Annotated in this window: 37 protein-coding genes and 2 pseudogenes (2 of these 39 running past the window's edge); 12 read left to right on the top strand and 27 right to left on the bottom strand. The window is 69.7% G+C overall.

Annotation, left to right across the window (positions count from 1 at the left end):
- From ACFOYX_RS08125 to ACFOYX_RS08065, 13 genes are all read right to left on the bottom strand, one after another.
- A protein-coding gene (locus ACFOYX_RS08125) for a family 78 glycoside hydrolase catalytic domain (RefSeq protein ID WP_322440208.1) crosses the window boundary here: on the bottom strand, positions 1–3,075 show its 5' portion. It extends 900 nt beyond the left edge of the window; only the first 3,075 of its 3,975 coding nucleotides appear in the window; the start codon lies at positions 3,073–3,075; its stop codon lies off the left edge, out of view.
- Between the two features lie 224 nt (positions 3,076–3,299).
- Entirely contained in the window at positions 3,300–3,515 is a 216-nt protein-coding gene (locus tag ACFOYX_RS08120) for a LuxR C-terminal-related transcriptional regulator (protein WP_322475038.1), read from the bottom strand.
- Between the two features lie 18 nt (positions 3,516–3,533).
- The gene (locus ACFOYX_RS08115; protein ID WP_322440210.1) at positions 3,534–4,988 is read right to left on the bottom strand and encodes an L-fucose/L-arabinose isomerase family protein; all 1,455 of its coding nucleotides are present in this window, start codon (positions 4,986–4,988) and stop codon (positions 3,534–3,536) included.
- Between the two features lie 18 nt (positions 4,989–5,006).
- A complete protein-coding gene (locus tag ACFOYX_RS08110) occupies positions 5,007–9,638 on the bottom strand; it encodes a family 78 glycoside hydrolase catalytic domain (RefSeq protein ID WP_322440211.1) in 4,632 nt (1,543 codons plus the stop codon).
- 25 nt (positions 9,639–9,663) lie between these two features.
- The gene (locus tag ACFOYX_RS08105) at positions 9,664–11,715 is read right to left on the bottom strand and encodes a bifunctional aldolase/short-chain dehydrogenase (RefSeq protein WP_322440212.1); all 2,052 of its coding nucleotides are present in this window, start codon (positions 11,713–11,715) and stop codon (positions 9,664–9,666) included.
- 63 nt (positions 11,716–11,778) lie between these two features.
- A complete protein-coding gene (gene rhaI / locus ACFOYX_RS08100) occupies positions 11,779–12,945 on the bottom strand; it encodes an L-rhamnose isomerase (RefSeq protein WP_322440213.1) in 1,167 nt (388 codons plus the stop codon).
- An 86-nt stretch (positions 12,946–13,031) separates the two neighbouring features.
- Positions 13,032–15,176, bottom strand: coding sequence for a family 43 glycosylhydrolase (locus ACFOYX_RS08095; protein ID WP_322440214.1), 2,145 nt, complete (start codon positions 15,174–15,176; stop codon positions 13,032–13,034).
- 111 nt (positions 15,177–15,287) lie between these two features.
- Positions 15,288–17,417, bottom strand: a complete 2,130-nt coding sequence (locus tag ACFOYX_RS08090; protein WP_322440215.1) for a family 43 glycosylhydrolase — start codon at positions 17,415–17,417, stop codon at positions 15,288–15,290.
- A gap of 50 nt (positions 17,418–17,467) precedes the next feature.
- Positions 17,468–18,700 carry a glycoside hydrolase family 99-like domain-containing protein gene (locus tag ACFOYX_RS08085; protein ID WP_322440216.1) on the bottom strand — a complete coding sequence of 411 codons (1,233 nt, stop codon included), beginning with the start codon at positions 18,698–18,700 and terminating at the stop codon, positions 17,468–17,470.
- A gap of 174 nt (positions 18,701–18,874) precedes the next feature.
- Positions 18,875–19,864, bottom strand: a complete 990-nt coding sequence (locus ACFOYX_RS08080; protein WP_322440217.1) for a substrate-binding domain-containing protein — start codon at positions 19,862–19,864, stop codon at positions 18,875–18,877.
- 114 nt (positions 19,865–19,978) lie between these two features.
- Complete coding sequence (locus tag ACFOYX_RS08075; RefSeq protein WP_322440218.1) at positions 19,979–21,064, bottom strand: ABC transporter permease; 1,086 nt, start codon at positions 21,062–21,064, stop codon at positions 19,979–19,981.
- Positions 21,054–22,055, bottom strand: coding sequence for an ABC transporter permease (locus ACFOYX_RS08070; protein WP_322440219.1), 1,002 nt, complete (start codon positions 22,053–22,055; stop codon positions 21,054–21,056). The genes ACFOYX_RS08075 and ACFOYX_RS08070 overlap by 11 nt, the downstream gene beginning before the upstream one ends.
- Positions 22,052–23,590 (bottom strand): sugar ABC transporter ATP-binding protein, encoded by a 1,539-nt coding sequence (locus tag ACFOYX_RS08065; protein ID WP_322440220.1) that lies wholly within the window; start codon positions 23,588–23,590, stop codon positions 22,052–22,054. Before ACFOYX_RS08065 ends, ACFOYX_RS08070 begins: the two co-directional genes overlap by 4 nt.
- A gap of 212 nt (positions 23,591–23,802) precedes the next feature.
- On the opposite strand from ACFOYX_RS08065, the gene ACFOYX_RS08060 reads away from it, so the two are divergent.
- The 5 genes from ACFOYX_RS08060 to ACFOYX_RS08040 all read left to right on the top strand — a co-directional run bounded on the left by ACFOYX_RS08060 (position 23,803) and on the right by ACFOYX_RS08040 (position 37,009).
- The gene (locus ACFOYX_RS08060; protein ID WP_236647935.1) at positions 23,803–24,885 is read left to right on the top strand and encodes a LacI family DNA-binding transcriptional regulator; all 1,083 of its coding nucleotides are present in this window, start codon (positions 23,803–23,805) and stop codon (positions 24,883–24,885) included.
- Positions 24,886–25,090: 205 nt separating this feature from the next.
- Positions 25,091–28,780, top strand: a complete 3,690-nt coding sequence (locus ACFOYX_RS08055) for an alpha-glucuronidase family glycosyl hydrolase (RefSeq protein WP_322440221.1) — start codon at positions 25,091–25,093, stop codon at positions 28,778–28,780.
- Positions 28,781–28,880: 100 nt separating this feature from the next.
- Positions 28,881–32,447, top strand: coding sequence for an alpha-glucuronidase family glycosyl hydrolase (locus tag ACFOYX_RS08050; protein ID WP_322440222.1), 3,567 nt, complete (start codon positions 28,881–28,883; stop codon positions 32,445–32,447).
- A gap of 246 nt (positions 32,448–32,693) precedes the next feature.
- The gene (locus ACFOYX_RS08045) at positions 32,694–36,188 is read left to right on the top strand and encodes a glycosylhydrolase-like jelly roll fold domain-containing protein (RefSeq protein ID WP_322440223.1); all 3,495 of its coding nucleotides are present in this window, start codon (positions 32,694–32,696) and stop codon (positions 36,186–36,188) included.
- Positions 36,189–36,619: 431 nt separating this feature from the next.
- Positions 36,620–37,009: an MmcQ/YjbR family DNA-binding protein gene (locus ACFOYX_RS08040; RefSeq protein WP_322440224.1), complete on the top strand. Its 390-nt coding sequence runs from the start codon at positions 36,620–36,622 to the stop codon at positions 37,007–37,009.
- A 78-nt stretch (positions 37,010–37,087) separates the two neighbouring features.
- Here ACFOYX_RS08040 and ACFOYX_RS08035 read toward each other — a convergent pair whose 3' ends face one another.
- On the bottom strand, positions 37,088–38,455 hold the full coding sequence (locus ACFOYX_RS08035) for a pyridoxal-dependent decarboxylase (RefSeq protein ID WP_322440225.1): 1,368 nt from the start codon (positions 38,453–38,455) through the stop codon (positions 37,088–37,090).
- A 551-nt stretch (positions 38,456–39,006) separates the two neighbouring features.
- Here ACFOYX_RS08035 and ACFOYX_RS08030 point away from each other — a divergent pair.
- Positions 39,007–40,539, top strand: a complete 1,533-nt coding sequence (locus ACFOYX_RS08030) for a zinc ribbon domain-containing protein (protein ID WP_322440226.1) — start codon at positions 39,007–39,009, stop codon at positions 40,537–40,539.
- Between the two features lie 109 nt (positions 40,540–40,648).
- Here ACFOYX_RS08030 and ACFOYX_RS08025 read toward each other — a convergent pair.
- Together ACFOYX_RS08025 and ACFOYX_RS08020 are read right to left on the bottom strand one after the other, a co-directional pair.
- Positions 40,649–41,209, bottom strand: a pseudogene (locus ACFOYX_RS08025) (class I SAM-dependent methyltransferase); the annotation flags it as partial.
- Between the two features lie 30 nt (positions 41,210–41,239).
- The gene (locus ACFOYX_RS08020) at positions 41,240–42,130 is read right to left on the bottom strand and encodes an IS3 family transposase (protein ID WP_322440227.1); all 891 of its coding nucleotides are present in this window, start codon (positions 42,128–42,130) and stop codon (positions 41,240–41,242) included.
- A 268-nt stretch (positions 42,131–42,398) separates the two neighbouring features.
- Here ACFOYX_RS08020 and ACFOYX_RS08015 point away from each other — a divergent pair, with 268 nt between their 5' ends.
- On the top strand, positions 42,399–43,487 hold the full coding sequence (locus ACFOYX_RS08015; RefSeq protein WP_322440228.1) for an IS110 family transposase: 1,089 nt from the start codon (positions 42,399–42,401) through the stop codon (positions 43,485–43,487).
- On the opposite strand, the gene ACFOYX_RS08010 is transcribed toward ACFOYX_RS08015, so the two are convergent.
- On the bottom strand, positions 43,441–43,752 hold the full coding sequence (locus ACFOYX_RS08010; protein ID WP_322440229.1) for a transposase: 312 nt from the start codon (positions 43,750–43,752) through the stop codon (positions 43,441–43,443). The two genes, ACFOYX_RS08015 and ACFOYX_RS08010, sit on opposite strands and share 47 nt — an antisense overlap.
- A gap of 545 nt (positions 43,753–44,297) precedes the next feature.
- On the opposite strand from ACFOYX_RS08010, the gene ACFOYX_RS08005 reads away from it, so the two are divergent.
- From ACFOYX_RS08005 to ACFOYX_RS07995, 3 genes are read left to right on the top strand one after another with little or no spacing between them, the layout of a single operon-like run.
- The gene (locus ACFOYX_RS08005; protein ID WP_322440230.1) at positions 44,298–45,239 is read left to right on the top strand and encodes an ABC transporter ATP-binding protein; all 942 of its coding nucleotides are present in this window, start codon (positions 44,298–44,300) and stop codon (positions 45,237–45,239) included.
- On the top strand, positions 45,236–46,594 hold the full coding sequence (locus ACFOYX_RS08000; RefSeq protein ID WP_322440231.1) for an ABC transporter permease: 1,359 nt from the start codon (positions 45,236–45,238) through the stop codon (positions 46,592–46,594). Before ACFOYX_RS08005 ends, ACFOYX_RS08000 begins: the two co-directional genes overlap by 4 nt.
- Before the next feature lie 4 nt (positions 46,595–46,598).
- A complete protein-coding gene (locus ACFOYX_RS07995; protein ID WP_322440232.1) occupies positions 46,599–49,355 on the top strand; it encodes an alkaline phosphatase family protein in 2,757 nt (918 codons plus the stop codon).
- 189 nt (positions 49,356–49,544) lie between these two features.
- Here ACFOYX_RS07995 and ACFOYX_RS07990 read toward each other — a convergent pair whose 3' ends face one another.
- A complete protein-coding gene (locus ACFOYX_RS07990) occupies positions 49,545–50,243 on the bottom strand; it encodes a TetR/AcrR family transcriptional regulator C-terminal domain-containing protein (protein ID WP_322440233.1) in 699 nt (232 codons plus the stop codon).
- Between the two features lie 202 nt (positions 50,244–50,445).
- Between ACFOYX_RS07990 and ACFOYX_RS07985 the strand changes: the two genes are divergently transcribed.
- Entirely contained in the window at positions 50,446–51,084 is a 639-nt protein-coding gene (locus ACFOYX_RS07985) for a DUF2306 domain-containing protein (RefSeq protein WP_322440282.1), read from the top strand.
- Positions 51,085–51,304: 220 nt separating this feature from the next.
- Here ACFOYX_RS07985 and ACFOYX_RS07980 read toward each other — a convergent pair whose 3' ends face one another.
- From ACFOYX_RS07980 to ACFOYX_RS07960, 5 genes are all read right to left on the bottom strand, one after another.
- Positions 51,305–51,874, bottom strand: coding sequence for a hypothetical protein (locus ACFOYX_RS07980; protein ID WP_322440234.1), 570 nt, complete (start codon positions 51,872–51,874; stop codon positions 51,305–51,307).
- A gap of 33 nt (positions 51,875–51,907) precedes the next feature.
- Entirely contained in the window at positions 51,908–52,219 is a 312-nt protein-coding gene (locus tag ACFOYX_RS07975; RefSeq protein ID WP_322440235.1) for a hypothetical protein, read from the bottom strand.
- Positions 52,220–52,428: 209 nt separating this feature from the next.
- Positions 52,429–52,764: a phospholipase D-like domain-containing protein gene (locus ACFOYX_RS07970; RefSeq protein WP_322440236.1), complete on the bottom strand. Its 336-nt coding sequence runs from the start codon at positions 52,762–52,764 to the stop codon at positions 52,429–52,431.
- On the bottom strand, positions 52,761–53,588 hold the full coding sequence (locus ACFOYX_RS07965; RefSeq protein WP_322440237.1) for a phospholipase D-like domain-containing protein: 828 nt from the start codon (positions 53,586–53,588) through the stop codon (positions 52,761–52,763). The genes ACFOYX_RS07970 and ACFOYX_RS07965 overlap by 4 nt, the downstream gene beginning before the upstream one ends.
- A 352-nt stretch (positions 53,589–53,940) precedes the next feature.
- Positions 53,941–54,192 carry a hypothetical protein gene (locus ACFOYX_RS07960; RefSeq protein WP_322440238.1) on the bottom strand — a complete coding sequence of 84 codons (252 nt, stop codon included), beginning with the start codon at positions 54,190–54,192 and terminating at the stop codon, positions 53,941–53,943.
- Between the two features lie 99 nt (positions 54,193–54,291).
- Between ACFOYX_RS07960 and ACFOYX_RS07955 the strand changes: the two are divergent.
- Positions 54,292–55,131 (top strand): annotated as a pseudogene (locus ACFOYX_RS07955) (ABC transporter ATP-binding protein); the annotation flags it as partial.
- A gap of 277 nt (positions 55,132–55,408) precedes the next feature.
- Here ACFOYX_RS07955 and ACFOYX_RS07950 read toward each other — a convergent pair.
- The 4 genes from ACFOYX_RS07950 to ACFOYX_RS07935 all read right to left on the bottom strand — a co-directional run.
- Positions 55,409–55,681 carry a hypothetical protein gene (locus ACFOYX_RS07950; RefSeq protein WP_109802244.1) on the bottom strand — a complete coding sequence of 91 codons (273 nt, stop codon included), beginning with the start codon at positions 55,679–55,681 and terminating at the stop codon, positions 55,409–55,411.
- Positions 55,682–56,305: 624 nt separating this feature from the next.
- Positions 56,306–56,677 (bottom strand): hypothetical protein, encoded by a 372-nt coding sequence (locus ACFOYX_RS07945; protein WP_322440239.1) that lies wholly within the window; start codon positions 56,675–56,677, stop codon positions 56,306–56,308.
- Positions 56,678–57,039: 362 nt separating this feature from the next.
- Entirely contained in the window at positions 57,040–57,363 is a 324-nt protein-coding gene (locus tag ACFOYX_RS07940; protein ID WP_322440240.1) for an STAS domain-containing protein, read from the bottom strand.
- Between the two features lie 6 nt (positions 57,364–57,369).
- Positions 57,370–57,671 carry the 3' portion of an ATP-binding protein gene (locus tag ACFOYX_RS07935; protein ID WP_322440241.1) on the bottom strand. The gene runs 145 nt beyond the window's last position, so only the last 302 of its 447 coding nucleotides appear in the window; its start codon lies off the right edge, out of view; it ends in the stop codon at positions 57,370–57,372.

Raw genomic sequence — 57,671 nt, 5'->3', positions numbered from 1 at the left:
GTTGACGGGCACCTCGACGTCGAGGTGCAGGGTCTTCCCGTCGCGGCGCCACTCGCTGACGATCCGGCCGTACGGCGAGCGCTGCTCGGCTCGTACGTGGGACATGTCGCCGGTGACCTCCGGCTGCACGAGGAAGGTCTGGTAGCCGGGTGTCGTGGAGCGGATGCCGCCGAGGTACCGGTAGTACCAGCCGTCGATGGCGCCGAGCATGAAGTGGTTCTGCGAGGCGCCCGCCGTCGGTCCGTCCCACAGTTCGGTGAGCGTGGTCGCGCCGTGCAGCACCTGGTAGGCGTAGCTCGGGCTGCTCGGGTTGTTGGCCAGCGCTTCGACCAAGTCGGCGTGACCGCCGTCGGCGAGCACGTCCAGCAGGGCGGGCAGGCCGATCTCGCCCGTGGACAGGTGGTTGCCTCGCGCCTTGACGTCGTCGACGACGTGCTGGAGGACGGCCGCCCGGGCGTCGGCGGGAACCATGCCGGCCCACAGCGGCAGCGCGTTGCTGGCCTGGCTACCAGACGCGTAGCTGTTCGTATCGGCATGGAAGTACTTGGCGTTAAACGCGCTGCGGATCTGTTCGGCCCGCTCGGCGTACGCGGCCTTGCCCGCCGTGTCCCCGACCGCCTCGGCGATCTGTGTCATGGCGGTGGCGAACCGGTAGTACGCGGTCGTCGCGGTGACGGCCAGCGGCGTGCTCGTGTCGAAGGCCACCCAGTCGCCGAGCCCGTAGGAGAGGATGTGCCCGTCTGCTTTGCTGGCGAGGTAGTCCATGTAGCTTTTCATCGCTGGGTAGTGCTCGCGCAGCACCCGCGCGTCGCCGTACGAGCGGTACATCTGCCACGGCACCAGGATGAGGGCGCCACCCCAGTTCGGGTCGTCGCGGAAACCGCCGGAGAAGACGGTGTATTCCGGCGCGATGTCCGGCACCATGCCGTTGCCGAGTTGAGCGTCCTCGACGTCCCGGACGATCTTGTTGTAGTAGGCGCCGAGGTCGAAGTTGGCGGTGAGGGCGTCGCCGACGAGGTGCGCCTCCTCCAGCCAGCCGAGCTTCTCCCGGTGCGGGCAGTCGGTGAGGACGGAGAACATGTTGCCGTCGATGGCCCTGTTCACGATGTCGTGGATCCGGTTGACCATCGGGTCGGAGGTCTCGAGGCTGCCGGTGCGCTCGTTGTCGGCCCGCAGCACGATTCCCTGGACGTCCGCGAGGGCCGGCGGGGTGTCGGTGCCGGAGATCTCGACGTAGCGGAAGCCGTAGTACATGAAGCGGGGGTGCCAGGTGACGGCGGCGTCCGTGGCGGGCGTGACGTCAAAATTCACCGGGGAGCCGACCTGGCCCTGGTCGACCCGGCCGTTGGCCAGCGACTCCGCGGGACGCAGCCGCACCTTCGAGCCGGCGGCGCCGCGCACCGTGACCTGCGGCCAACCGGCGATGTTGCGGCCTAGGTCGTAGAGCCAGGTACCCCCGGCGACCTCGGTGCGGGAAACGGCGTTCAGGGTCGTTTGGGCACGGATCGGCGGTGCCGCGCGGGCGGTGAGGCGGCTGCCCGCCGTGGGCGCGGTGGTCTCCTGCGCCGGCACCCAGCCGCTTCGATCGCCGTCCGGGCGGTCCCAACCGGCGATCTCGCGCCGGGCGTCGTAGTCCTCTCCGCCATACCAGCTGGAGAAGGTGGTCGGGCCGTCAGCGGTCACCCACGAGTCATCGGAGGCGACCACGGCGTTGGTGCCGTCGGCGTACGTGATCTCCAGTTGGGCGATGAGCTTCGGCGCGCCCATCGAGCAGGAGAACTTCTGGTACCGGCCCGGCGTCGATGGCACGTTGTAGATGCCGTTGCCCAGCTCGAAGCCGAGGGCGTTCGCGCCTTGGCGGAGTTGGCTGGTCACGTCGTGGGTCGCGTACTCGACGCGCGTGCGGTAGTCGGTGTTGGCCGGCTCCAGCACGGCATCGCCGACCTTGGCGCCGTTGAGGCGCGCCTCGTAGACGCCGAGTCCGGTGGCGTAGAGCCGAGCCCGCGCAATCGGCTTGTCCACGGTGAAGGTCTTCGCGAACAGCGGCATGGCATTGGGTTTGGCCGGCGGCTTCGGTGCGACCTGACCGGTCACCGTGGCCACGACGCTGCCCGTGGTCTCGCCCGCGGCCCGCACCTGCACCGTGTAGTTCTGAGGGAAGTTCGGCGTGGAGCCGTCCGCCGTGAGGGTGTCCGTGCGCGGGTACAGCATCAGTTTGTCGACGTCGGTGTCGCGGCCGAGGTCGAGCTCGAGCCAGATCGAGCCGTCCAGGTCCTGGTACTGCCGCTCGTAGCTGGTGTAGCCCATCGGCGGGCCGTCGCTGGTCAGCCGGCCGTCGTGGATGGCCTGCAGGGTCCAGCTGCCGGGGATCTCGAAGGACTCGGAGGCCTTCGCGAGGGCGTCGCGGGAGAGCAGCTGACCCGCGCCGTACACCTCCATCTCGGCAAGTTGGAGCCGCGAGACGGGGTACGGCCAGCCTTCCTTGATCGGCTTACCGAGCCGGGTGACGTCCAGTCGCACGTAACGCCCATGCCGGGCGGGGAAAGTGACGGTAACCGGGTTCGTGTGCGCGAGCCACGCCGGGTTGGCGATCCAGCGGGCCGACCAGTCGATCGGCTTGAGCAGCCCGGTCTCCCAGGAGCCGATGCCGCTCCAGGGCGACGGACGGTCGTCGGCGTCCCAGGCGCGCACGGCCCAGTAGACCCGCTGGCGGGAGTGCAGTGGCTTGCCCTCGTAGCGGACGCCGACGGATTGGTTGGAGTCGACTTTTCCGCTGTCCCACATGTCACCGTCGCCGACGGCGAGCCGCTGCGGGCTGGATGCCACGAGCGTCTGGTAGGCGGTCTGGACGGCGTTGCGCCGCGTGGCTGCCAGCTGCCAGCTCAGCGAGGGTGTCGCGTCGTCGATGCCGACCGGGTCGGCGAGTGAATCCACGGTGAGCGCGCCGACCGAGAGGACCGACGCGGTGGCGGCGGGAGCCGCCGCGACGGGTGGCGCCCATGTCACCGCGGCGGCGACGACGCCGGCGGTGAATACCGCCACGGGGATGCGGATCCGGCCCCATGCAAGCGTCATGCCCGCGGTTCCTCTCACTCGACCCTCGTATTAGAACGTTTCAAAGTGACAACGGTCACTTCTTAACCGACCGGAAACACGTAGCACAACCCCCTGTCCAGATCCGGCCACCGCAGGGGCCGGTACGGGGACGTCAAGACGCCAGCCTGAACTCGGCGACCGGACGGCAGCCGGACCGGCTCGGCGCCGCCCGGTGGCCACAGATCCGCCACCGGGCGGTCAGATCAGATCAGATGGCGGCGGGCGGCCCAGACCACCGCCTCGATCGGCGTGGTCACGCCTAGTCGGTCGCAGATCGTCCGAGTACGCCGGCGCACCGTCCGCTCCGACATCTCGAGGCGCCGGGCCACGGCGTCCAGCGACAGTCCTCGCGCGAGCAGCGCGAGGAGTGCCACATCGTCCTCGGACAGAACAGGACGTGGCACGCCTGGGGCGTCCACGTGCCAGCCTCCCTCCGGTTAGACCCGCAGCTCACGGAACTCGACGTCGAGCAGCTCCGCGACCGCCCTCAGCTCGGCCACCTGGTGCCCGGTCCCGAGCGCCCAGTGATGTCCCACACCGCTCGCGCTCCACGCGTCGGTCCACTCGCCCGGGTCACAGCCGAAGTCGACGCGCGAAGTGGTGTTCCCGATCTGGAGCCGCGGCCCGGCGACAACTGCGCCCTCGGACGCCAGGAACGCGTACCGCCCGTCGCGGGTCTGCCCGACGCCGAAGGCCGTCACCGGGCCGTGCTTGACGTCGAACTCGACCGAGACGCCCCAGCCCCGCTTGCCGTGGTACACGCCGAGCCCGCGCAGCAGCGGCTTGCCGTCGCTGATCGCGAGATGCGCCGGGCCGTCGTGGCCCATCTCCACCACGTTGTCGAAGAAATTCAGCGCCTGCAGCTCGGTGAACGACCCGCCGGCGCCGAGCCGGTCCATGATGAGCATCGCCAGCGACGTGCGCAGCTCGTACTCGCCGGCCGCCGGGATGCCGCGCGCGGTGAGCAGGGAGGCCCCGAGGATCATGCCGGCGCCGAGCCGCTCGTGCTGCTCGCCCTCGAGGCCGCGGTGGTAGTAGGCGAGGCTGTCCAGCTCGAAGTCCTCGACCAGCCGGTCGAGCCCGACCGACACGCGCGCGGCCCACTGGAAGTCCTCGTCTACGACGGAGTCGGTGACTTCGAAGATCTCCCGCGCCTGCTCCATCTTGGCCCGGACCTGCTCCTCGGTTGCGGTGTTGACGCGTATGCGCAGGTCGTCGAACTCCACCACCTCCATGTGCCCGCCGAAGTTGGCCGGCACCATGGTGAGATCGGTGGAGACGTCCAGCATGCCGGGGTATAGATGCCCCATCAGGCCGTGTCTGCCACGGCGCAGGGCAGCCCGTACGCCGGCCGCCTTCACCCAGCGCGCGATCCGCGCCCAGGCCCGCTCGTCTTCGAGGTAACCCGAGACGGATCGGAACGGTATGCCGCAGCGGGTGAACGTGTTGGCCATTTCCGGCAATGGGCAGGCGCCGCAGTAGGCAAGCCACTGCCCGGTGTCGAAGCTCGCGTGGTCCATCGCCTCGGTCGGCTGCAGGTTGATCAGCAGCACCGGCGCGTCGCTGCGCTGGGCGATCGGCAGGAGCATCGTCGCGGTCATGTAGGTGGTGAGGAAGCCGACGATGATGTCGCACCCGGCGACCCGCAGCTTCTCCGCCGCTGCCGCGCCCTCCTGCGCATCGGAGATGAAGCCGACGTCGACGACGTCCGCACCGAGGGCATGCATCTTCTCGCTCACCCGGGCGGCCGACCGCTGCAGTTGCGGCAGCAGGTCGGGAAACTGTGGCCAGTACGCCCCGAGCCCGCCCGCTACGAGCCCGACCTTGACCCGGCGGTGCGGGAGACGGGCCAGCGTGGGGCTGGCGGCGACCGGCTCAGTGGTGGTGGTCATGTCCGTGGTCCTTTCGGGTCAGGAGGTCGGGGTTGCCGCGTCCAGGGGGCGAGCCGCACCGACTTCCAGCTCGGCGAGCTGGAAGCGGAACACGTTCAGCCGCTCTTCGAAGTCGGTAGGTCTGCCGAGGCGGGTGACCAGCACGCGAACGTAGCGGGCCGGAACGCCGCCAAGGTCCACGAGGACCGGGTGCCGGCCGGGGTTTCCCTGCCCGGTCACGGTCGCGGCGTCGGTCCAGGTCGCGTTGTCGGTCGAGACCTGAACCGTGAAGACCTCGGGGAAGCAGACGCCGTCGACCGGCAGGTCGCCGTCGGACGGCGTCTGCGTTCGCGGCCAGAGCGCCAGCGTCCCCGCGGTCAGGGTCCGCCCGAGATCCACGCTCACCCATTCCGAGGCGTCCCGGCTGGATCGCGGCGGGTCACTGGTGTAGCCGCGGGCGCCGTCGGCGCTACGTCTGCCGCCGTCCGTGAGCAGCCGGGTGCCCCAGTCGGCGGCCTCCAGGCTCACCCGCGCGGTCGCCGGACTGTTCAGCGCCAGGTCGCCGACCGGGACCCCGATCGAGCGGCTCGACGCGTCGATCCCGTACGACAACCGCAGATCCACCTGCGGGCTCCGCTGGCCCGCCGCCTGATCCCGGGAGACGTCGATGGTGACGGTGGTCGTGGTACCCGGCTGCAGCGTCTCGGGCGGCACCTCGGCGGCCCGCCACCCGTCGGGAACGGTCAGCGCCGCGCCCACGCGCAGCGGAACCTCGCCGAGGTTGCGCAGCACCGCCCGGACCCGGCCGTCGGCCGCGTCACCGAACACGCCGGCCGCCCGCAGATCTTCGACGCGGACCGGGGGCGTCAGCTTCACCGCGGACGGGGCGGCCACCACGAAGTCGGCGTCCTTCAGGGCGACCGGGGTGGTCGCGACGACCTCGGCCGGTTGAGATGTGTCCGCATCCGCGGGGCTTTGCACCTCGAACGTGGTCGTGGCCTGCTCCCCCGGGTCGAGCTGTCCGGGCGCCGCGTCGCGGCGGACGGTCCGCGCCGTCCAGCCCTCCGGCACGGTGAGGGCGGCCTCGCCCAGACGCACCGGTTCGCTCCCGTCGTTGTGGACCACGACGCGGACGATGACCGCAGCGCCGGCCACCGCGCCGGACCCGTCCACGGTCGTCGTGGCGCGTACGGCGGTGAGCAGCCCAAGGGCCTCGTCGACGGATCGGCGTGCCGCCCGCAGATGATCGTCCGGACGGACCTGGTCCGCGAGCAGGCGGTCGATGCGGCGCTGGCTGTCGCGCAGGGCCGCCAGCGCGTCCGCGGTGCCGCGCAGCAGCGCCTCCAGCGGCTCCCGAGTCCGCGCCGCATCGTCGCCCGCCACGGCCGCGATCTCGTCCCGCGCGGTCGCCACCGCGCCACGGAAGGCATCGGTGCCGAAGCGGTACGAGCCCGAGCCGACCTCGAAGGTGGCCCGGCCGCCGGCGACCGACACCAGGCGCACCCCGGGTGACTCCGCCGCGATCCGGCTGCCTTCCGTCACCGCCCAGGCCGAAGCGGCCGGAACCGAGACGCGCGCCGTCACGCCGACCGGCACGCGCACGTCCAGCGTGAACCGGTCGCCGTCGCGTCGCCACGACGATCCGACTTCCCCGTACGGCGTGCCGACCTTGGCCGCGGCCGAACGCAGATCGCCGACGGGGTGCGGTGCGACGTCTACGGTGCGGTAGCCCGGCGACGTCGGGCGCAGGCCCGCCAGTTGCTCGTAGAACCACTGATCGATGGTGCCGAGGAACGCGTGGTCGCGGGACCGCGCGTCGAGGTTCCACGACTCCCACATGGTCGTGGCGCCGTGGTCGAACCAGTAGCCCCAGCTCGGATACGTCCTCTGGCTGGCGACCCGGAACGCGACGTCGCCGGAACCCTGGTCGGTCAGGACCGGCAGGAGATAACGGGTCCCGATGCTGCCGGTGTTGAGGTGGTTGTCCCGCGCCTCGGTGACGTCCTGCACCAGGTTCGCGGTGACCTCGCCCCGATCCTGGTCGGGTACCAGACCGAAGGCCAGCGGCAGGATCTGGGAGGTCTGCCGGAACCCGGCGTCCCGCTCGGTGCGGAAGACCTTCCGCTCGCCGTCGTAGAACGTGCGCTGGAACGCGGCCTTCACCTCGCCGGCCAGCCGGGCGTACCGGTCGCGGTCGGCGGCCGCGCCGAGCAGGGCGGCGCTGTCCCGCATGACTTCGAGGTCCCGGAACAGGTACGCGGTCGCGGTCAGCCGGGCGCCCTCCGGCGGGGTCAGGTAGCCGGGCGAGACCCAGTCCCCGAGCACACTGTCGGCGATGAGGCCCGGACTTTCGGCCAGCTTGCGCTCCACGTACGCCCGCATCGAGGCGTACTGGCGGGCGAGGATCCGCGCGTCGCCGGACCGCTGATACACGTACCAGGGCACCAGCACTCCCGCGCTGCCCCACTCGATCGCGTCGATGCCCGCGCCCCACCCGTCGTCGGGCGCGATGGCCGGGATCCGCCCATCGGGCGTCTGGCTCTCGGAAAGATCGGTGACCCACTTCGACACGAGCGGCACCGAGTCCAGGTTGATGAGCGTGTCCTCCGACCACAGGTGGAAGTCCGCCCAGCCGTTCTTCTCGAACATCGGCGAGTCGCTCGGATACCCGTACAGGTTGTTGAGCGTGGTCCGGACCATCGCGTCGTGTATCCGGTTGAACAGCTCGTTCGAGCTGGTGAACTCGCTGCTGCGGGCGAGGTCCGAGTGCACGTACACGGCGGTGAGCGTGCCGGTCTGCGGCGCCCGCGGCAGCCCCCGGGCCTCCACGTACCGGAAGCTCTTGTAGCTGAACCTGGGTTCCCAGCTCTCCGCTGCACCGCCGCGCAACAGGTAGCGGTCGACCTGGATGTCGCCGGTGATGTGCTGCTGCTCGTTGGCCACCGTGCCATCGGCGCGCAGCTGCTCGCCGTACCGCAGCTCGACCTGCTGGCCCGGCTCGCCCTCGACGCTGAGCCGGGCCCAACCCGCGACGACCTCCCCGAAGTCGAAGACGTACGCGCCGGACGGCAGTCGGCTGATCTTCACCGGGGCGACCGAGCCGGCGCGGCGGATCGGCTGCAGCGGCTCGGCGCGCACCTCGCCGGCCAGCGCAGGCACGGTGGTGACCGGTCGCCATGCGGCGTCGTCGAAGCCGGGGGCGTCCCATCCCGCCTGCTCGCGGCGGGCGTCGTACACCTCGCCGAGATGCAGGCTGTCCGCCAGGGTCGGGCTGTCCACCCAGCGCCAGGTGCCGTCGCTGACGACGGTGTCGCTCGTGCCGTCAGGATGGTCGATCACGAGCTTGAGCCGCAGGGCCGGCTCGGCACGCCAGGGCGCGGTGTGGAAGTTCCACACCGTTGGCGTGGTCATCGAGTACCAGCCACGCCCGAGCGTCACGCCGAGGACGTTCTCTCCGCTGCGGAGCGCGCCGGTGACGTCCTTCGTCACGTAGTAGACGCGTTTGTCATACCGCGAGAACACCGGCGACAGCACCTCGTCGCCGATCCGTTCCCCGTTGATCCGCAGCTCCGAGATGCCCAGACCGCTGTAGTACACCCGCGCCCGGCTCACCGGCTTGTCCAACTGGAGCGCCTTGCGCAACTGCGGTGCGGCGGTGCTGACCGCCGGGATGGCGACCGGTCCCCACGGTCCCGCGCCCTGCGCCGCCACGACCTGCGCCCGCGCCCAGCCACTGTCGTCGAACCCCGGCTCGGTCCAGCCGTCCGGCGCGGACTGCGCACTCCGCCAGTTGGTGTTCGTCCGGATCGCCACGGTGGCGCCGCTCGAGAGGACGACGCGCAGGCTGCCGAGGAAACCTGCGGGTCCGGTGGACACGCCCGGGTCCGGGTCGTTCGTGACCTCGACCGCGACGACGTTCGCGCCCGGGCGCAGCACATCGGTCAGGTCGAAGCGCTGCACCTGCTGCCAGTCGTCACCGCGTCCGACCTCGCGTCCGTTGACGAAGAGCCGGAAGTGGTTGTCCGCGGTCGCGATGAAGGTGGCCTGCCGGATCGTGGCATCCGCGGCCAGCGGCACGCTGCGCCGCAGGTAGCGGGTGCCGGAGGGCGCGCCGGTGGGCAGATCGGCCGGCCCGTGCCAAATCCAGCCGGCGCTACCCCAGTCCACCGCGCCGTCGCGGGCTCCGGCGCCGATCCACGACCCGCCCCAGTCGGCAGGGTCGAGCAGGCCGGTCTCGAACCAGGTCGACCTGCTCCACCCGGAGACGACGCCGTCGCGGCCCCAGGCCCGGACCCGCCAGTGGTAGCGGGTGGCGGACCGCAACCGCGGGCCGGCCCAGTCGACGAACTGATCGGCGCTTTCCCGGCGACCGCTGTCCCAGATCAGGTCACCGTCGAGCAGGTCGTCGGCGCTCGCCGCCACCTGCACCTGTGCCGCCGTCTGCGTCTCGCCGCGCTCGGTCGCGGCCAGCGTCCAGGCCAGCCGCGGCGCCGGGTTGTCCACCCCGAGGGGTGCGGCGAGGTGGTCCGTGGTGGCGGCGACCGCGACGAGCGACGGCGGTCCGTCCTCCGGGCTCGCGGCGGCGGGCGGGGCCGCGGCCGGAAGGAGCCCCGCGACCAGCCCGGTCACCAGGACCAGGCGAAGCGGGCTGCGTAACCGGGACAGTGCCACGGGAGCTCCTTTCTCCAACAAGCGATCAGCGGAGGAACGCCGCCGCCACGCCAGCGTCGACGGGGATGTGCAGGCCGGTGGTCAGGGACAGGTCGCCGCCGGTCAGCGCGAACACCGCCGCCGCCACGTGCTCCGGCAGCACCTCCCGCTTGAGCAACGTCCGGCCGGCGTAGTACTCGCCGAGCTTCTCCTCGGGCACCCCGTAGACCGCGGCTCGCTGGGCGCCCCAGCCGCCGGCGAAGATCCCCGAACCGCGCACCACGCCGTCCGGGTTGACGCCGTTGACCCGGATGCGGTGTGCGCCCAGCTCGGCCGCGAGCAGCCGCACCTGGTGCGCCTGGTCGGCCTTTGCCGCGCCGTACGCGACGTTGTTGGGGCCGGCGAAGACGGCGTTCTTGCTGGCGATGTAGACGATGTCGCCGCCCATCCCCTGATCGATCATGACCTTCGCGGCGGCCTTGGCGACCAGGAACGAACCGCGGGCCATGACCCGGTGCTGCAGGTCCCAATCGGCCTCGTCGGTCTCCAACAGCGGTTTGGAGATCGACAGGCCGGCGTTGTTCACGACCAGGTCGACCCCGCCGAACGCCAGCGCGGCGGCCTCGAACGCCACGTCGATCTGGTCGGCGTCGGCGACGTCCATGCGCACCGACACGGCGACGTCCGCGCCCATGCCGTCCCGGATCTCGGCGACGACCGCCGACGCGGCATCCTCGTTCAGGTCGGCGACCACCACGCAGGCGCCCTCCGCGGCCAGTCGCGTCGCGATCGCCTTGCCGATGCCCGAGCCTGCCCCGGTTACCAGCGCGACGCGCGTCGCCAGTGGCTTCGGCGCAGGCAACCGGCGGAGCTTGGCCTCCTCCAACTCCCAGTACTCGATCCGGAACTTCTCCGACTCCGGAATCGGGGCATACGTGGAGATCGCCTCGGCGCCGCGCATCACGTTGATCGCGTTGAGGTAGAACTCGCCGGCGACCCGCGCCGTCTGCTTGTCCTTGCCGAAGGAGAACATGCCGACGCCGGGCACCAGGACGATGGCCGGGTCGGCGCCGCGCATCGGCGGGGACTCCACGGTCGCGTGCCGCGAGTAGTACGCCTGGTACTCCACCCGGTAGCCGGTGTGCAGCTCACGAAGGCGCGCGATCACGTCCTCCAGCGGCGCGGTCGCCGGCAGGTCGACCACGAGCGGGCGCACCTTGGTCCGCAGGAAGTGATCCGGGCAGGAGGTGCCGAGCGCGACCAGCGCCGGATGCTTTTCCCGGGCCAGGAAATCGAGCACCGGGTCGGCGTCGGTGAAGTGCCCCACCTGGGCCGCGTCGGTCGAGGCGAGCCCCCGGATGACCGGGGCGAGCGCGGCCGCGCGGGCCCGCCGCTGGGCCTCGGGCAACGGCCCGTACCCCTCCAGCAGCGCGCCGAACGGCTCGGCCGCTCCCCGGGCGTCGATGAACGCCTGCGCGCTCCGGATGATCTCCAGCGACCTGGCCTCGCACTCCGGCGAGGTGTCGCCCCACGCGGTGATGCCGTGCCCGCCCAGAATCACACCGATCGCCTGCGGGTTCTCCGCCTTGATCTTCGCGATGTCGAGCCCTAGTTGGAACCCGGGGCGGCGCCACGGCACCCAGACCACGCGGTCGCCGAAGCACTCCTTGGTGAGCGCCTCACCCTCGGCGGCGCTGGCGAACGCGATGCCCGCGTCGGGGTGCAGGTGGTCGACGTGGGCGGCTTCGACCAGGCCGTGCATGGCGGTGTCGATCGACGGGGCCGCACCACCCTTTCCGTGCAGGCAGTAGTCGAAGGCAGACACCATCTCGTCCTCGCGGTCGACGCCGGGGTAGACGTCGACGAGCGCGCGCAGGCGATCCAGCCGCAGGACGGCCAGACCCGCCTCGGTGAGCGTGCCGAGGTCACCGCCGGACCCCTTCACCCACATCAGCTCGGCGTTCTCCCGGGTGACCGGGTCGGTCGCGGTCGCCTTGCAGGAGGCGTTGCCGCCGGCGTAGTTCGTGTTCCGCGGATCGGCGCCGAGACGGTGCGCGCGATCGAGCAGAGCGGCGACGGTCGGGTGGGTCGTACTCATTGTGGCCCTTCTCCGGTCTTCTCTTACGACGGCTGCTGGTGGTGGTAGACGTCGGAACGACTGTCAGGCGCCCCAGCCGGCCTGTGCGCCGCCCTGCCGCTCAGCGACGAGCCGCTCGTGGTGGCCCGACCGTCGGTAGGCGGCGATCGGGTCGGGGTCGATGCCCATCTCCTCGCGCAGTTCGGCGAGGATCGGCCGGACGTCGGTGTTGAACGCGTCCATGAGCGCGGCGTTGGCGCCGAGCACGTCCCCGCTGTCCTGGGCGGCCCGCAGCGCGTCGGAGTCGACCAGCAGCGCCTTGGCCGTGGCCTCCTGGACGTTGAGCACCGACCGGATCATCGCCGGGATCTTCGGCTCGATGTTGTGGCACTGGTCGAGCATGAACGCCACGTCCGCGGCGGGGTCCAGGGCGCCGCCCTGGACGATCTCGTGCATGATCCGGAACAGCTGGAACGGGTCGGCGGCGCCGACCATGAGGTCGTCGTCGGCGTAGAAGCGGCTGTTGAAGTGGAAACCGCCGAGCCGACCGGCGCGCAGCATCAGCGCCACGATGAATTCGATGTTGGTGCCCGGCGCGTGGTGGCCGGTGTCGACGAGCACCTGGGCCCGGTCCCCGAGCTGCAGGCAGTGGGCGTACGACGTTCCCCAGTCGGGAACGTCCATCGTGTAAAACGACGGCTCGAAGAGCTTGTACTCCAGCAGCATTCGCATCGCCCCGGGCATCGCGGCGTAGGTCGCCTCGAGCGCTTCAGCCAGACGGTCCTGGCGGGCCCGGATGCTGTCCTGCCCGGGGTAGTTGGTGCCGTCGGCGAACCACAGGCTGAGGATCGTCGAGCCGGTGGTAGCGCCGATCTCCACGCACTCCAACAGATGGTCCAGCGCCTTGCGGCGGACGATCGGGTCAGGGTTGCAGACGCTGCCGAGTCGGTAGTCGTCCTCCTGGAAGACGTTCGGGTTGATCGCGCCGATCCGGATCCCCGCATCGCCGGCGTGTTTGGTCAGCTCGGCGTAGTCGTCGACGCGGTCCCACGGGATATGCAGGGCGATGCTGGGTGCCACCCCGGTGAAGCGGTGCACGGTCGCGGCGTCGTCGACCTTCTCGTACGCGTTGCGCGGCACCCCTTCCTGGGCGAAGACCTTGAAGCGGGTACCGGAGTTGCCGTACGCCCACGACGGTGTCTCGATCCGCTGCGCCCTCAGGGCGGCCTTTACCGTTGCTGTGTCAGTCATCAGTCGTGCTCCTGATCCATCACTCTCGTCGTGGGCTCTCTCGTCGCGATCCGTGTGTCAGTCAGTCATTGCCGTCTCCCGCCCGATCACGGGGCGGCCTCGACCGTCGTGTCGATGCGCAGGTCGCGGCCGGTCTCCTCGCGCCAAGTGGTGCCACCGTCATTGCTGTAGAGGCCCCCACCGCCCGTGGGGTAGGGGTCGGCGTCGTTGTAGGCCATGCCGTAGCAACCGCGGCTGGCGGCCGAACGGACGACGAGCGCGAACCGGTCCCCCGCCGCCACGTCGAGGCCGACCTCGACGGCGACCCTGGACGGTGACCAGCTCACCGCGGCCGCTGGCACCTCCCGCCGTACGAGCGGCTCGCCCGGCCGTCCGTCGGCGCCGAGCCGGGAGACCTCGAGCACCAACGGCCCGTCGGGATGGCCGGCCTGGAACGTCGTGTAGGAGACGCGCTGTAGCCGTCCAGCCCGTTCCGCGGTGAAGGTCTGTGCCCGCTGGACCCGTCCGGCCACGTCGCAGAATGCCCGGAAGCCGAGGTCACCGGTCGTCACGTCGGTGCCGGCGGGCAGCGCCGGGCCGGCGGTGTCGCGTAGCCCGGCGAGCGGCAGGTTATAGCTGCGGCCGCAGGTGATCGGTTCGATCGACCCGTCGGCCCGGAAGCGCAGCGGCTCCCAGTGGTGCCGGGCCAACGCCTCGTTCGGGGCGCCGTTGTTCCACAGATCGCTCTGGTACAGGTACACGTTGCCCTGTCGGGCGGGCAGCGCGGCGACGTCGGCGGGCTGTCCACCGCACGAGTCGTTGCTGATCTTGATGCCGAGAGGTGGCACGGATGGCCGGTCCCAGGCCGCGAGGTCGCCGGCGAAGTCGTCGGCGAGCAGCACTGTGCCGTCCGGCGCCGTGACCTTGACGTCGTCGAAGCGGGCGCTCTCGTGATCCGAGCCCCCGCTCTCGCGGAAGCCGACCCGTCCCGAGTGGTATGTGCCGTCGGTTGTCTCGTCGATCAGCACCCCGTCGACCCAGGTGCGGATCGTGTTGCCGGTCACCTGGGTACGGACGGCATACGATCGCCCGCCCTCGATCGCCATCGGGGTCTTGACCGTCACCGCGCTCGCGATGCCGCCGCCCCGCCAGACGATCTTGGTGAGGTTGCCACCCGTGGCTCCCGCGTGCGGGTAGTTGCCGAGCAGCCAGGAGTAGCCGTTGCCGGGATCAGACGCCCGGAAGACCCAGCCGGCTTGGGCGTACGAGTGGCCGCCCTGCGAGGCGGTCTGCAGCGGCGTCGTGGTGAACGACAGGTCGTAGTCGGTCCATTGCGCACCCGCCCTGGACAGCCCGATGCCGCCGCCGTCGACCAGCAGGGCGCCACCGGCGAGCTTCCAGCTGTCCTGAGCGGGCGCACCGCTCCACGGGCCGAGCGGCGTCGGCGCGGTGAAGTAGGACGTGCCGGTGGTGCAGTAGCCGCAGTTCGGGTCAGACAGGGTGAGGTAATAGCGCCCGTCGCGCTCGAACATCGACGGCGCCTCGACCCGGGTCAAACCCAACCGGGTATATTCGCCCGTGCCCGTGCGGTAGGTCGCATCGAGCTTCTCGACCACGATGTCGCCGCCCCGGCGCCAGTCCGTGAAAACGAGGTAGGCGGTCCCGTCGCCGTCGACGAAGAGATCATGGTCGCCGTTGTTCAAGCCCGGCGGGACGCCGTCGGTCACGGCGAGGCGCGGGAACGGCTGCTCGACGAACGGGCCGGTCGGTTGATCACTGGTGAAGACGTGGTATCCCACGCCGACGTCGTAGGAGTTGATCCAGAGGACGTACTTCCCGCTCGCCGTGTTGAAGGCGACGTGCGGGCGGTAGCAGCCGTAGGTGTTGCCGTTGCAGCGCTGTTGCCACTGCGTGGTCGAGGCGTCGAAGAGGAGGCCCTCGTCGCGCCAGTGCACCAGATCGGTGGAGCTGTAGGAGGCGAAGCCGCAGAACGGCGCCCCGGGGCGCTGCCACTCGTAGCCGCATCCGTAGCGCGTGCCGTAGAGGTAGTAGCGGTTGCCGAAGCGGCGGATCTCGCCGTCGTGCGCGTCGACCGCGTCCCCGTTCGGGGCGAACCGGATCGTCGACCCGGCCGCGTCCCCGTTCACCACGGTCGTCACCGGCTGCGGCGACTCGGCCGCAGCGGGTGGGGTGGCGACCACGATCGACAGGGCGGCCGCCGCGCTCAGGAGAAGGAGGCGGTGCCGCTTCACGGTCGCCTCGCACAAACCACGCGAATGTCCTGGGTCATCCCACCGTTCCTTCCATCAGGTGGTTGCCTGCTTCGAGCGTTCGAGAGGCGCTGACGCGCCCGTACAGGGGGCTCATGCCGCGGCCGCCGGCACGGTGGCGGTGGCGGATCCAGGGCGCACCGAGGTCTCGAGCTTGAGATCCCGACCCTGTTCGACCCGCCACGACGTGCCGCCGTCGGTACTGACCAGCGCGGCTCCGCCGGTGTACGGGTCGTCGGGCGCGTAGGCCATGCCGTAGCAACCCTTCGTGAGCGTCGGGGCGCTGACGACCACGGCATACGACGTGCCGGCCGTCACCGCGATGTCGGGCGCGACGGCCACCTCTGTGGGAGCCCAGCTCAGGTCGTCGACCTGGCGGGTACCGGTCCAGAGCACCTCACCGGGGGTGCCGTCCGGACGCAGCGTCGTGATCGCCACCGTCAGCGGCCCGTTCGGATGGTTGTCCTGGAAGGAGGTGTAGGCGACGCGGCTGAGCACACCCGAGCGACCGGCGATGAAGGTCTGCGCCCGCCGGAGCGCGCCCTTGGTGTCGCAGAAGGCGCGGAAGCCGGCTGAACCCGTGCTCTGGTCCAGGTCGGCCGGGGCGCGGTCACTGCCCTGCTTGAGCCCCGCGAGCGTCAGGTCGTAGGTCGCGCCGCAGGTCAGGGGCTCGATCGAGCCGTCCGCCCGGAATCGCAGCGGCTCCCAGTAGTGCGTGGCGAGCGCCTCGTTCTGATCACCGTTGTTCCAGCGGTCCGACTGGAAGAGGTACGTGCGACCGCCTGGCGCGGGAAGGACAGCGACATCGGCCGGCTGTCCACCGCAGGAGTCCTCGCTGATCGGGAAGCCACGCTTGCGCGGCTCCAACCCGATCCACTGCGCGGTGTCGCCGGAGAAGCCCTCCTGGAACAGGAGGCTGCCGTCGGGAGCGGCAACGCTGACGTTGTCGAACAGGCCGCTCTCGCCGGTCGTCTCGCGCAGCCCGATCCGGCCCGTGGCGTAGGTGGAGTCGGTGGTCGTGTCCACGAGGACTCCGTTCACCCAGGTGCGGAAGGTCGAGCCGAGCACCTCGGTGCGGACCTGGTAGCGCTGGCCGCCGACGATCGAGAACGGCAGCTTGAGCACGGTTACCTTGGCCGGCTGTCCGTTGACGTAGACGACCTTGGTGAGATTGCCGCCGGTCGCTCCCGGGTGCGGGTAGTTGCCGATCAGCCAGGCATAGCCGTTGCGGGTGTCCTGGGCGCGGAAGAACCATCCGGCCTGGGCGTACGCTCCGCCGCCGCCGGTCTGCAGCGGAGTGACGGACAGATCGAGGGTGTAGTCCGTCCAGTCGAGGCCGGGCTTGCTGACCGCGCCGAGATTGGCCAGCTTCAGCTGCCCGTCGATGATCGGCGCATCACCGCGCATCGCCCCGGTCCAGGGCCCGAGCGGCGAGGGGGCGGTGAGGTACGAAGCGCCGGTGCCGGAGCAGTACGCGCAGTTCGGATCGGAGAGCGTCACGTAGTAGGTCTCGCCGCGCCGGAACAGTGACGGCGCCTCGGTGTTGCGGACCTCGAGCCTCGTGTACGCGCCGGTCCCTGTCGTGTAGGTCTCGTCCAGCCGCTCGACGGCGATGTCATAGCCGTTGCCGGTGAGCGTGTACGCCAGGTAGGCCGACCCGTCGTCGTCGACGAACAAGTCCATGTCGCCGCCGCCGTCGAGCGCCAGCTTCGGCAGGTCCGGCTGTTCCAGGAAGGGCCCTGTCGGAGAGTCGCTGGTCAGCACGTGGAAGTGCACCGGCACCTCGTAGGTGTTGACCCACAGGACGTACTTTCGGCTGGCGGCGTTGTATGCGATGTGCGGGCGATAGCACGACAGCGTCGCGCTGTTGCACCGCGACTGCCATGCGGCAGTGGTGGCGTCGAAGAGCGGGCCTTCGTCGGTCCAGCGGGCGAGGTCCGACGAGGAGTAGACCCGGTAGCCGCACCACGGCGTGGCAGGGCGCTCGAGCCGCACGTAGCCGCAGCCGTAGGTGGTGCCGTAAAGGTAGTACCGGTCCCCGAACCGCTGGATCTCCCCGTCGTGCGCGTCGATTGCGTTCCCGTCCACGTCGAAGCGGATCGTCCCGCCATGCGTGTCGCCGTTGACCACCGTCGTGCTCATCGAGGGAGCGGCACCCGTGCCGGGCGACGCGGCAGCCGGGATCGCGACCGCGGCCAGCGGCAGCCCGAGCGCGGCTGCCACGACCAGGATCCTCGTACGGACGAGAACACGAACCAATGCGCCGCCGGCGCTCATCGTGCTCTCGCCGAGACCGTGCGAAGAGCGTCGAGGTAGGCCATGCCGTGCTCGACGTCGGGCTCGAGGTAGCTGCCCTCCGTCCACTCGTTCCAGGCGTTGATCGCGACAATCTTCAGCTCGTGCTCCGGCTTGGACACGAATTCGCGCGCCGCCTGCAACGCCTGCCGAAATTCACCGGGGGTGTTCTTGGTGAAGACCGGTGTGAAGGGGTAGCCGATGTGCTCGTAGACGTCGGACTGGGCGGTCCGGGGGCTCGGATCCCAGCCCATGCTCACCACCGGGAAGTACGGCGCCTCGAAGTCGCCGTCGAACCGCTTCCAACTGCGCGCGGCGGACTCCCGGACCGTGTCGTACGGCGTGGCGATCTGGGTGAGCAGGTCGTACTCGTGGTGGATCCAGGTGTAATGGGTGGCGCTGTCGAAGCCCAACTCCGCCACCATCGCGTTGATGTCGGGCATCCACTGGTTGACGACGACGTTCAGGTGCAGCTCACCGACGCCGGCGCGAGCCGCTCGCGCCCGCAGGTCATCGAGCGCTGCGCGGGTCGCGGGGCGGCCGCCGAGCCCGGTCTGCAGGGTCCCGATGTCGTAGATCGAGAAGTAGGCCTTACCGCCGACGCGCCAGTAGCGCGGGTGGTGCATGTAGTTGGCGATGACGTGATCCGTGGCGCGCTCGAACCCCGCGCGATCGGTGGCCCCGTGCATGAGGGTGTCGTAGAGGGTGCGACGCTTGGCCGGGTAGAGGTCCCACCAGTCGTGGTTGGCCCACATGAGCGCGAATTTCAGCTCGTCCGCGTTGTCGGCCTTGAGGAAGCCACGGTCCAGGGCGCCGTTGAGGAAGGGGCCGTCGTACCAGTACCAGTCGAAGATGAAGGCGTTGAGGCCGTGGCTGGAAGCGGCGGCGATGCGCCGAGCCATCTGCTCGGGGTCGCTTTCGTCGGTGTAGCCCCACAGCGGCCGCTTCGGCTGCTCATGGCCGGCGAAGCGCGGGCGGGCCGACTTAAGCACCTCCCACTCGCTCCACCCCGGCCCGAACCACTGCTCGTTACGGGGATCGGCGTGCCACTGGGGGAAGTAGTAGGCCACGAACTCGACGCCGGGCTCCTGGGCCTGTGGGGTGGTGGTCTGCGCGGCGGCCGGTCTGCCGACCACGCCGTCGATGGCGAGGGCGCCAGCGCTCGCACCGGCCAGACGGAGGAAGTTCTTGCGGGAGATGGGCGTGCTCACGGGATACCTACCTCGGGGGGATGGGGGGAGGGAGGGGCTACCCGGCGACCGGGGGGCGCGTCAGCGGCGCCACGGGGTCAGGGGCATGGAGCAGCAGGCAGAAATGGCATGTGGGTTCTCTGGGCGCCGTGCGGGGCGGGTGTGGTTCCCGCCCCGCACGGCGCTGGGGCTGGCTCAGCCCGCGAACTGCGCGACGTTGTCCTTGGTCACGAGCGTGACCTTCTGGAACACCTCGCGGTTGGTCTCGTCGTCGTAGGTCAGCTTTCCGCCGTTGACAGCCTGCGCCGCGAGTTCCACGGTCTTGGCGCCCATGCCCGCCGGGTCCTGAGCGATGGTGGCCGACAGCCCGCCCTTGCCGATCGCGGTGACCGCCTCGGGATCGGCGTTGAAGCCAACGGTCACGATGCCCTTGACCGGATCCTTGCCGGCGTCCTTGATCGCGTTGGCGGCCGCGACGCCCATCGGGTCGTTGCAGGCGAAGACGCCGACGACGTCGGGGTCCTTGGCAAGGGCGTCCTTCATGATCTTGTACGCCTCTTCGGCCTTGGAGTTGCCGGAGAGTTCGGTGACAACCTGGAAGCCCTTGTCCTTGATCTGCTGGTCGAACGCCTGGTTACGCCGGGCCGCGTACACGGCCGAGGGCTCGCAGGTGATCGATACGACCTTCTTGCTCTTGGCGCCGTTGGCCGCGACCTGCTGAACCATGTAGTCCGCGGCCTGCTTACCGCCGTCCGCGTTGTCGGAGATCACGATGGCGTCGTACGGGGTCCCGCCCCCGCCGATGTCGTCGATGATGACCGGAATCTTCTTCTGCTTGGCCTTGGCGACGATCGGGCCGAGCGCGTCGGGCTTGAACGGGCTGATGATGAGGACGTCGACGCCCTGGTCGAGCAGCGCCTGGGCGCCGGTCACCATCTCGTTCTCGTCGCTCTTCTCGTCGTGGAGCTTGAACTTCCAGCCCTTTGCCTCGACGGCTTCGCGAGTGCCCTTCTCCATCTTCTGGAAGAACTCGTACTGCATGTCGTAGACGGAGAAGCCGACGGTGACATCGCCGCTGGCTTTGCCGGAGGGTTTGCCGCCCTCGGCGGTCGTTGAGTCCGAACACGCGCTCAGCCCAAGGGCGAGCACCCCGGCGAGGGCCAGAGTGGAGACGGTGGTGCGCACGGTTCCTCCTTTGAAGGTTCCCGCTTGCGTCCCCGCAGCGGGCGGTGCAAGCTGAGACGTTTCAACTGCTGGTAGCGCGTTCTCTTCTGATGTGGACAGGGACGGGAGACGTGGTCAGGGAGCCGGTGCCTCCCGGCGCCGGCGGGGCAGCATTCGGGCGAACGATCCGGCCGCGGCGAACCGCGTCCTGAGCCCGTCGATGGCGAGTGCGGTGATGAGCACGCAGCCGAGCACGACCCGCTGATAGGAGGCGTCGACACCGCGACTGACCAGCAGATCGTTGAGGACGCCGACCAGCAGCACCGCGGAAAACGTGCCGATCAGTGTGCCCTTGCCGCCCTTGAGGCTGGTGCCGCCGAGGACGACCGCCGCGATGACGCGTAGCTCGAACCCGTCCTGCGCGGAGCCGTCGGCGGTCCATACCCGACTGATGTAGGTCAGTGCTGCGATGCCGACACTGACTCCGATGACGACGAAGATGAGCATGCGGATGCGATGCACGGAGATGCCGCAGAACCGTGCGGCCTCCGGCGAGGAGCCGAACGCTACGATCCGGCGCCCGGTGGCGGTGCGACGCAACAGCACCCAGACCGCGCCGTAGCAGGCCAACATGATGAGAAACGGCAACGGGATACCGGCGATGTTGAGCCCGCCGATCTTCACGAAGGGCGACCCGATCTCGCTGTAGGGCAACGTCTTGGGACCGTCCTGGGTGAGGACGTACGCGACGCCGCGGAAGACGAAGAGCATGCCGAGTGTGGCAACGAACGGTGGCACCCGCATGGCCGTCACCAGCGCGCCGTTCACCGCTCCACAGACCATCCCGGTGAGCACCGCGACCAGGGCGGCGAGCCCGGTGCCGCCAGCCGCGTAGCCCATCAGGGTCGTCACCGAGACGAGCGCAAGCTGACCACCGACCGACAGGTCGAAGGTGCCGTTCATCACCGCGAGCGTCATCGCCGCGGCGACGATCCCCAGGTAGGCGCTTTCACGCAGCACCGATTGGAGGTTGGCGACGGTCAGGAAGTCCGACGACAGCAGCGGCGAGGCGGCCAGCAGAACGACGAGGACCGCGGTGATCCCCCAGGTCTCCCAGAGCGTGCCGATGCTGTGCTGCCGGGCCCAGCGGCGCTGGGTCTCGGTGGTCGGGGCGGGGGCCTGGGCGCCGGGAGCCGGCGGCAGGGCGGTGTCAGACGTCATCGAGGGCCTCCGCGGGGGCGTTGCGGCGCAGGGCCTGGATCGTCAGGGCGACGACGAGCAGCAGGCCGATGCTGATGCGCTGGTAGGCGGGTGGGGTGTTGAGCAGGTTGAGACCGTTGCGAATCGTCTCGATGAGCACCGCCCCGAGCAGCGTGCCGACGACCGACGCGCGTCCGCCGAGCAGGCTGGTGCCGCCGATCACCACGATCGTGATCGCGTCGAGTTCGAATCCGAGGCCGAGCTGCCCCGAACCCTTCTGCAACTGGCTCGAGATGAGCAGGCCCCAGATGCCCCCGGCGACGCCGACGATCACGTAGACGGTGGTCCGTACCCGGTCGACGGGCAGGCCGGACATGCGCGCGGCCTCCCGGTTCGAGCCGATCGCGCACACCCACCGTCCGAAGCGGGTGCGGTTGACCACCCACCATGCGGCGAGCGCCGTCACCGCGGTGAGTACCACCGGCATCGGTACGCCGAAGACACGTCCGGCGGCGAGGAACTTCAGGGTGGACGAGCTGACGATGGCGTCCCGGCCGCCGGTGTAGGCGAGGGAGACACCACGGACGATGACCAGCGTCGCCAGGGTCGCGATGAACGGGGTCACGCCGAGCTTCGTCACGACGAGGCCGTTGAGCAGTCCCACCGCCGCGCCGACGAGCAGGCCGACCACCATGGCCAGGCCCGCGGGGTGACCGCCCACGATCCAGGTGCACGTGACCGCGCCGGTCAGCGACACCGTCGAGCCGACGGACAGGTCGAACTCTCCCATCGCGATGCACAGCGTCATCGCCAACCCGGGAATCGCAACGATCCCGGCGGCGACCACCACGTTGGTGAGGTTGTCGACGCTGAGGAACCGGTCAGTCGCCACGGTGAGGACGACAGCGATGAGCACGAGCGGCACCGCCAGCGGTGCATTCTCGATCGCCCGGCTGAGGCGGGCCCGCGGGTCGGCCGCGCGGACGGCCCGCTCGGGGGCGGCGGTGGTCATGCGGCCACTCCGATCCGGCGACCCGTGGTCGCGCAGGCGACGACATTTTCCTCGGTGCGGTCCTGGCCCTCGAGCACCCCCACGACGCGTCCTCTGGAGAGCACCACGACACGGTCGCTCGTACCGAGCAGCTCCGGCAGGTCGCTGCTGACCATGATGACCGCCGCTCCCGCGGCGGTGAGCTCGTTGATGAGCGCGTGGATCTCGGCCTTGGCGCCGATGTCCACGCCGCGGGTGGGCTCGTTGAGGACGAGGACCCGCCCGCCCGGCGCGAGCGCCCGGGCCAGCAGCACCTTTTGCTGGTTGCCACCGGAGAGCTCGCTGATGAGCTGCTCGGGCCCGGTCGCGCGCACCCGCAGCCGGCTGCCGTACTCGGTGTAGGTGCGCTCCTCCGCCCGTCTGGAGAGTAGGCGGGCAAACCCGTGGCGGAGCCGGTCCAGCACCGTCACCGTGAGGTTCTGGCGCACCGACAGGTCGGGCAGGATGCCTGCATGCTTGCGGTCCTCATGGAGGAAGCCGACACCCGCCGCCAGCGCATCCGCCGGGGTCGACGGAGCGAAGCGCTGACCGTCGAGTTCCATGTGCCCCGCGCGGAGCGGCAGCGCGCCGAAGACCGCCTGCGTGAGCTCGGCCTGACCGGCACCCGCCACGCCCCCGATGCCGACGACCTCCCCCGCCCGTACGTCGAGGCTGACATTGCGCAGGTGCCGGCCGGCGCTCACGCTGTCGAGGCGCAGGACGACCCTTCCCTCCGCCACCGCCTCACGGTGGAAGACCGAATCGATGTCCCGCCCGACCATGAGTCGGACCAGCTTGTCCTCGTCGGTGGCCGCGATGTCGAGGGTGCGGACGAAGCGCCCGTCGCGAAGGATCGTCGCTCGGTCGGCAACGGCGAACACCTCCTCCAGCCGGTGGCTCACGTAGACCACCGAGCGGCCCTCGTCGCGGAGACGGCGGACCACATCGAGCAGCCGCTCGACTTCCTCCTTGGACAGTGCTGCGGTCGGCTCGTCCATGACGATGACCTGACCGTCGGCGCCGAGTGCCTTGGCGATTTCGACGAGCTGCTGCTCGGAGACGCTGAGATCGGCGACCCGGGCATCGGGGTCGATGTTGACCCCGAGGATGCCGAACAGTTCCCGGCAGCCGGCACGCATCTGGCCGTACCGGATCCCGCGGGACCAGCGGGAGTGCGGCTCGCGTCCCGCGTACACGTTCTCCGCGACCGTGAGATCGGGGAAGAGGGTGAACTCCTGGTAGATCACGGCGATGCCGTGGGCGTGCGCATCACTGGGCCGTCGCGGCGCGTACACCTCGCCGCGTAGCCGGACGGTGCCGGCGCTGGGTGTGTAGACCCCGCCGAGGACCTTCAACAGGGTCGACTTGCCGGCGCCGTTCTCCCCGACCAGGGCATGCACTTCGCCGGCGCGGATGTCGAGGTCGACTCCGTCGAGCGCGCGCACCCCCGGAAACTCGACGGTGAGGCCGGAGACCTCCAGCACGGGAGCCTGGGCGGTGTCCACTGAAGGGCTCATTCGGCGGGCTCCAACCAACGATGTGGGGTGGTGGTGAATCGTTTCAACGACCGCTACGCTGTGAAGCTAGAGCCGACCTCCGGCACGTGTCAAGAGTCACAACGTCATCGCTCTGACATCGACTCGAAACGGGGGCGTCACTTGATCAGCACATTTGAATCAACGCCAAGGGTCGGCCCGGCAACGGCAGGCGCTGACGAGACGAGGACGACGTGAACCGACCGCCAGTGAGCATCCGTGACGTCGCGAGCATGGCCGGCGTCTCCGTCGGCACGGTCTCCAACGTCCTCAACCGTCCCGACATCGTCGCCGACGTCACCCGCCGGCGGGTGCTCGACGCGATCCGCGATCTCGGTTTCGTCCGCAACGAGTCCGCCCGACACCTGCGCGCCGGTCACAGCCGCACGATAGGGCTTGTCGTCCTCGACGTCGCCAACCCGTTCTTCACCGACGTCGCACGCGGTGTGGAAGACAGCGCCAACGATGCGGGTCTCGCGGTCATCCTCTGCAACAGCGACGACGACCCCGCCAAGGAGTCCCGCTACCTGGACCTGCTCGAAGAGCAGCGGGTGCAGGGAATCCTGATCACCCCCGTGACCACGACCACTCACCGGTTGGAGCATCTACGCGAGCGCGGCACTCCCATCGTGCTGCTCGACCGCCGGGCGACCGACGACACGCAATGCTCCGTCGCCGTCAACGACGTCCTCGGCGGCGAACTCGCGGTGAGACACCTGCTCGCGCAGGGGCACAAGCACCTCGCGTTCGTCGGCGGACCCTTCACGATCCGCCAGGTGCAGGAGCGGCAACAGGGCGCCCTCCAGGCGATGCGGGCCGCCGGCCGGGACCCGGGCGAGCTGCACATCGTCGAAACCAGCGCCCTCAACGTCGCCGCCGGCCGGGACGCCGCCGCCCGCCTCGCCGGGGCGATGCCCAGACCGACCGCGGTGTTCTGCGCCAACGACCTGCTCGCTCTCGGCGTACTTCAGGAGATGACCCGCCGCGGCGTGCGGATTCCGCACGACGTGGCGATCGTCGGCTACGACGACATCGACTTCGCCGCCGCCGCCGCAGTGCCACTCACCTCGGTTCGCCAGCCCCGGCATCTGCTCGGACGGACCGCCGCGGAGCTGCTCATCGAGGAGGCGACCGAGGACAGCAGCCACCAGCACCGGCAGGTTGTCTTCGATCCGGAGCTGGTCGTACGGGATTCGAGCGACCGGACGATCGGCCGGCGGCCGCGGCACCGCCGGCCCAGCCCGGAGGGCGCGGCCGCCACTCCGCACCCCGCCTGACGGCCAAGAGTGCGGTGGCACCGGCCACGTGCGTTATCCGACCGCCCGCGCCACGGCGTATCGACGACGACTGAAACAAGTTTCAGCTACGAAACACGTTGACCCTCTGCCACGCGTCTGGTGTGGTCTGAACATCGCAAACGGTTTCAGACTGCTTGCAGTAGCTCTTCCTCTCCCCTGCCAGCACCTGCTGAAGGAGGGCCGCATGCCGGGCATATCGCGTCGGGCGCTGTTGAAGGCCGGCGGCGGAGGCGTCCTCAGCGCCTACCTGTTGGCCGCGGAGGCGCAGACGAGACCCGCCTACGCCAGCCCCGTCGAGGATCAGTTGCCACTCGAGGACGGCTATCGGTTATGGCTGCGGTATCAGCCCGTCGCTCATCGTGAACGCCGACTCGAGTACGAGCGGGCGTTCACTCAGATCGTCCGCCAGGGCGAAACACCGGTGCTGCGGGCTGCGGAATCGGAGCTGGTTCGCGGCCTGGCGGGGCTGCTGGCCCGGAGCGTCCCGGCAACATCCGCACCAACCCGGCCGGGGGCCGTCGTGCTGGGTACGCCGGAGAGCTCGCCAATGATCCGGTCCGCGATACCCGCCGATGAGCTGGCCGAGCTGGGCCCTGAGGGATATGTGCTGCGGCGGATCGGCCTGGGCGGCGAGGATGTCACCGTCGTGGCCAGCGCCGGCGAGCGTGGCGTTCTGTACGGAGCCTTCCATCTCTTGCGGCTGCTCCAGACCGAGCAGCCGATCGGCCGGCTGGACGTGCGGGATCGGCCGGCGAGCCCGCTACGCCTGATCAACCACTGGGACAACCTGAACCGGTCGGTGGAGCGCGGGTACGCCGGCCGCTCGATCTTCAACTGGGACGGGCTCCCGACGCTGGATCCGCGCTACACCGACTACGCGCGAGCGCTCGCCTCGGTCGGGATCAACGGCACGGTCGTCAACAACGTCAACGCGGACGCGCGGTTCCTGGCCTCGAACCGCCTTCCGGGCCTGGCAGCCCTGGCCGGGCTGCTCCGCGAGTGGGGCATCACCTTCTACCTCTCCGCCAACTACGCGAGCCCCATCATCTTCACGGCGGACGACGCTGACCCGATCAGGACCGCCGACCCCGCTGACGCCCGCGTCCAGGCATGGTGGCGGGCCAAGGTGGCCGAGATCTACGACGCGATACCCGACTTCGGCGGGTTCCTGGTCAAGGCCAACTCCGAAGGTCAGCCCGGCCCGCTGGACTACGGACGCACCCACGCCGAAGGCGCCAACATGCTCGCCGGCCTCGTTGCGCCACACCGCGGCATCATCATCTGGCGGTCGTTCGTCCACGAGGGGTTCGGCGACTGGGCCGAGTACCAGCACCGGGTCTTCGCACCGCTGGACGGCGACTTCGCCGACAACGTCGCGGTCCAGACCAAGAACGGGCCGATCGACTTCCAGGTCCGAGAACCGGTGAATCCGCTGTTCGGTGCGCTACCGGAGACGAACCAGATGATCGAGCTGCAGATCACCCAGGAGTACACGGGCCACGCCACTCATCTGTGTTACCTGGTTCCGCAGTGGAAGGAGGTCCTCGACTTCGACACCCGCATGCAGGGGCCCGGCAGCACCGTGGCCCGGATCGTCGACGGCAGCGCGTACGGCCAGACGAACGTCGGCTTCGCCGGGGTGGTGAACTTCGGTGACGACCGGGACTGGACCGGCTATCAACTGGGGGCCGCCAATACCCACGGCTACGCCCGACTCGCCTGGAACCCGCGGCTCGACGCGAAGGAGATCGCGCGGGAGTGGGTGCGGATGACCTTCGGGACGTACCCGCCCCTGGTCGCGGCTCTCACCGACATGCTGCTCGGGTCATGGCGCACGTACGAGGAATACACGTCGCCGCTCGGCATCGGCTATCTCACCTACCCGCTCGGCGCGCACTTCGATCCGGACCCCCGGTCGACGCTCAACCTGTCCCACTACACCGACGCGACCGGCACCGGCTTCGACCGGACGACGGCGACCGGCACCGGGTACACCGCCCTCTACCACAAACACTGGGCCGACACCTACGAGTCGCTGGCCTCGGTCCCGGACGAACTCCTGCTCTTCATGCACAGGGTTCCGTACACGCACAAGCTGCAGTCCGGCAGGACGGTGATTCAGCACATCTACGACAGCCACTTCGATGGTCTCCGTCGAGCCCTCAAGCAGCGGGATACCTGGCTGCGGATCGCCCCCTACGTCGACCCGCAGCGACACGCCGACGTACGGAAGACGTTCGACGACCAGATGGCACATGCGAGGCTGTGGCGCGACACCGTCGTGTCGTTCTTCTTCAGCTACAGCAGGATCCTCGACGAGCGCCGCGGCTGGCTGCAGGCGGATCTCAGCGGAGCGTCGGCCGTGCTCTTCGGCGGGTGGCCCAACCGGTTGCCCGTCGAGATCGGCAACGCGACCGGCCAACACCTCACCGTCCGCTCAACCGTGGTGGTTCCAGGCGACGACTGGAAAGCGTCGCCCGGCGAGCGGGTCGTCCCGTCCACCGACTTCGCGACGCTGAAGCCGCCGGTGCAGCCGCCCCTCACCCCGGACCTCCTCACCCTGGACCTCGCCGTCGAGCCCACCGCACTGGAAACGCTCGGCAACACGGGCAAGCTCTTCGTGGTGACTCCGGCGGCCAGGCGATGCCTGCTTGCGCTCGACGCCGGCTCGTCCAGCAGCCCGCTTGTCCGCGACTACCAGCGGCTGACGCCGGCAACCGCGTGGGATCCGAAGCGTGGGTTTGGCTGGGTCGGGGGCGCTCCCCAGGATCGTGACCGGGGAGGAGCGTGGGACGCGCTGCGGCGCGACTTCTGCGGCGACTACCCGGCCCGTACGCTCAGGATCGCGATCCCGGCCGGGCGGCACGACGTCGCAGTCCTCGTCGGGGACGGCGGGCCCGACTCCTACCCGACCTTTATCGCTGCCGACGGACAGCGGGTGGCCGAGAGCCCGCAACTCCCCGGCGGGTCGTTCGCCTGGGTCCGGTTCCCGCTGGACGGCGGCGCGAGCGGTCGCACTGTCGACCTGACGTTCGACAGCGTTCCCGACCAGTTCTGGCATCTGTGTGCGCTCGTCATCGTCGATCCCGCCTCGGTCCTGCCCCCGGCCGTGCTGACCGACGTCGAGGCCGAACTGGCCTGGCTGGGTGGCCGGCCGGCAGAGGTCGCCGTGTCGGTGGCCAACACCGGCAACGAGCCCGTTCCGGTCACGATCGAGATCGACGTGCCGGGTGGTTGGGCGACCGAACCGCTGTCCTGTGTGCTGCCCGCCGGCAGGGAGGAGACCGTGCGGGTCAAGGTCACGCCGCCACTGGTCCCCACGATCGCGACCATACGCGTCCGGGTGACCTCCGAGGCAGAGGTAGGAGACGGCGAGCGGTCCCTGTCCGTGGTCGCGGTGCCACCCGGCGACGCGGTGCCCCTCGCGCTGGACGCCGGCAGTTCGGCGAGCCCCGTACTGGCCACGTACCAGCGCCTGGCACCCGACGACGCCTGGGACCCGGCCCGCGGATACGGCTGGGTCGGCCGGACGCCTGACTTCCGCGACCGCAATCTCCTCGACGATCTCCGGCGCGACCTCACGCTCGGACGGGACGCACCGTACGTGCTACGGGTCGCGGTGCCGCCCGGCGTACACCAGGTGCACGTGCTGACAGGCGATGCCTTCGCGCCTTCGGGAACGACGACGATCCGCGAGAACTCCCAGGATCTCGGCTCCTCCGGCGCGGAGATCATCCCGCAGGGGCAGTTCCGCTGGTTCACGTTCCGGCTGGACGGCGGCGCGGACGGCCGGACCGCCGACCTGGAACTAATCGGCTCCCAGCGGGACGGCTACTGGCGGCTGGTGGCGCTCGTCCTGCAGCGGGCCGAGTGATGAGGGCGACCGGTCGCCGGCTCAACGCCTGCCCATCGCATCCAGCCGCGTCAGAGCGCGCGACGACGGCCTTGAGGAAGGACCTAGACGAGGAGAGGCGATGTCGGGACTGACCAGGCGACAGCTGTTGACGGCAGGCGCCGGAGCCGTGGCCGGCGCGTGGCTGCTGCCCTCGCAGGCGCTGGCGGCGCAAGCCCAGCCGGCGAAACTGCCCCAGCTCGATCCGGCCGAGGACGGGTACGAGCTTTGGTTGCGGTATCGGCCGGTGGGAAACCCGGGCCGACGTACGGAATACACCCTGGCGTTCACGCACGTCGTACGGCAGGGCAAGTCGCCGGTGCTGCAATCCGCGGCGGCGGAGCTGACGCGGGGCCTCAGCGGACTGCTGGACCGCGACATCCCGACCGCGGACCAGCCGTCCGAGCGGGGTGCCGTGGTGCTGGGCACCCCGAGCAGCTCCGCCCTGGTGCGCGATCTGCTGCCCGCCGGGGAGCTTGACGAGTTCGGTCCGGAGGGCTTCGTGCTGCGTCGGGTCCGCGGCGGCGGCAAGGACATCGTGGTGGTGGCGAGCACGGGAGACCGCGGCGTGCTCTACGGCGCATTCCACCTTCTGCGGCTGCTGCAGACCGAGCAGCCGGTCGAGCGGCTGGACGTCCGGGACCGGCCGACGAACCCGCTGCGGGTGCTCAACCACTGGGACAACATCAACGACACCGTCGAGCGCGGGTATTCCGGCGGATCGATCTTCCAGTGGTCCGTGCCCGGCCTGTCACCGCTGGTCGGCGACTATGCGCGGTATCTGGCGTCGCTGGGAATCAACCGGACGGTGGTCAACAACGTCAACGCGAACCCGCAGTTCCTGACGGCGAAAATGCTGGACGAGGTGGCCGCAGTGGCCGACGCAATGCGGCCGTGGGGCGTGACCCTGATGCTCTCGGCCAACTTCGCCAGCCCGATCGTCCTCGACCGGCTGCCGACCGCCGACCCGCTCGAGCCCCGCGTCAAGGCCTGGTGGCGCGACAAGGCCGCGGAGGTGTACGGGAAGATTCCGGACTTCGGCGGGTTCCTCGTGAAGGCCAACTCCGAGGGGCAGCCGGGTCCGACCGAGTACGGCCGCACGCACGCGGACGGCGCCAACGTGATAGCCGAAGCCGTCGCACCGCACGGCGGCTTGGTCATCTGGCGGGCGTTCGTGTACGACCTGAGCGACGGGGACGTCTCCACCGACGCCTACCGCACCTTCCTTCCCCTGGACGGCCGCTTCGCAGACAACGCCGTGGTGCAGGCGAAGTACGGCCCGGTCGACTTCCACGTCCGCGAGCCCGTGCACCCGCTCTTCGGGGCCATGCCCCGCACCAACATGACCCTTGAGCTGCAGGTCACCCAGGAGCACACCGGCCACGCCACCCACCTGTGCTACCTCGTGCCGTGGTGGAAGAGCGTCCTGGCCTTCGACACGTACGCCAAGGGAGCCGGGACGACGGTGGCGCGCGTCGTAGGCGGGTCGGCCTTCGGGTCGGTCCACGGCGGGCTGGCCGGCGTCTCCAACTTCGGCGACGACCGGAACTGGACGGGCCACCACCTCGCGGGCGCAAACGCGTACGGCTATGGGCGCCTCGCCTGGGATCCCAGCCTCTCCGCGGAACAGATCACCGACGAGTGGATCCGGATGACGTTCGGCTCGCACCCGCAGTTGGTCAAGCCGCTGACCGCGATGCTGCTCGGGTCGTGGGCGACGTTCGAGGACTACACGTCGCCGCTGGGCGTCGGGAACCTGGTCGCCGGCAACGGCGACCACTACAACCCCGACCCGGCGAGCGCGCAGATCGCCGACGGTACTTCTGTGGGGTTTGACCGGACGGTCGCGACCGGCACCGGGTTCACCGGCCTCTACCGCGAGCCGTGGAACCAGATCTACGAGTCCCTCGAGTCCGTGCCCGACGAGTTGCTGCTGTTCATGCACCGCGTGCCGTACGCCCACCGGCTGCACTCGGGCAAGACCGTGGCCCAACACATCTACGACACCCACTTCGAGGGGCTCGCGGCAGCCGCTGGCGAACACCGCACGTGGGACGGCGTCGAACCATGGGTGGGCAGCCGGCGGCACGCGGAGGTGGCGGAGCGTTTCGTTGCGCAGATCGCCCATGCCACGCTGTGGCGGGACACCATCGTCGCCTACTTCTTCCGGCTGAGCCGGTTGCTCGACGAACGCCGTTCGTGGGTGCAGGTCAAGCTCGCCGATCCGGGCGCGGAGCTGGTTCTGGGCGGGTGGCCGAACCGCCTTCCGGTGGAGATCGGCAATGCCTCGCCGGGTCCGCTCGAGGTCACGGCGCGGGTGAACACCCCCGCCGGCTGGACAGCCCAAGCGGCGACCAGGGCGATCGAGTCCCGGCAGTTCGAGGTGGTCGACCTGCCGGTGATCCCACCCATGGTCGGGGCGATCGTCTCCGTCAGCGCCGACGTGCAGGCGGGTGGTCTGCCCGTCCTCGGAGGTACTAACACGTCCCTGGTCGTGGCGCCGGTCGGCCGGAGGTGCGTACGCGCCCTCGACGCCGGCTCCAAGTCCAGCCCACTGCTGCCCGGCTACGCCGGGTTGAGCCCGGAGACCGCCTGGGACGCGCAGCGCGGCTTCGGCTGGGTGGGCACCCCACCTCAGCAGCGCGACCGCGGATCGGCCCTCGACGCGTTGCGGCGCGACTTCTGCGCCGACGTCCCCACCCGCACCCTGCGCATCGCCGTCCCGCCGGGCTCGTATCCGACGTACCTGCTCGTCGGCGATGTCGTCCGCTCACAGCCGACCATCGTCAGCGTCAACGGGGTTGAGCTGGCCCGCAGCCGGGTGCTCGCGGGCAACGAGTTCGATTGGTTGACCTTCACACTCGACGGCGGGCCGTCCGGCAAGACGGTGGACCTCCGCCTGTCGGGCATCCCCGGCGAGTACTGGCACCTGAACGCGCTCGCCATGGTGGATCCGGATTCGGTCCTGCCCCCGGTCGTGGTGGCGGGTGCCTCCGCGCACGACGTGCTCACGCTGCCCGCGGAGCCGGCCACGGTGGTGTTCACCTTGCAGAACATCACCGACGCCGACTCGGTCGTCCGGCCGGCGGTGAGCGCCAGCCAGGGCTATCGGGTGACGGTGCAGTCCGAGCAGGCGACCGTGCCCGCCGGCGGTTCGCTCGAGGTCCCGGTGACGGTCGTGCGGGATCGCGGCGCGCCGGACGGCACGCTGACCTTCGAGGTGGGCGGCGAGTCCCTGACGGTGGCCCTGCTGGCGACCGACAACTGGGTGCGGGTCGCCACGATGTCCGCGTCGAGCACGCACGCGAGTTCCTCGCCGTCGCTGGCGAACAACGGGAACACCGACTCCGAGCAGTGGCTCAACGGTGCGGGCGGCTGGAACGACGGCACGGCCGGCGAGTTCCCCGATTCGCTCACCGCCACCTGGGAGCGTCCGGTGCGGCTCGGGCGGGTAAAGGTCTTCACGCTGGACAGCCGGCAGTACCCGGCGGCCAGCTGGGGCCTGCGTGACTACGAGGTTCAGCTGCAGGTCGATGGGGTCTGGCAGACGGCGGCGGAGGTGCGGGGCAACACGGCGGGCGTCGTCGAGTCGACGTTCTCGGGCAACGACGGCGAGCGCAGTGCGAATCATCGTTCACGACACCAATGACCACGGGTACAGCAGGATCATGGAGTTCGAAGCGTACGAGTGAGTGCGGCGATCGGCGCGTGGATCCCACGTGGCAGAGCACGAAGGATGTGACTCTTGACCCGCACTGAAGCTCGGACCTACTTTCACGAGGCAACCACTGTTGAAACGATTCAGCTCGCAGCGCGAAGTGGTAGCCCTTTGCGCAATTCGCCACCGTGCGTTCGATTACCGTCGCGCGCAACTCGATCATGAGGAGGGGTCGGCGTGGCCGGTCCACACAACAGTAAGCATTTCGCTCATCGAGGCAGGCATCTGTCGAAAGTGGTGGGCGTCCTCACGGCGCTGCTCATCGTGGCCGCGTCCCCCCTGCAGGCACTCGCCCGCAGCGACCAGCCGGCGCAAGTGGGGACGCGGCAAGCGGAAACCGAAGCGGGAGCCGCACTGTCGGCGGCCCGCTTCGAGAATCCAGCGGGCGACAGCAAGCCCACGATGCTCTGGTTCTGGAACGGGACCATCACCGAGGACCTCGTCGACCGTCAACTGGCCGACATGCGCAGCGAAGGCATCAGCGAGGTCGTGATCTTCCCCGACGCGACCTCGTCCCTGAACCCCGCCTTCTTCACCGAGGGCTGGTTCGCGATGGTCGGGCACGCCCTGCGCGAGGCGCAGCGGACGGGCATGAAGGTGTGGCTGTACAACGACCGCAGCTTCCCGAGCGGCCGCGCCGCTGGCTATGTGGTGAACGGCGGCACGATCGGCGACCGCGTCTACGAACCGCATCCCGAGCTGCGCGCGCAGAGCATCGCCCGGAGCGAGCTCGAGGCTTCAGGACCGATATCGTTCGACGTCCGCGGGCGGTTTCCCGGGCTGATCCCCGCCGCGCTCAGCGTGTCCGACGGCCGCCTGAAGGTGGACGGGGGCTACGTCACGCTACTGGGCCGCGGCAGCGACTGGACCGACTACACGTTCTCCTTCGACGCGCAGCCACTCCAGACGGCATCGCTTGGTGGCCACAGCTATGCGCAGGCCGGCTGGGTCTACCGCGCCCAGGACACCGCGAACGGCTACATGTACCTGCTCGGCAACTATCCCCACGCGGGGGCCGCGGGCGGAAACCTGACGAAGATCATCTACAAGAATGGCGCGTACGTCTCAACCCGGGTGATGCGGCTGCCGTTCAACGTGGTGAGCGGCCGTTCGTACCACGTCGAGACGCGCGTCGAGGGCGACCACGTCGTCACCTCGATCGACGGCACGGTCGTCGACGAGACCACCGACGCAACCTACGCGCACGGCACGATCGGCTTCCGGGAAGCGACCACCCAGCACGAGTCGGCCACCTTCGACAACCTGCGCGTGACCGCACCGGACGGCACGACCCTGCACTCGCAGACCTTCGACTCGGAGTCGGCGTTGAGCGACTTCGCCACTCCCGCGCCGGCCGACAACGTCGTCGCCGTGGCTGCGCTGCCGGTGCGCGACGGCAAGCCGGACCTCGCCGGACTCGTCGACCTCACCGACCGCTTCCGCGCAGGGACGCCGTGGAGCGTCCCGGAGGGCGACTATCAAGTCGAGTACTACCTCCACCACGCCCGCACAGACTTCGGCGGGGACGGGTACCTGAACCTGTTCGACGAGGAGGCGATCAGGCGCTACATCCAGGTGGTCCACGACGAGTACTACCGGCGCTTCGCCTGGGCGTTCGACGCGGGTGTGGTCCGCGGGCTCTGGGACGACGAGCCGCGGATCGCCACCGGGTACGGCGCGGAGCCCCCGTGGTCCGACCTGGTCGGGCGCAACCTCGCCCACGCCGGTGCGACGCCGGCTCAGGCGCTGGCCGCCACCTTCGGCGACTACGGCCCTGGCGGCAGCCGCCTGCGGGGCGTGCTCTCGAACGCCGCCAGTGACGCGCTCGCGCAGGCGTACTACAAGCAGCAGGGCGACTGGGCTCGCGCGCACGGCACGCAGATCATCTCCAACCCCCTGTCCGACGATCGCCCACCAGCCTGGATGCTCCGCGAGACGGGCGACATCCACAAGGACAACCAGTGGATCCAGGTGCCCGGCGGCGATGCCATCAGCGGGAGGGTGGCGCCAGGGCTGCGCAACCTGGTCCCGCGCTACATCACCAGCGACGGGCATCAACAGGGCGCAAGCCGGATCCTGCACGAGAACCTCGGCGCCTACGGCTGGGGCGTCACCCCGCAGCTGGCGCGCTACGTCAACGGCGCGATGGGCGTGCGGGGCGTCAACCTGACGGTGCTGCACGCGTACTGGTTTAACCCGGACAGCGTGCGCTATCCCCCGCCGCTTCAGCCCACGAACCCGTGGTGGAACTCCATGGACGGCGTCGTCGACTGGACTGGCCGGGTGATGGAGCTGACGCGGGGGCAGGCGAACGCGCCCACCGCCCTGCTGCATCCCCAGACCGCGGCACAGGCCTGGCAGCGAACCGAGACGGGCGACGCGCTCGACGACGAGTTCCGCACCGTCACGTACGCGATGGAGGACGCGCAGGTCGACTTCGACATCCTCGACGAGGCCTACCTCAACGGGGACCCCGCGATGAAACGCCAGGCAGTTGTCAGCGACCGTGCGCTGACGGTGGGCCAGCAGTCCTATCGGGTCGTGGTGGTGCCGCCGGCGCCAACGATGAGCGTGAAGGCCGTCGCCCGCCTCGACGAGCTCGCCCGTGCCGGAGGCACGGTCATCGCCTACGGGGAACTCCCTGTTCATGAGGCCGACGGCCAGGACGAGGCCCTGCGGACGGCGCTCATCCGCCTGTTCGGCACCGACCCCGCCCGCCCGCAGCCGACCGACCATCGGGTCGGGTCCGGCCACGCGGAGTTCGTCTCCACCACGACGGACCTCCGGCGGGCGCTCGACGGGGCCCGCGCACCCGCCGCGCAGCTCCAGCCCGCCAGCCCCGACATCCGCGTACTGCGGGTGAAGCACGGACCGGACCAGGTGTTCATCCTCATGAACGAGGGCACCAAGCCGGTGGACACCACCGCCGCCTTCCCGATCATGGGTACGCCGGAGATCTGGGATCCCGACGACGGCTCCCACCGCGTCGCGACCCGGTTCGACGCGACACCCGGCAGCCAGGCCACCTCCGTGCCGCTGCACCTCGAGCCGACGAAGGCCCTGGCCGTGGTGTTCCGGGGCCAGCCGCCGGCGCCACATCTGGTGCAGTCCCCGTTCGAAGCCAGCTCAGTCAGCAGGACTGATCGGGACACGCTCCAGGCCACCGTCATCGCCGACCAGCCAGGCGACTTCACGCTGGTAGGCGCCGAGGGCCCGCGGAGGTACACGGGCAGCCTGCACGTCGAGGGATCCTTTGCGCCGATCGCACTCGACGGTCCCTGGCGCTTCCGCTTCGACCAGCCCGATGCGCAATGGACCGAGCGGCCCCTGGGGTCGTGGACGCAAGTCGACCGCTCCTACTCTGGGGACGCAACGTACGAGAAGAACTTCAGTCTCTCGGCACAGGATCTGGCATCGGGGCGGCGTCTGATCCTCGACCTCGGGAGCGTCCGGGACGTCGCCCACGTCGCCGTGAACGGTACGCAGGCCGGCCGCCTGATGTGGGAGCCCTACCGGCTCGACGTCACCGACCTCCTGCACGTGGGGGAGAACTGGATCGACGTCACGGTGACCAACACGCCGGCCAACGCCCACGGCGCGGGACAGCAGTCGGGACTCCTCGGACCGGTCGTGCTGCGCCCTCAGCAGGAGACGACCGTCCAGCTCAATTGATGACCGATGCTCGTCGTGATGCCGGCGCTGCCGCACGGTACACCGTGACAGCAGCGCCGGCATCGTCCCGCTCGGATGACCCCGAAGCCTCACCAGATGATCTCGGGGACCACCGCACTGACGACGAGTCTGTGATCACAGGCAGGAACAAACTTGCGGCCGGACACCCCGCAGAAGGTCGCAACGGCGATCAGCGACGACCAGATGACCAGCGTGCCGCCTCCGGTCCCCTATGCGCCGTTTTGCGCGATGGCGGCAATGCCCGACCCATCCGCCTTTGGATCACCGCGTACGCCCGAACTCCATGGCCAGCGACAGGTAGCTCTGTCGGTGCCGGCCGGTCGTCTCGCTGTCGAGTCCTGTGCGCCGGCGGCGCGGCGTCGGCGGTTAGGCTGTACGGATGCAGGGGGCGGTGTCCTGGAGCGACCTCGATGGCTGACGCCGACGATGTCCGTCAGCTGGCGGTGGCGCTGCCTCACGTGGTCGAGATCGACAGTGACGGCTTCGACTTCCGAGTCGCCGACAAAGGGTTTGTCTGGTCCTACCCGGAGCGCAGAGCTGGTACGTCGCGCCTCATCCGGACCGATATCGCAGTTCTATACGTCGGCGACGAAGCGGAGAAGCAGGCGTTACTCCTCGGCGAGCCCGAGGTTTTCTTCACCACGCCCGCGTATGACGGGTTGCCCCTGGTCATGCTGCGGTTGACGCAGGTGAGCGTCGACCGTCTACGGGAGCTCATCACCGATGCGTGGCGCATGCGGGCCCCGGACTCGCTCGTCGGTGACCTCGATTTGGCCCCATACGTCGCCGGTGGGCCCTAAACGTCGGCACAGCTCGCTCCGAAGGCCCCCTCGCCGGCCTGGTATCCACCGGAATCGGTGCTGGTTAGAGCGTCGACGTTAGGCGGCGAGGCGGGTGATCGCGGCGACCGACCGGTCCACGTCCGCCACCGTCGTGGTGGCGTTCGACACCGAGAGCCGCATCAGTCGCCGCCCCCGCCACGTCGTACCGCCAGCCCAGCAGGTGCCGTCCGCCTGCACCGCCGCCACCACTTGGTCGGTGCGCGCGTCGTCGCCGAAGCCCACCAGCACCTGGTTGAGGACTACCTCATTCGCCACCTCGAACCCGGCCGCGGTCAGGCCCTCGGCGAACCGGCGGGCCAGCGCGCAGCAGCGATCGACCAGCGCCGCGACCCCGTCGCGGCCCAGCTCCCGCAGCCCGGCCCAAACGGCGAACCCCCGCGCCCGGCGCGAGGACTCGGCGGTGAGGTCCGCTCCCACCGGCGCGCCGCCGGAACCGACCAGGTACGCCGCGGCGTAAGACATTGTCGCCGCATGCACATCGGGCCGGCGGCAGAACGCGAATGCCGAGTCGTACGGAAGGTTCAGCCATTTGTGGCCGTCACAGGCCCAGGAGTCCGCCAGTTCCAGCCCGTCCACCAGATGCCGCGTGGCGGGGCTCGCCGCGGCCCACAGTCCGAATGCTCCGTCCACATGCACCCACCCACCGTGCTGGTGGACCAGCTCGCACGCTTCCCGCAGCTCGTCGCAGGCGCCGGTATTCACGTTGCCGGCCTGGAGACACACGATGGTAGGCGCCGGGGAGCCAGCTTGCAGCACAGCCCGCAGCGCTCCGAGGTCGATGGCACCGTTCGGCCCGGTGGGCACCGGCTCCACCACGTCCAACCCGAGGCCCAGCAGACGCAGCGACCGGTCGATGGTGCCGTGCCGCTCGTCCCCGGTGATCACGCGGATTGGCGGCGCCCCGGGCAGCCCGCGCCGTTCTACGTCCCAACCCGCGTCGGCCAGCACCTGGTGCCGGGCGGCGGCGAGCCCGGCGGTGTTCGCCGCCTGGGCGCCAGTGACGAAACCCACCGACGCCGACGCAGGGATCCCCAGCAGCTCCTTCAGCCAGCTGCCGGCAGCAGCCTCGGCGGCGATGGCAGCCGGCGACGTGACGGCGTTGAACGCAAGCTGGTCCCAACCGGCAGCGAGCATGTCGGCCGCGGTTGCCGCCGGCAGCCCGCCGCCAACCACGAACCCGAAGTACCGCGGACCGGCGCTGGCGACCAGGCCGGGCTCGGCCGCGGCGAGCAGGTCAGCCAACACCTGCTCAGGCGGGCAGGGGGCGGGGGGCAACGGGCCCGAGAACGCGTCGGTCAACACAGCCTGGTCGATCGGCACGCCGACCGGCCGGTCCGGCAACGACCGCCGGTATTCCGCCGCGTGGTCAGCGGCCAGACGAAACAGGCGTGTCAGTTCCTCCACCGACGCACCCTATCCCCCGGACCCGATGCCGGCCGGATTTGCGGGATCCGGTCCCGTATGGTGGAGCGTCGACTGTTGGTAGCTGCGGGTAGGGGCGTGGGGTAGTGGCTGGTGCGTGGTTGACGTCGACCGCGACGTGCACCGCGTACCGGGCGTTGTGCGGTGGTAAGCCCGACGCACCCGGAGTTCAGAGGCCTGTGGCTGGGCGGGTGTTCGCCGACCGGGTGGGGTGGCTGGCGGACCTGGTTCGGGGCATGGCCGACGGGGTGATCGTTGCGCACTGGTCGGATGCCGATCTTGCGGTGTTTGGTGGTGGCGTCGGGGCTGATGGGAGGCGTCTGCCGAGCAGTGGGTGGATGGCTTTGCGCCGGCTCGGTTGGGGTGCGGTGGCGCCGGCGGGTGTGGTGGTGTCAGACCGGGTTCGTCGGATCGCGGAGGAGGAAGCCGCCCGCGCTTTGCGTCTGGGATGCCACCGTCGTGCGGTCGTTGCCGCGCTGCTCGCGACGTGGCCGGCCGATCCGTTCGCCCGGACCGGTGAGGAATGGTCGGCGTTGCGTGCGCAGTTACCCGAGGGCACCGACAACGCGACGATCCGCAACCGCACCCGGCAGATCGCCGGATACATGGACATGCATGGTCACCTGCCGGCGGACCTGTGTGAGTTGGAGGGTCCGCCGGTCGTGGCGCGGCAGGTGAGCCTGGCTGCGGCCGATCGGCAACAGGTCGTCGTCGACCGGGTTGACGACCGCGTGGTGCGGGTGTGGTCGCAGCTTCCGGTATGCGCGGCGCCGGCCTCCTACCGCGACTGGGTGTGGCATGCCGTCGACGTGGTGCTGCCGGCACCCGTGCCCGCCGGGGTGAAGGTGTGCACGCCGACGCTGCGGCCCCGCGATGGCAAGGTGCGGGTCGACCTGCCCTGGCAGACCCCGCACACCCCGCCGCCGGTGGACGGGCACACGCGGGCGCTCGGTGTCGACTGGGGGGTGAACACCCTGCTGACCGCGACCGTGGCCGACCTCGACCAAGCTGGCTCGGTCCTGGTCGAGGGGCGCCCGTTGCGGTTCGACGCGACGGGTGTGTCGGCGAAGCTGGTGCGGCTACGCCGCCACCGCGAACACCTCCACACCAAAGCCGATCATCTGGCGCGGCTGCGTGACGGCCGACCCGCCCACGCCCCGGCATTGAATGCGAAGCTTGTCGTCCTGGAGGCTGAGCATTCGGCGGTGTGCGCCCGGATCCGGCATCTCAACAAGGCTCTTGCCTGGTCGGCGGCGCGGTGGCTCGTCGACGCGGCGACCGCGGTCGCCGCCACCGTCATCTACATCGAGGACCTCGCCACCCTCGAGGCGCATGGCCGGTCACGCAGCCTCAACCGGCGACTCTCCGGTGCGGTACGCGGCGCCGTGTTCACCGCCATCGCCCACCTCGCCGCGAAAGCAGGCATCGCCGTCGTCACTGTCCCGGCGCGCGGCACCTCGTCCGGCTGTCCCCGCTGCGGCCGCGCGATCAAGCACGTCAAAACACCGGAGCGCAGCGCCGCCGGGTACCGGTGGGCCACCTGCTCGTGTGGCCTGTCGATGGACCGTGACCACGCCGCGTCGCAGCGGATCGCCGCCCGGGGCCTGGCCAACCAGGCCAAAACCCGCCGCGGCCGTAACGGCAACACCGCGATCCGGACCGCCACCGACACACCCGTCCGGCGCCGGAGCCGTCGACCTACCCCAGCCGCCACGATCAGGCCGGTGCGGGACCGACGCAAGACCGCACCCACCCCGAAGCAGGTCCGACCTGCAACGGTCAAGACCTCACGCCTGCTGCCCTTGCGACGGCAGGTTCCCGCCCCGGCAGAACCCCCACCGGGAACTGCCGGCAAGCGTCCGGCGGGACGGACACCCCAGGAGACCCAGCCGTCAGGGCCGGTTCGCCAGGTGCCGCACACGGTTCCCACCACCGCCCCGCGACACCCACACCGGGTCCGCGGGGCCGTCCTCGGCCGCGGCTTCCACCGCCACGTACGCGCCACCCCGATCACTCACCGGGACGGAAGTACCGGCAGGGAGTCCGGCTCGCTGAGGATCACATAGGAAACCAGAGACGCTCCCAGGTGCTGGTCGAGGCCCAACGACCGCTGGCCCGTTGAGGTAGAAGGGCGCAGGCTGACACGTCGGGCTTCTCCAGGAGGGTCGCGTCACCTCACTCGGCCATGCGACGCGCGAAGAGGACGGCACCTGGAACGCTCTGGTCCAGGTCGAGCAGTGTTTGAGCCTCGACCGTGAATCCGGCGTCGCGCAGCCAGGCTGCCACCTGGCTGGGTTGGCGGCGGTGGACGTAGACCTTCATGGGATGGCCGCCGTAGCCCTGTGTCTTCAGCCGTGCTTCGTCGCCGACGTGGAAGCCGAGCAGCAGCAGCCCGCCGGGGCGCAGCACCCGCCGGAAATGTGCCAGAACTCGGGGCACCGCGTCGTCGGGAACGTGGATCAGTGACCACCAGGCAAGAAGCCCGGAAAGCGAGGCGTCGGCGAGGTCCAGATCCGTCATCGAGCCGACCTCGAGCCGCATGCCGGGGTGGTCACGCCGAGCCACCGCAACCATCGACGGTGAGAGGTCGATGCCAAAGGCGTCGATGCCCAACTCGCGTAGGTGGGCGGTGACGTGTCCTGGTCCGCAGCCCACGTCGGCCACCGGCCCACCGCCGGCGCCGTGAATCATGTCGGCGAACGTCGCCAGACTCCCCCGCAGGTAGGGCTCGCCACTGTCAATCCCCCGGAATCGTGGAGGGCTCCGTTATGCGGCCCGGGCTTCTCGGGCGTGGGCCATGAAGCGTTCGTAGTCGATGGGTGACATGCCGTCGCAGGCGCTGTGGCGGCGGCGGAGGTTGTAGAAGTCGACGATCCAGGTGGCGATCTTGATGCGGGCCTCGGAGCGGGTGCGGAACCGCTGGCGATGGATGTATTCGACCTTGATGGTGGAGTTGAACGCCTCGGCGGCGGCGTTGTCCAGGGCGCAGCCGACCCTGCCCATCGACTGGGCCACGCCGAGACGCTTGCATGCTTTGGCGTAGTCGGCGGCGGTGTATTCGCTGCCGCGGTCGCTGTGGAAGATCACTCCGTCGACGGTGGCGCCGCGGGTGGCCGCGGCCATGCTCAGGGTGGCCGTGGTCAGCTCGGCGTCGTGATGCGCGCTCATGGCGTAGCCGAGCAGCCGGCGGGAGTACAGGTCGATCACCGTGGCGAGGTAGAGCTTGCCCTCGTCCGTGGTGACCTCGGTGATGTCGCCGCACCACAGCACGTCCGGGGCGACGGCGGTGAACCGGCGGCGCACCCGGTCCGGCGCCACCGGCCGTTTGCCCTGCTTGGTGAGGCTGCGCCGGCGCCGTGGCGTGCGCCCGGCCAGACCCAACCGCGCCATCCGGGCCGCGACGGTGTTCTCGCCGACCCGCCAACCGGCCGCGCGCAGATCAAGGGTGACCCGCGGCGAGCCATACGTGCCGCCGGAGGCCTCGAACGCGACCTGGATCGCCTCATCCAGATCGGCCTGCCGCCGCTGCCGGGCGGTGGGCCGCCGGCCACGCCACTTGTAAAACCACGACTCACTCAACCCCAGCGCGCGGCAGGCCACCGTGTGCGGCACACCGTGTTCGGTCCTCTGGGAAGCGACGAACCCGGCCACGCTCACCTCGTCGCCTCCTTGACCCACAGGACCACGGATCGCTTGAGAACTGTGAGGATGGACTGGTGCCGCCCGGCGGGCGGGGTCTGACCCAGCTTGAGACTGGCCCTGCCGGTGCCTTCGTGATGACCCGTCGACCTCGTCCCTGGGTGGCACCGACCCGACCCGGGCGTGGATGTGTCCCGATAGGGGCCTCGCCGATGGGCACCGTCACAGTCCTGACCACCACGTCCGGTCGACGTCGATCCCTGTTCCCGAGTGGAAGGATCTGGTGTTGCCCACCGACGTCCCGACCAACGCCGCCACGATGGATGAGGAGATCATCCTCGGGGTGGACACGCACAACGACGCGCACGTCGCCGCCGTGATCACCGTGCTGGGTGCACTGGTGGACACCCGGGCGTTCCCGACCACCGCCGCCGGCTACATCGCGATGGTGGACTGGGCGCGCGGACACGGTCGGCTGCGCCGCGCGGGCGTGGAGGGAACCAGCTCCCACGGCACCGCGCTGACCCGGCACCTGCACCGCGACGGGCTGCAGGTCATCGAGGTCAACCGGCCCGACCGGGCGGTGCGCCGCCGCCGCGGCAAGACCGACGCCATCGACGCGGAGAACGCCGCCCGAGCAGTGCTGTCCGGGCAGGCCACCGGCCTGGCCAAGAGCGGCGACGGCGCCGCGGAGATGATCCGCATGTTCAAGATCGCCAAGGACTCGGCGGTCAAGGCCCGCACCCAGGCCATCAACCAGCTCAAGGCCGTGCTGGTGCGCGCCGACCCGACACTGCGCGAATCGCTGAGCGGTCTCGGCCGCGTCGCGCTGATCCGCCGCTGCGCAGCCCTACCCTCCACCACCGACCACAGCACCCACGCGGCGACCACCACGGTCCTACGCAGCCTGGCCCGCCGCGTCCTGGCCCTCACCGACGAAACCCGCGCCCTGCAACAACAGATGAGCAGCGCCATCGCCGCCTGCGCGCCGCAGCTGCTCGACCAGTACGGCGTCGGCCCCGACACCGCCGCGGCGCTACTCATCACCGCCGGCGACAACCCCGACCGGCTGACCAACCAGGCCGCGTTCGCCGCCCTCTGCGGCGTCAACCCCGTGGAGGCTTCCTCGGGCAAGACCACCCGTCGCCGGCTCAACCGCGGCGGCGACCGGCGCGCCAACAGCGCCCTCTACACCATCGTCCTGACCCGACTCGGCCGCGACCAACGCACCCGCGACTACGCCACCAAACGGGCACACGAGGGCAAATCAACGAAGGAGATCATCCGCTGCCTGAAGCGCTACGTCGCCCGACAGATCTTCCCCCTCATCACCGCAGCCCTGCCACCAGCGACAACGCCGACTCCCTCAACTTGACAAACATAGGGGCGTCATCACGCTCCATCGCCAGCTCGGCGTTCTCCCGCCGCAACCGCGCCAACTCGGCACGCTCATCCTCGTTCAACCCGCCACCGGCAGCCTCACCGCGAGAGCGCTTGTCCTGGTTGACCCAGTTGCCCAGGGTGCCCTCGTTGATCCCCAGATCCCGGGCGACCTGCGCGATCGGCTTACCGGTCTCCCGCACGATCCGCACGGCGCCCTCACGGAACTCCCGGTCGAACCGCCGTCTCGTCTCAGCCATGACCATCTATCCCCTTAGGTCTGGCCTCCACGCTATCGGGGGAACCTCACCACCGAGAGCTTCACGCACCTGGGCGGCATAGCTGACCGCGACCGTGTCATAGGAGGTTCGGGTGTCAGCCAACCAGGCATGATCGCTCACCCGGGACAGGGTAGTGACGGCGATTAGGTGACAGCCGGTTTGTGAGCCCCTGCCCAGGACAAGCTCGAGCATTGGATTCCTGCAGATCCCCTTGGGCGCTAACCGGTCGTGACCCCTCGCACGCCGAGCACCCCATTGAGTCGGTCGACGGGTAGAGACGAAGTCCCTCGGGTCGCTGAAGAGGTCACCAAGCTGGACGCCTTGGCTCCCGCGGCACCGGCCACTGCGGGCAGATTGGCCGCTTCCCAGGTACGGCCCTCACGCTCGAAATATCGACGGCCATCGGCAGGGCATCGGCGCGGCGGATGCCCCGTCGTCTCCCGTTCCATGAACGTTCAGCCAGCTGTCCCTGCCCGCGTTGTCTGCCGTCCCTATGTTGCTTAAGGCTACGAAAGAAGGGGCTCATGGACGCACTCCTCGCAATCCGGGCTCGCGGGATCACCAAGTCTTTCGGCGACGTCGTCGCACTCGACGGCATCGATCTGGATGTAACCCAGGGGCAGATCCACGGGTTGGTCGGGCCGAACGGCGCCGGCAAGACCACATTGCTCGGCCTCCTGCTGGGCCTGGCCGTCGCCGACAGCGGCCACCTCGAGATCCTGGGTACGCCGATCGCGCGGGCGCTCGCCGCTCCCGACGGTGTCGCCGGCTTCGTAGACGGGCCCGGCCTCTACCCCTCGCTCACCGCCAGGCAGAACCTCGCCGCCCTGGCCGCTCTCCGCGGCCACAGCGTGCGGACAACGGGAATCGACGACGTGCTCGACCAGGTCGGGCTCACCGACGTCGCCGGCGACCGGGCGAGCGGCTTCTCCCTCGGCATGCGTCAGCGGCTCGGGCTCGCCGCCGCCCTGCTCACCAAGCCCCGGCTGCTCGTGCTCGACGAACCTTCCAACGGCCTCGACCCGGCCGGCAAAAAACACGTACACAGTGTCCTGGCCCGGCTCGCGACCGACGGAACCAGCGTCGTGCTCTCAAGCCACCGCATGGACGATCTCGAGGCACTGTGCTCCGAGGTCACCATCCTCGCCACCGGGCGGGTCGTCTTCTCCGGCCCGCTGAGCAAGCTGGCCGCCGAGAGCCGTGAACTCGACTACCGGCTACGCGCCTCGGACCCCCAGGCCGCCCGCCGGCTGGCCGCCGACACGGCCGGAGTCCACGTCGACGACGACGCCGGGGCACGGCACGACACCGAGGTGCTCGTCGTACGCGCGCTGGTGCCCGCCCTCGACGAACTGGTGGTGCGGCTCGTGCACGCGGGCATCGCGGTGCGCGAGCTCGCACCCGTGGTGTCGCCACTCGAGGCCGCGTTCCTCGCCCTCACCGAGCAGCAGGAGGTCATTCGATGACCGCGACCATCGCCGACGTCCACGCTGCCGGTACCCGCCGCGTCTCGGTGGCGCGCGGCTACCGCTTCGAGCTGGTCAAGCTGGTCTCGCAATGGCGGATCCGCTTGCTGGTCCTCACCTGCTGGATCGCGCCGGCGCTCTTCGTCGCCGCGGTGAGCCAGCAGAGCTCGCTGCCCGTCGACACCCTCTTCGGTCGCTGGATGCACGCCACCGGGTGGGCCGGAACGCTCGTGATGCTCGGTTTCGCGGGCACCTGGGCGCTCCCGCTGCTGACCTCGGTGGTCGCCGGCGACGTGTTCGCCTCCGAGGACCGGCTCGGCACCTGGCGTCACCTGCTCGTGGCGGTCCGGTCGCCTCGCCGGATCTTCGCAGCGAAGGCATTGTCCAGCCTCACCGTCATCCTGCTGCTCGTGGCCGGGCTGGCCTGTTCCAGCGCGGCCGGCGGGGTCGTGGCGGTCGGCAACCAGCCACTTGTCGGCCTCGACGGCCACCTGTTGACGCCGCCGGACGCCGCCGGGAAGAGCCTGCTCGCCTGGGTCTGCGTACTCGCCCCGACCCTGGCCCTCGCCGCGATCGGATTACTCGGGTCCGTCGCGCTGGGGCGGTCCCCGATGGGACTGCTGCTGCCCGCGCTCGTCGCGCTCGCGATGCAGCTCGCCCAGATGCTGCCGCTGCCCGTCGCCGTACGCGTCGCGCTGCCCGGCTACGCCTTCATCGCCTGGAACGGTCTGTTCACCAACCCGGCACAGCTCGGCCCGCTCCTGATCGGCATCGTGGTCAGCCTGGTGTGGGCCGTGACCGCGACAGCGTTGGCTTACGTGCTTTTCCTGCGACGCGACTTCACCAACCTGACCGACGACGGTTCAGGGCGCCGCGCGGTCACTGCGGGAGTCCTGCCGCTCGTCGGGCTGGTCGCCGTGACGGTCGCGGTCGTCGCCGCGGCGACCCCGGCGACGGGCTCCGGGATCGAGCAGGACAAAGTGCAGGGCTCGGTCGCCACGGCATTCGCCCACCTCTACCGCATGCAGACCCAGCAGCTCAACCGCCCCGACGTCACCGAAGCGCAGCTGCAGGCCACGGCGACGTGCAACAAGGGCGGCGGCAATCTCGCCGCCCAGGGGCCGGGCAACGACTGGCGTTGCGTCATCTCCTGGCATCTCCCCGACGTCGAGGCCGCAGGGACGGCCATCTACCAGCTCGACGTCACCGCAGACGGGCGGTTCGTGGCCGATGGCGACGGACCGAAGGAAGTGAACGGCTACTTCCTGGTGCGCACCCCGACCGGGGACGCACCGAACCCGCTCTGGCAGTTCGACGGCAACGTCGAACTGCTCCCCACCACCCGGAAGGGATAACTCAATGCAGGTAACACGCCGTCGGCGTGTCGAGAAGGACCATTCCAGCCTTCTCGGTCGACGCATCGGCCGCCGGATACCCCTCGTCACGGCAGGCACCACCGCTGTCGTCGTCGCCGCGGGCAGCGGCATCGGTTTCGCCCAGACGCACCAGTTCGGCACCGACCAGGTCGGCCAGACCACCGACCAGGGCCTGGTCGTGTCCGACGACCAGTACATCAACCCGATCGGCGAGCGCCTCGTCATCAACAACGGCAAGATCATGTCGTCGTCGGTCAGCCCGGACGGCACCCATATCGCGGCCTCGGTCGCCGACGGTGGGATGGCCCTGGCCATCGTGGACCTGAAGAACTGGAAGGTGCAGCAGCTCGTCGGCAACAACGCGGCGGCGAATCTGCGCATCAGCGGCAACGACGTGGGCCAGGAAGGCCCCGCGTACTCCCCGGACGGTTCCCAGCTGTGGCTGGGCCAGGCCGACGGCTACCGCAAGTTCACCGTGAACCCGGACGGCACCCTCGCCAACGCGACGTTCATCCGGATCCCGCAGGACGGGGTCAAGCGCGCGTTGGTGGGTGAGGCGGTGTTCTCGCCCGACGGTTCCACCGTGTACTCCGCCGTCAACGGCCAGAACCGGGTGGTCGCCATCAACGCGGCGACCGGGGCCATCCAGCAGAGCTGGGCCGTGGGCAACGCCCCACGCGACGTGATCACGGTCGGCAGCAAGCTCTACGTCAGCAACGAGGGCGGGCGCCCGGCGAAGCCCGGCGACACCACGATCAACTCCTACAACACGCAGGTGCCGGCCGACCCGGTGACCGCTGCCACCACCACCGGCACGGTCAGCGTCATCGACCTGGCGAACCCGGCTGCCGCCGTCACGAGCATCGACGTCGGTCTGCACCCGACCGCCCTGTACGCCAAGAACGGGGCGCTGTTCGTCACCAACACCGCCACCAACGACGTGTCGGTCATCGACACCGCGAGCAACGAGGTCGTGCAGACCATCGCCACCCAGCCGTGGCCGGAGGCGACGGTGGGCTACGAGCCCGACGCGGTGACGCTCACCGACGACGGTCACCTGCTGGTGACGCTCGGCCGCGCCAACGCGGTCGCCGTCTACCGGTACACGACCCCGCTGGAGCCGGTCAGCTACGTCGGCCTGCTCCCGACGGACTACTTCCCCGCGGAGATCACCACCGTCGGCAACGAGGTGCTGGTCTCCAACACCCGTGGTATCGACGCCCGCCGCCCCACCAACAGCGCCGCGCACGGCACCCACGACACGACGTCGAGCCTGCAGCGGTTCACGCTGCCGAGCGACGATGTCATCAAGTCCGAGACCGGCAAGGTCTTCAGCCAGAACGGCTGGCACGGCGGCTCGGTCACGCTGACCGAGGGCAAGGGCGACGCGACGCCGGTGCCGGTCCCGCTGCGGCTCGGTGACCCCTCGACGATCAACCACGTCTTCCTGATCGTCAAGGAGAACCGGACCTACGACCAGGTGTTCGGTGACGACACGCGTGGGAACGGCGACCCGACGCTGGCGCAGTTCGGCGAGAACGTGACGCCGAATCAGCACGCGATCGCACAGCAGTTCGGGCTGTACGACAACACGTACGACATCGGCACGAACTCGGCCGAGGGCCACAACTGGCTGATGCAGGCCGACAACCCGGAGTACACCGAGTCCACGGCCGGTGAGTACATCCGCAGCTACGACACCGAGGACGACGCTCTCGGCCACCAGCGGACCGGCTTCATCTGGACCGGTGCGCAGGCGGCCGGGAAGACCGTGCGGGACTTCGGCGAGTTCCACCAGTTCCTGACCAAGCCGGCCGGGGCGAGCTGGCAGAACCTGTACTGCGACACCAGGAACATGGCGGCGACCGGGCAGGACACCGCCTACTCCATGGTCTCGTCCTCGCCGATCCCGTCGCTCAACGACGTGTCGGTGCCCGGCTTCCCGAAGTTCGACACCGGTGTCCCGGACATCTACCGGTACGAGATCTGGAAGCGTGACTTCGAGAAGAACGGGCCGGCGAACCTGAACATGTTCTGGCTCTCCAGCGACCACACCGGTGGTCCGCCGAACGCGGCCGCTCAGGTCGCGGACAACGACCTCGCGGTCGGCAGGATCGTCGACACGATCTCGCACAGCCCGTACTGGAAGGACTCGGCGATCTTCGTGGTCGAGGACGACTCCCAGGCCGGCCTTGACCACGTCGACGGCCACCGTGCCCCGATCCAGATCATCAGTCCCTGGGCCAGGCACGGCGTCGTCGACAGCCACTACTACACGCAGATCACGATGATCCGGACCATCGAGCAGATCCTCGGGATCCACCCGATGAACCAGAAGGACAGCGCGGCCAGCCCGATGCGTGGGGCGTTCACCCACAACGCGGACTTCACCCCGTTCACCGCGCTGCCCAATCGGACCTCGCTGACCGCAGGTCTGAAGACCCCGCCTGCCTGCGGCCCGGACACTCCGGCGCCGCAGAACCCCAGTGCCGCGGCCGCGCCGTCGGCGAAGGTGCCAGCGGACAAGCAGGAGGTCGCGGCGAAGTGGGAGGACTGGAAGTCGCAGCAGCGGCTGACCGGGCCCGACGCCAAGCCCGACTTCGCGAACCCCGCGCAGATGAACCACTTCACGTGGTACCAGACGCACGAGTGGACGAAGCCGTACCCCGGCGAGGACAAGATCTTCGCGCCGGAGGACGTGCCGGGCGCCTACATCCCGTCGTCGGAGTCCGACGGCTGACGTAGGCCGCTCGCGTCAAGGGGCCCCTGGGCTTGGCGTCACCGCCGGCCAGGGGCCCCTTCTGCCCCCTGTGTGGGCAAATACAGGATGTGGACCATCGATGTCCGCCCCAAGCAAGGGACTGCCTACGTGCCGGGCCCCGAGGGCACCGGCACCGACCACACACGGGCGCCTGTCGTCGGGTCAGGACTAATTGCTGCGGGAAGTCCATCCCTGCCGGTGGAGCGTGTCGAACCCGTCGAGCAGCAGGTCGAGCGCGAACTCGAACTCAGACTGGTCGTCGCAGCCCTGGCCCACGACCGACCCCTCGTCGTGGGCGGCGGACATCGTTATCTCCGCGATGTGGGGATACCTGCCGGCCAGTTCGCGGAACATGGCGGCCTGCAACTGCGGGTCCGCAGGCAGCGGTGAGGCGGGAAACAGGTCCTGGGTGAACCCCCACACCCGGCTGCCGAGAGCGTGCATCACGTGGTGAGTGAGGTCGACGGAGAAGCCTCCGGCCCGGAACATGCCGACGACCGAGTTCAGGTAGTCCAGGACGACCAGGGTGGGCCGCGGACGGGACTCGATCACGCGCGACGCCCAGGGGTGGCGCAGCAGGGCACGTCGCGCCGAAAGGATGCGCTGTCGGATCGCCGGCTTCCACTCGGTGCCGCCGACCGGCGGATCGATCTCGCCGACGACGATGTCGACCATGCCGTCGAAGAGCTCCTCCTTGTTGGCCACGTGCTTGTAGAGCGCCATCGGCACGACGCCCAACTCCTGGGCGAGGTTGCGCATGCTCACCGAGTCGACGCCGGTGTGGTCGGCGAGCTCGACGGCGGCGCGCAGCACCCGGTCCCGGTTGAGGGGGGCCCGGCGCGCGCCGTTCATCTGCTGCTGGGCCATGTGCGTCGCCCTCCGTTGAAGCGGATGCAAAGGCTAGCGCGTCTTGACAGTGTACGGCGTACACCTTACCCTACCGACAGGTGTACGCCGTACACTTTCGGGCCGTGGTCAAGTGGCGGCTGAACGGATGACCAGAAGATGAAGGGATGTCCTCGTGACCTCCTCCGCCAAGCGAAAATGGCTGGTACCCGTCGGCCTGATCATGCTCAGCGCCGTTCCCGTGATCGCCGGCGCCGCCCGGGTCACCGAGCTCACCGCCGGTGCGACGGTCACACCGGACAATGCCCGGTTCTTCGCCTCGCCCGTACCCGTGCTGGTGCACATCGTCGGAGCCAGCCTCTACTGCCTCCTGGGGGCGTTCCAATTCGCCCCCGGCCTCCGCCGCCGCCGACCCGGCTGGCACCGCATCGCCGGGCGGCTGCTGATCCCAAGCGGGCTCACCGCCGCACTGTCGGGCCTCTGGATGACGCTGTTCTATCCGCGCCCGCCCATCGATGACGTGCTCCTGACCCCGATCCGGCTCCTCTTCGGCTCGGCCATGGTCGGCTGCATCGTCCTCGGCTTCGCCGCCATCCGGCGTCGGGACATACCCCGTCACAGAGCCTGGATGGCCCGCGGCTACGCGATCGGCCTCGGCGCGGGTACCCAGGTCCTGACCCACCTGCCCTGGATCCTGCTGGCTGGCCAGCCGCGCGGACTCGCCCGGGTGCTGCTGATGCTCGCCGGCTGGGTGATCAACCTGGCTGTGACCGAGTGGGCGCTGCGCAGGCGGCCGACCAAGGACGCCCGGCCCGCGAGAGACCTTACCGACGCTCCCGCCAGCGTTCTTGCCAGTCAATGAGGCGCCATGTCCGGCACCAATGAGGCTCTCGTCGCCGGCCATGACCTCGATGGTGACTCAGCGCCTGGGCGGTCAAGGTGAAGCGGGCGTTCACCCGGCAGCATCGCGTACGGGGTGGTCCCGGCTTATCTTGGGCGAACAGACTCTTCCACGCGGTGGAGGCCGCCCGATGCTCCCGGCGGCCTCCACAGTCAGCTCCCGCAGTGGATTTTGTCGTCGATCAGCCCAGCAGCGACAGGATCCGGTTGAGCAGGGCGACGATGCCGTTCAGAGCGCCGCCCGCGCCACCGGTGTTGTCGAGCAGACCGGCGATGGCGCACAGGAGGTTGCCGAGAAGGTTGCCCGGGCCCTGCTGCGAGGTGATGTCCAGCACCACCTCATCGAGGTGCACCTGAAGGCCGAGCAGGTCCAGGTCCAGCGGCCCGAGGTTCAGGTGCACGATGTCGCAGGTACCGCTGACCTGCAGCGGCACGGTCACCTGCTGCGTCACGGTGCCAAGCGCGGTGCCCGCCGAGTTGGTCAACGTCCCGGTGAGCGTGCCGACAGCCGCCAGCTGGCCGTTCTGGTTGACGAACCGGGTCGGCGTGAACGTACCGGCGAAGGTGCCGGCGCCGCCGAGGGCGTCGGTGAAGCTGCCCGTGACCGGGCTGCTCAACGTGGACGCGGCGGGTGCGACGGCCGGGGCCTGCTGGGTCACCGGGGCGGCCTGGGCCACTCCGGCGCTGCCGAGGATGAGTCCTGCCCCCGCAGCGAGGGCCGCGACGGTCCTGCCTAGGCGTGCTACTCGCATGAGGTACTTCCTTCCTTTGAGTTGGCCTTGCCCCTAGGTCCTACCCCCGCCCAGCGGCCCGAACCCGCGAAGGAAGTTCACATTGCAACCGTGAACTGGGTCCATGGTCATGGTCATCAGCGGGTGCGGCAGCGCGTATTCGGCTAGTGCGGTCGAAGGTGAGACGTCCATGCGGGACCCTGAGGCTGGGTCGACCGCCGGTACGACAACCACCGTCCCGCCGTCGCGCTCCACCGCCGGGACCGCGCCGGTGCCGGCCGGGCCATCGCTGCGGTGGTCCGGGGTGAACCGGGCGTTCACGTACGCGCCGATCGCGAGCAGGTTGAGCAGGATGAATGTTGCCACTGCCGCCGGTGCCCAGCGACGGCCGTCACGACGGTGCTGCCGCCGCCCTCCTGGGGTCGGGGCGGGCAGCGGGGACGATCGCACGATCTCGCCCGTGCCGCCCACCCGCTGGCGGCCGTGCCGGACGCCCATCAGGCCGGCGACCCGAACAGGTCCACACCCTGCACTCCCCGGAACGCGGGGATCAACAGGAAGAGAGCGCCAACCGGTCAGGATCGGCACGGGAAGCTGCTCTTCGAGCAGGTCACCCCGTAGTTGTACGCATCGTTGAAGTGTGTGTAGTAGGCGTCGTAGAGCGGGTGCGTGGTGCCGCTCTCCGGGGCCATCTTGACGAAGATCTCGTCGTTTTCGTTGAGGGCGTCCTGGGTCCAGTTCTGAGAGCCGGTGTAGACGCGGTACTGGTAGGCGCTGCCGTACTTGCCGTAGGCCACGAAGAACTTGTCGTGCACCTTGTCTTGGCGGCGGATGGCCACGCCAGCGTCGAGCATCTCGTTGTAGACCGACTGGCTCATCGCGATGCCGCCGTCGGCGTTCGTGCCGATCACCATCCAGAGCTTGCACGCGGCCGCCGCGGAACCGGGTGACGAGATCGACGATCTCCGGACGCCCGGTGGTCACCGACGCCATGGCCACCCGCAGCCGGCAGTTGGTGTCGGGGGTCAGGTCGTTGAGCCGGGTGACGATGGTGTCGGTCTGCCCGACCCCTTCCGGAGACGCGTACGCGTCGGCCGCGGGCCGCCTGGTAGTAGCCCCGGCCGGAGGCGGCGTCGTAGTAGTCGTTGCCGCTGTAGTGCCGGCGGTTCCACATGTCGGTGAAGTTGGCGTTGAGCCCGGCGGCGAGCGCCGCGTCGCCGTGGACGGTGATGGCGTTGTTGAAAGCGTCCGGGCCGGTGGCGTAGGTGAGGTTGCTCGACCCGGACCAGACGACATTGTTGCGGGCGACGCCGTTCGGATCGGTGGTGCTGGTGAAGGTGAACAGCTTGGTGTGCATGTCGCCGGCGGCACTGGTGCTGATGCAGCCGTGGCCGCCGCTGCTGTTCAGGCAGAACTGGTAGTTGCTCAGCTGCTTGATCGTCGCGACGGCCGAGTCCGTCGAGGCCGCGTTCTTGCCGTCGAGGTTCACCGTCACGGTGACGCCGCGGCTCTGCGCGCGCAGCAGGGCGTCGGCAATCGAATCCACGCTGAGGGAGTGGATTGCTCCCCGGATGGTGGAGCCGGCGGGCGCCGCGTCGATCAGCCGCTGCAGCTCCGTGAGGATGGTGTAGTCGCGCCCGGCGGTCGGATCGGTGAAGTGCGCCCACACCGGGTAGCCGGCCAGGGTGGCCGACGCGGCGGAGACGCTCACCGTTGCCGTCGCGGCCGGTGCCACTCGGGGCGGCGATACCAGCGGGCTCAACCCGCCCGCGACAAGACAGCACGCCAGCGTACGGCGGATCGCGGCACCCACACGGCCCATGGTCATAGATACGCATCGTTCGAAAAAAGTTCCACATGTCAATCGTTGGCGGGGAGATGCGGTTCACCGGCGCACTCAATACAAGTCGCAATTTTGCTGTTTGTGCGGTATTGGCTGCCAGCCGGCTGCTTGTCTGTGACCCTGTCCGCGTGGGCACAGGACCTGCGTGTGACGCCGTTGAGTTGAGGGTGCACGGGGTATCCGGCGGCACGGTTCTCGATCACCCGATCGTGGTGCGGGTGGCCGGGGATCGTCATGCCGGTTTCTACCGGCCGCGGCCGGGAAGCGGCGCGGCCGGCGGTTCCACTGACGGTGTCGCGGTGGAGGCGTACCGCTGGGGTGCCCTGACCGCCGGCGCGGCGGTGCGGACCGCTTCGATGGTGCTGTTGTTGCCGTTCATGCTGGGCAACCTCGCGGTCTGGCTGCGCCCGACGCCGACCGACCGGTTCGGGCTGCTCGGTGCGCTGTGCCGACTGCTCGCCGGCACGCTCACCGCCGCCTTCGTGCTCTCTGTCATCGGCGTCACGCTGGACCTCGTCGGCTGGCAGTGCGTGCCGTACGACCGGTGCCGGGAGGGCCGCCCCTACCTGTCCTGGCTCGATGAGCTGCCGATGGGTCCGCGTCTGGCCTGCACGTCGCCCCGCACCGGCGACGCGTCGCCGTGGTGGCGCAGGACGGCGCGCTCTTCCCGCACATGGATGTGGCCGGCAACGTCGGATACGGCCTCGACCGGGCGGCCCGGCGTGACGGCCGGATCGAGGAGGTGCTCAGCCTCGTCGGTCTCGCCGGGTACGGCAAGCGGATGCCCCACCAGCTGTCCGGTGGGCAGCAACAGCGGGTGGCCGTTGCCCGCGCCCTGGCACCACGCCCACCGCTGATCCTGCTCGACGAACCGTTCACCGCACTCGACGCAAGCCTGCGCGCGGAACTACGCACCGACCTGCGCGCCGCGCTGCGCGCGGACAACGCCACCGCCGTCCTGGTCACGCACGACCAGACCGAGGCACTCTCCATCGCCGACCAGGTCGCCGTCATGCACGACGGCAGGGTCAGGCAGACCGCGAGCCCTTCCGACCTCTACAACCGGCCCGCCGACCAATGGGTCGCCGCCTTCGTGGGCGACGCCAACCTCGTGGACGCCACCGCCCACGGCAGCACGGCCCAGACGCGGCTTGGCACCCTGCCCCTCTCCAGCTCGCACCACGGGGACGTAACCCTCCTGATACGGCCTGAGCAGCTGCGCCTGAACGACGCTGACACTTCGGGTGTACCCGCAACCGTCCGTCACTACTTGTTCCACGGCCACGACGCCCTCCTCGACCTCCAGCTACACGACGGAACACGGGTGACCGCACGGATCCTGGATCAGCCAACCCACTATCCGTCAGGGACACATGTCAGGCTCACCGTCCGCGGGGCCGCCTACGTGCTACCTAGACCCGCCCCTTCCCGTTGACGGCCTCGACGGAACGACCACGTCGACGAGGTGCACCGACTGGAACGCCGCTGCGAAGGCCGCCGACCGTAGCCAGCGGTCGGTCGGCCGTACAGCCGGTTCACCCGCAGCAGCCCAGCCGATCGTCCTGCCGGTCATGGAGCACGTCACCAAGAACATCGTCGAGGCCCGCAGACGCCTCGGCGGTGGCCTCGTTCCCAGGGCAGTGGCCACCGCCGTCCAGAGCGCCGGGCGCAGCATGTATGGGCTTGTCGGGCGACGGGCGGGACGCCCCACCTCACTCGCGGCGGTCCTCGTCGATCGGTTCGACCAGCTGGCGTTGCTCCAGAGCATCAGCTGCGTTGGCATCGGCCGGCAGGGTTGTCGCCGGCAGCCGGTGCTCGCCGATCACCGACTCGCCCTGCTCGACCAGGTCGGCTTCCGTCGCGCTCTCCGGCTGGGCCGCCGGCGTCTCGTCGGGCTGCCCATCGTCCACGAGCGGTTGCCGCTGCTCGACCGCGTCGGCTTCGGGCGGCAGCTCCAGCGGGTTGTCGTCCCTACCGATGGTCATCCCCAGCTCCTTCCGCTCGACGGGTCCTGGTCGGTTCCCTGATCCTGGCGTGAGGCAGCGAATCCACGCGGGTCCCCGAGCACGGACGCGATCCGGAACTGGTCACCCCGGCGAAGAACACCCCGGTAGCCCCCGTCAGCGCCACCCGCGCATGGGCTGGATTGGCCTGTTCCCGGTCCTTTAGGCGCAGCGCACAGACGTGCTCCACACCCAGCGCGTCGAAGACCTCGAGGTACTCCGACTCCACCCGGCGTGCCTCACCACTGGCCGTGGTGATCACCACAATCCGCGCCCGCGGCCCTCCCGACAGGTCCACGAAGCGCTCGAGTATGCCCGTGCCGTCCGAAGCTCTCTGCTCACCTCCACCGGTGACGACCATCCGGCGGCTCTCCGCTCCAGCAACTCTCCGGGGAACACCCTCCGCCATCGACCACCTCACCGAACCAACATGCGGGAGGCACCCAGGAAGCGGGCGCCCAAGTGCAGGCGCCAGGAGCGACGAAGTGACCCGGCACCTCTGAGCGTGCCGGGTTACCCCTCGCGGCGGCGCATAGTCTCGACAGCCGCCCCTGACACGAAAATGCGAGCAACCTCGCCCGCGTTCCTGTCCGCCGGCAATTCAGCTCACTGCCGTGCGGCGCGTCGCTCCAACCAGTAGCCGCCGAGCGCGAGCGCGATCAGGACGTCCTGGCTGACCAACGAGGCCGGCAGTCCGAGCAGCCGCAGAGGGGGCCCGCCCTCTTCGTAAGGAGACGTTCCAGGCACGGCGAGGGTCACGTTGAAGGCGCCATAGCGCAGCAGCGGCAGCAGCGCAGCCACCCCGGTCGCAAGCCCCCGCTCCCGCTGTCCATCGCGGGCGAGCAGCCAGAGCATCATCAGGCCGGACCAGCTTGCGCCGACCACCTCCGCGGTACCGTGCCAGCGGGCGTGCGGGCCGTAACCCGGCCCGAAGGTGTGACGGCGGTTCCAGTCGGCTATCCACGGCACCAGCGTCATCGCTGCCCCACTCGCAAGGAGCAGGTACCGACCCCACCTTGATCGCATGGGTTCTCCCTCACGCGCGACTGGTCGACAGGTCCCTTCCATCGTCGGCCCGGTGACCGTCAACACCCACACATTTCGGCAAGCTCCCGCTGTCTTCGCACCTCCGCGGCGCCGCCCGAACCGGCCACGACGATCGTGTGGCCGGCGAGGGCCGGCGGAGCTCCGGCCTGGTTCAAGCAAGCCAGTTCGAGGCCGGCGGGACCAGCGGCAGTGTTGACGTTACCGTGCTCGTATCTCGGATGCACCGTTTGCACCATGGCGCGGTATCGCCACGTGTCCGCAAGATAGGGTGCTCCCCTGGCCGATCGTGGCCGTCACCGGGTGCCGGATGTCAGGGCGTTCAAGACCCCGGTGACAGCGAGTACCCGATGCACCTGGGCGGCGGGATTGACCACCGCGAAACGGCGACCTGCAACCCTGGCCGAGTTCCGCGACTTGATGAGCGCGGTGATGACGGTGGAGTCGATGAATGTCACCTGGGCGAGGTCGACCTGCACCCCGCTGCCTGCATCAACCGCCTCCTGCAGCAGCGTGTGCAACTCCTCGGCACCGTTGATGTCGATCTCGCCGGACAGCGCGACAGTCCTCGCGTCACCGTCGGCACGGACCCGATATCGCCAGGTCGGCTCTGGACTCACGCCTACTCACCCTTCATCGGCAGATAAGTCGACCCTATCCCTTTCAGGGGGCGAACTGTCCAGAGCGACGGGTGTCGATTGGGGGGTAAGGCAGACGCTCACTGAGGCAGCGACTCCGGCGGGCCCTCCAGTCACCGTCAGCGTGCCGGTTAGCTGGTGCGCCAACCACAGCCCTCGGCCGCCCGGCACGTCCGCCGCCGGCATCTCGACGAGCAGGTCACCTATGCCGGCACCGTGATCGGTCACCTCACACACCAGCACATCAGCGCGCAGGTAGAGATCCACCTGCCCTGCCCCGCCGCCGTGGC

The sequence above is a fragment of the Micromonospora sp. GCM10011541 genome, from assembly GCF_042650725.1.
Taxonomy (GTDB): domain Bacteria; phylum Actinomycetota; class Actinomycetes; order Mycobacteriales; family Micromonosporaceae; genus Micromonospora; species Micromonospora sicca.
The sequence above is the reverse complement of the archived record's forward strand: the minus strand, read 5'-3'. Positions and strand labels throughout refer to the sequence as shown.

What these genes read in the sequence shown, in the direction of transcription:
- ACFOYX_RS07945 (WP_322440239.1), bottom strand. Translation starts at nt 56,677, where the DNA reads ATGACGCTGGTGCCGTGGATAGCCGACTGGAACCGCCGTCACACCTTC.
- ACFOYX_RS07960 (WP_322440238.1), bottom strand. Translation starts at nt 54,192, where the DNA reads ATGACAGAGAGCACGAAGGCGGCGGTGAGCGTGCCGGCGAGCAGTCGG.
- ACFOYX_RS08010 (WP_322440229.1), bottom strand. Translation starts at nt 43,752, where the DNA reads ATGGCTGAGACGAGACGGCGGTTCGACCGGGAGTTCCGTGAGGGCGCC.
- ACFOYX_RS07950 (WP_109802244.1), bottom strand. Translation starts at nt 55,681, where the DNA reads ATGACCATCGGTAGGGACGACAACCCGCTGGAGCTGCCGCCCGAAGCC.
- ACFOYX_RS08055 (WP_322440221.1), top strand. Translation starts at nt 25,091, where the DNA reads ATGCCGGGCATATCGCGTCGGGCGCTGTTGAAGGCCGGCGGCGGAGGC.
- ACFOYX_RS08075 (WP_322440218.1), bottom strand. Translation starts at nt 21,064, where the DNA reads ATGACGTCTGACACCGCCCTGCCGCCGGCTCCCGGCGCCCAGGCCCCC.
- ACFOYX_RS08040 (WP_322440224.1), top strand. Translation starts at nt 36,620, where the DNA reads ATGGCTGACGCCGACGATGTCCGTCAGCTGGCGGTGGCGCTGCCTCAC.
- rhaI (WP_322440213.1), bottom strand. Translation starts at nt 12,945, where the DNA reads ATGACTGACACAGCAACGGTAAAGGCCGCCCTGAGGGCGCAGCGGATC.
- ACFOYX_RS08065 (WP_322440220.1), bottom strand. Translation starts at nt 23,590, where the DNA reads ATGAGCCCTTCAGTGGACACCGCCCAGGCTCCCGTGCTGGAGGTCTCC.
- ACFOYX_RS07995 (WP_322440232.1), top strand. Translation starts at nt 46,599, where the DNA reads ATGCAGGTAACACGCCGTCGGCGTGTCGAGAAGGACCATTCCAGCCTT.
- ACFOYX_RS08070 (WP_322440219.1), bottom strand. Translation starts at nt 22,055, where the DNA reads ATGACCACCGCCGCCCCCGAGCGGGCCGTCCGCGCGGCCGACCCGCGG.
- ACFOYX_RS08050 (WP_322440222.1), top strand. Translation starts at nt 28,881, where the DNA reads ATGTCGGGACTGACCAGGCGACAGCTGTTGACGGCAGGCGCCGGAGCC.
- ACFOYX_RS07985 (WP_322440282.1), top strand. Translation starts at nt 50,446, where the DNA reads ATGCTCAGCGCCGTTCCCGTGATCGCCGGCGCCGCCCGGGTCACCGAG.
- ACFOYX_RS08115 (WP_322440210.1), bottom strand. Translation starts at nt 4,988, where the DNA reads ATGACCACCACCACTGAGCCGGTCGCCGCCAGCCCCACGCTGGCCCGT.
- ACFOYX_RS07980 (WP_322440234.1), bottom strand. Translation starts at nt 51,874, where the DNA reads ATGCGAGTAGCACGCCTAGGCAGGACCGTCGCGGCCCTCGCTGCGGGG.
- ACFOYX_RS07990 (WP_322440233.1), bottom strand. Translation starts at nt 50,243, where the DNA reads ATGGCCCAGCAGCAGATGAACGGCGCGCGCCGGGCCCCCCTCAACCGG.
- ACFOYX_RS08105 (WP_322440212.1), bottom strand. Translation starts at nt 11,715, where the DNA reads ATGAGTACGACCCACCCGACCGTCGCCGCTCTGCTCGATCGCGCGCAC.
- ACFOYX_RS08005 (WP_322440230.1), top strand. Translation starts at nt 44,298, where the DNA reads ATGGACGCACTCCTCGCAATCCGGGCTCGCGGGATCACCAAGTCTTTC.
- ACFOYX_RS08000 (WP_322440231.1), top strand. Translation starts at nt 45,236, where the DNA reads ATGACCGCGACCATCGCCGACGTCCACGCTGCCGGTACCCGCCGCGTC.